Origin of the sequence: Janthinobacterium sp. J1-1 (genome assembly GCF_030944405.1) — a bacterium.
In the GTDB taxonomy this organism is placed as follows: domain Bacteria; phylum Pseudomonadota; class Gammaproteobacteria; order Burkholderiales; family Burkholderiaceae_D; genus Janthinobacterium.
Map to the genome: position 1 here is coordinate 6,655,901 of NZ_CP132339.1, position 57,671 is coordinate 6,713,571.

General features: G+C 61.2%; 42 protein-coding genes, 2 tRNA genes, 3 rRNA genes and 2 pseudogenes (2 of these 49 running past the window's edge). 21 read left to right on the top strand and 28 right to left on the bottom strand.

The window, feature by feature from the left end:
- The 4 genes from Q8L25_RS30350 to Q8L25_RS30365 all read left to right on the top strand — a co-directional run.
- Positions 1-503, top strand: the 3' portion of a protein-coding gene (locus tag Q8L25_RS30350) for a BMP family ABC transporter substrate-binding protein (protein ID WP_308922934.1). Its footprint begins 493 nt before the window's first position; the window shows 503 of its 996 coding nt (coding positions 494-996); its start codon lies beyond the left edge, outside the window; it ends in the stop codon at positions 501-503.
- An 80-nt stretch (positions 504-583) separates the two neighbouring features.
- Positions 584-2,113 carry an ABC transporter ATP-binding protein gene (locus Q8L25_RS30355; protein WP_308922935.1) on the top strand — a complete coding sequence of 510 codons (1,530 nt, stop codon included), beginning with the start codon at positions 584-586 and terminating at the stop codon, positions 2,111-2,113.
- A complete protein-coding gene (locus tag Q8L25_RS30360; protein WP_374694218.1) occupies positions 2,110-3,189 on the top strand; it encodes an ABC transporter permease in 1,080 nt (359 codons plus the stop codon). Before Q8L25_RS30355 ends, Q8L25_RS30360 begins: the two co-directional genes overlap by 4 nt.
- A 4-nt stretch (positions 3,190-3,193) precedes the next feature.
- Positions 3,194-4,165, top strand: coding sequence for an ABC transporter permease (locus Q8L25_RS30365; protein WP_308922937.1), 972 nt, complete (start codon positions 3,194-3,196; stop codon positions 4,163-4,165).
- A gap of 412 nt (positions 4,166-4,577) precedes the next feature.
- Here Q8L25_RS30365 and Q8L25_RS30370 read toward each other — a convergent pair.
- Positions 4,578-5,156: pseudogene (locus Q8L25_RS30370) on the bottom strand (NUDIX domain-containing protein); the annotation flags it as partial.
- 75 nt (positions 5,157-5,231) lie between these two features.
- Between Q8L25_RS30370 and Q8L25_RS30375 the strand changes: the two are divergent.
- Entirely contained in the window at positions 5,232-5,996 is a 765-nt protein-coding gene (locus tag Q8L25_RS30375) for a DeoR/GlpR family DNA-binding transcription regulator (RefSeq protein ID WP_308922938.1), read from the top strand.
- 4 nt (positions 5,997-6,000) lie between these two features.
- Here Q8L25_RS30375 and Q8L25_RS30380 read toward each other — a convergent pair whose 3' ends face one another.
- From Q8L25_RS30380 to puuE, 10 genes are all read right to left on the bottom strand, one after another.
- A complete protein-coding gene (locus tag Q8L25_RS30380; protein WP_308925827.1) occupies positions 6,001-7,065 on the bottom strand; it encodes a S1/P1 nuclease in 1,065 nt (354 codons plus the stop codon).
- A gap of 2 nt (positions 7,066-7,067) precedes the next feature.
- A complete protein-coding gene (locus Q8L25_RS30385) occupies positions 7,068-8,288 on the bottom strand; it encodes a phospholipase D-like domain-containing protein (protein ID WP_308922939.1) in 1,221 nt (406 codons plus the stop codon).
- A 16-nt stretch (positions 8,289-8,304) separates the two neighbouring features.
- The gene (locus Q8L25_RS30390; protein ID WP_308922940.1) at positions 8,305-9,990 is read right to left on the bottom strand and encodes a bifunctional metallophosphatase/5'-nucleotidase; all 1,686 of its coding nucleotides are present in this window, start codon (positions 9,988-9,990) and stop codon (positions 8,305-8,307) included.
- Positions 9,991-10,149: 159 nt separating this feature from the next.
- Positions 10,150-12,369 carry a TonB-dependent receptor domain-containing protein gene (locus tag Q8L25_RS30395; RefSeq protein WP_308922941.1) on the bottom strand — a complete coding sequence of 740 codons (2,220 nt, stop codon included), beginning with the start codon at positions 12,367-12,369 and terminating at the stop codon, positions 10,150-10,152.
- A 672-nt stretch (positions 12,370-13,041) separates the two neighbouring features.
- A complete protein-coding gene (locus tag Q8L25_RS30400; RefSeq protein WP_308922942.1) occupies positions 13,042-14,529 on the bottom strand; it encodes an adenosine deaminase in 1,488 nt (495 codons plus the stop codon).
- 43 nt (positions 14,530-14,572) lie between these two features.
- Positions 14,573-15,889 (bottom strand): guanine deaminase, encoded by a 1,317-nt coding sequence (gene guaD / locus Q8L25_RS30405; RefSeq protein ID WP_308922943.1) that lies wholly within the window; start codon positions 15,887-15,889, stop codon positions 14,573-14,575.
- Positions 15,890-15,898: 9 nt separating this feature from the next.
- On the bottom strand, positions 15,899-16,966 hold the full coding sequence (gene xdhC / locus Q8L25_RS30410; RefSeq protein ID WP_308922944.1) for a xanthine dehydrogenase accessory protein XdhC: 1,068 nt from the start codon (positions 16,964-16,966) through the stop codon (positions 15,899-15,901).
- Positions 16,967-16,969: 3 nt separating this feature from the next.
- Positions 16,970-19,324, bottom strand: a complete 2,355-nt coding sequence (xdhB, locus tag Q8L25_RS30415; protein ID WP_308922945.1) for a xanthine dehydrogenase molybdopterin binding subunit — start codon at positions 19,322-19,324, stop codon at positions 16,970-16,972.
- Between the two features lie 10 nt (positions 19,325-19,334).
- The gene (gene xdhA / locus Q8L25_RS30420; RefSeq protein ID WP_308922946.1) at positions 19,335-20,801 is read right to left on the bottom strand and encodes a xanthine dehydrogenase small subunit; all 1,467 of its coding nucleotides are present in this window, start codon (positions 20,799-20,801) and stop codon (positions 19,335-19,337) included.
- A gap of 99 nt (positions 20,802-20,900) precedes the next feature.
- Positions 20,901-21,854: an allantoinase PuuE gene (gene puuE / locus Q8L25_RS30425; RefSeq protein WP_308922947.1), complete on the bottom strand. Its 954-nt coding sequence runs from the start codon at positions 21,852-21,854 to the stop codon at positions 20,901-20,903.
- Between the two features lie 114 nt (positions 21,855-21,968).
- On the opposite strand from puuE, the gene uraH reads away from it, so the two are divergent.
- The gene (gene uraH, locus Q8L25_RS30430; protein WP_308922948.1) at positions 21,969-22,322 is read left to right on the top strand and encodes a hydroxyisourate hydrolase; all 354 of its coding nucleotides are present in this window, start codon (positions 21,969-21,971) and stop codon (positions 22,320-22,322) included.
- Between the two features lie 153 nt (positions 22,323-22,475).
- On the opposite strand, the gene rrf is transcribed toward uraH, so the two are convergent.
- From rrf to Q8L25_RS30485, 11 genes are all read right to left on the bottom strand, one after another.
- Positions 22,476-22,588 (bottom strand): 5S ribosomal RNA (gene rrf, locus Q8L25_RS30435).
- Between the two features lie 139 nt (positions 22,589-22,727).
- Positions 22,728-25,617: ribosomal RNA gene (locus Q8L25_RS30440) — 23S ribosomal RNA — on the bottom strand.
- Between the two features lie 247 nt (positions 25,618-25,864).
- Positions 25,865-25,940, bottom strand: a tRNA-Ala gene (locus Q8L25_RS30445).
- An 18-nt stretch (positions 25,941-25,958) separates the two neighbouring features.
- Positions 25,959-26,035, bottom strand: a tRNA-Ile gene (locus tag Q8L25_RS30450).
- 98 nt (positions 26,036-26,133) lie between these two features.
- Positions 26,134-27,664, bottom strand: a 16S ribosomal RNA gene (locus Q8L25_RS30455).
- The 16S, 23S and 5S rRNA genes sit together here with 2 tRNA genes alongside, the layout of an rRNA operon.
- A gap of 399 nt (positions 27,665-28,063) precedes the next feature.
- Positions 28,064-28,819, bottom strand: coding sequence for a DUF2135 domain-containing protein (locus Q8L25_RS30460; RefSeq protein WP_308922949.1), 756 nt, complete (start codon positions 28,817-28,819; stop codon positions 28,064-28,066).
- 1 nt (position 28,820) lies between these two features.
- Positions 28,821-29,618 (bottom strand): DUF2135 domain-containing protein, encoded by a 798-nt coding sequence (locus tag Q8L25_RS30465; RefSeq protein ID WP_308922950.1) that lies wholly within the window; start codon positions 29,616-29,618, stop codon positions 28,821-28,823.
- Complete coding sequence (locus tag Q8L25_RS30470; RefSeq protein WP_308922951.1) at positions 29,615-31,288, bottom strand: DUF2300 domain-containing protein; 1,674 nt, start codon at positions 31,286-31,288, stop codon at positions 29,615-29,617. The genes Q8L25_RS30465 and Q8L25_RS30470 overlap by 4 nt, the downstream gene beginning before the upstream one ends.
- The gene (locus Q8L25_RS30475; RefSeq protein WP_308922952.1) at positions 31,288-35,832 is read right to left on the bottom strand and encodes an alpha-2-macroglobulin; all 4,545 of its coding nucleotides are present in this window, start codon (positions 35,830-35,832) and stop codon (positions 31,288-31,290) included. The genes Q8L25_RS30470 and Q8L25_RS30475 overlap by 1 nt, the downstream gene beginning before the upstream one ends.
- Positions 35,829-36,536, bottom strand: a complete 708-nt coding sequence (locus tag Q8L25_RS30480) for a DUF1175 family protein (RefSeq protein WP_308922953.1) — start codon at positions 36,534-36,536, stop codon at positions 35,829-35,831. The genes Q8L25_RS30475 and Q8L25_RS30480 overlap by 4 nt, the downstream gene beginning before the upstream one ends.
- Positions 36,500-38,110: a DUF2138 family protein gene (locus Q8L25_RS30485; protein ID WP_308922954.1), complete on the bottom strand. Its 1,611-nt coding sequence runs from the start codon at positions 38,108-38,110 to the stop codon at positions 36,500-36,502. The genes Q8L25_RS30480 and Q8L25_RS30485 overlap by 37 nt, the downstream gene beginning before the upstream one ends.
- A 476-nt stretch (positions 38,111-38,586) precedes the next feature.
- On the opposite strand from Q8L25_RS30485, the gene Q8L25_RS30490 reads away from it, so the two are divergent.
- From Q8L25_RS30490 to Q8L25_RS30550, 13 genes and pseudogenes are all read left to right on the top strand, one after another.
- Entirely contained in the window at positions 38,587-38,772 is a 186-nt protein-coding gene (locus Q8L25_RS30490) for a hypothetical protein (protein ID WP_308922955.1), read from the top strand.
- 17 nt (positions 38,773-38,789) lie between these two features.
- The gene (locus Q8L25_RS30495) at positions 38,790-39,974 is read left to right on the top strand and encodes a hypothetical protein (RefSeq protein ID WP_308922956.1); all 1,185 of its coding nucleotides are present in this window, start codon (positions 38,790-38,792) and stop codon (positions 39,972-39,974) included.
- Between the two features lie 86 nt (positions 39,975-40,060).
- A pseudogene (locus Q8L25_RS30500) lies at positions 40,061-40,204 on the top strand (IS1595 family transposase); the annotation flags it as partial.
- A 36-nt stretch (positions 40,205-40,240) separates the two neighbouring features.
- Positions 40,241-41,752, top strand: coding sequence for a DUF4080 domain-containing protein (locus Q8L25_RS30505; protein WP_308922957.1), 1,512 nt, complete (start codon positions 40,241-40,243; stop codon positions 41,750-41,752).
- 79 nt (positions 41,753-41,831) lie between these two features.
- Positions 41,832-42,965 (top strand): ABC transporter permease, encoded by a 1,134-nt coding sequence (locus Q8L25_RS30510; protein WP_308922958.1) that lies wholly within the window; start codon positions 41,832-41,834, stop codon positions 42,963-42,965.
- Positions 42,965-43,864: an ATP-binding cassette domain-containing protein gene (locus Q8L25_RS30515; RefSeq protein WP_308922959.1), complete on the top strand. Its 900-nt coding sequence runs from the start codon at positions 42,965-42,967 to the stop codon at positions 43,862-43,864. The genes Q8L25_RS30510 and Q8L25_RS30515 overlap by 1 nt, the downstream gene beginning before the upstream one ends.
- Positions 43,864-44,823, top strand: a complete 960-nt coding sequence (locus tag Q8L25_RS30520; RefSeq protein WP_308922960.1) for an MlaD family protein — start codon at positions 43,864-43,866, stop codon at positions 44,821-44,823. Before Q8L25_RS30515 ends, Q8L25_RS30520 begins: the two co-directional genes overlap by 1 nt.
- 11 nt (positions 44,824-44,834) lie before the next feature.
- A complete protein-coding gene (locus tag Q8L25_RS30525; RefSeq protein WP_308922961.1) occupies positions 44,835-45,458 on the top strand; it encodes an ABC-type transport auxiliary lipoprotein family protein in 624 nt (207 codons plus the stop codon).
- Positions 45,458-46,654, top strand: coding sequence for a VanZ family protein (locus tag Q8L25_RS30530; protein WP_308925828.1), 1,197 nt, complete (start codon positions 45,458-45,460; stop codon positions 46,652-46,654). Before Q8L25_RS30525 ends, Q8L25_RS30530 begins: the two co-directional genes overlap by 1 nt.
- Before the next feature lie 39 nt (positions 46,655-46,693).
- The gene (locus Q8L25_RS30535) at positions 46,694-47,011 is read left to right on the top strand and encodes a (2Fe-2S) ferredoxin domain-containing protein (RefSeq protein WP_308922962.1); all 318 of its coding nucleotides are present in this window, start codon (positions 46,694-46,696) and stop codon (positions 47,009-47,011) included.
- Between the two features lie 35 nt (positions 47,012-47,046).
- Positions 47,047-47,700 (top strand): serine aminopeptidase domain-containing protein, encoded by a 654-nt coding sequence (locus Q8L25_RS30540; RefSeq protein WP_308922963.1) that lies wholly within the window; start codon positions 47,047-47,049, stop codon positions 47,698-47,700.
- Between the two features lie 114 nt (positions 47,701-47,814).
- Entirely contained in the window at positions 47,815-48,960 is a 1,146-nt protein-coding gene (locus Q8L25_RS30545) for a D-alanyl-D-alanine carboxypeptidase family protein (RefSeq protein WP_308922964.1), read from the top strand.
- A gap of 118 nt (positions 48,961-49,078) precedes the next feature.
- A complete protein-coding gene (locus tag Q8L25_RS30550; RefSeq protein ID WP_308922965.1) occupies positions 49,079-50,005 on the top strand; it encodes an aldo/keto reductase in 927 nt (308 codons plus the stop codon).
- Here the strand turns inward: Q8L25_RS30550 and pssA are convergent.
- The gene (gene pssA, locus Q8L25_RS30555) at positions 50,002-50,772 is read right to left on the bottom strand and encodes a CDP-diacylglycerol--serine O-phosphatidyltransferase (protein WP_308925829.1); all 771 of its coding nucleotides are present in this window, start codon (positions 50,770-50,772) and stop codon (positions 50,002-50,004) included. The genes Q8L25_RS30550 and pssA overlap by 4 nt on opposite strands.
- A gap of 235 nt (positions 50,773-51,007) precedes the next feature.
- Between pssA and Q8L25_RS30560 the strand changes: the two genes are divergently transcribed.
- Complete coding sequence (locus Q8L25_RS30560) at positions 51,008-51,976, top strand: CAP domain-containing protein (protein ID WP_308922966.1); 969 nt, start codon at positions 51,008-51,010, stop codon at positions 51,974-51,976.
- 10 nt (positions 51,977-51,986) lie between these two features.
- Positions 51,987-52,616: an Hpt domain-containing protein gene (locus Q8L25_RS30565; protein ID WP_308922967.1), complete on the top strand. Its 630-nt coding sequence runs from the start codon at positions 51,987-51,989 to the stop codon at positions 52,614-52,616.
- Here Q8L25_RS30565 and Q8L25_RS30570 read toward each other — a convergent pair whose 3' ends face one another.
- The 5 genes from Q8L25_RS30570 to yidC all read right to left on the bottom strand — a co-directional run.
- The gene (locus tag Q8L25_RS30570) at positions 52,617-52,820 is read right to left on the bottom strand and encodes a hypothetical protein (RefSeq protein ID WP_308922968.1); all 204 of its coding nucleotides are present in this window, start codon (positions 52,818-52,820) and stop codon (positions 52,617-52,619) included.
- Between the two features lie 78 nt (positions 52,821-52,898).
- Positions 52,899-53,210: a hypothetical protein gene (locus tag Q8L25_RS30575; RefSeq protein WP_308922969.1), complete on the bottom strand. Its 312-nt coding sequence runs from the start codon at positions 53,208-53,210 to the stop codon at positions 52,899-52,901.
- A gap of 10 nt (positions 53,211-53,220) precedes the next feature.
- A complete protein-coding gene (gene mnmE, locus Q8L25_RS30580) occupies positions 53,221-54,600 on the bottom strand; it encodes a tRNA uridine-5-carboxymethylaminomethyl(34) synthesis GTPase MnmE (RefSeq protein WP_308922970.1) in 1,380 nt (459 codons plus the stop codon).
- Between the two features lie 118 nt (positions 54,601-54,718).
- Complete coding sequence (locus tag Q8L25_RS30585) at positions 54,719-56,050, bottom strand: IS4 family transposase (RefSeq protein WP_308922182.1); 1,332 nt, start codon at positions 56,048-56,050, stop codon at positions 54,719-54,721.
- 114 nt (positions 56,051-56,164) lie between these two features.
- Positions 56,165-57,671 carry the 3' portion of a membrane protein insertase YidC gene (gene yidC, locus Q8L25_RS30590; RefSeq protein WP_308922971.1) on the bottom strand. The gene runs 218 nt beyond the window's last position, so 1,507 of the gene's 1,725 nt are visible here — the last part of the coding sequence; its start codon lies beyond the right edge, outside the window; it ends in the stop codon at positions 56,165-56,167.

Here is a 57,671-nt window from a genome sequence, read left to right on the forward strand (position 1 = left end):
ACGCGCAAGGCATCAAGGCCGTCAATCCGAAAGCGGAACTGACGCAAAACATGGTCGGCACCACCTCGGGCGCCTGGAACGATCCGGCCAAGGGCGGTGAACTGGCCCGCTCGCAATTCGAGCGCGGCGTCGACGTGGTGTTCGCGGTCGCCGGCGGCAGCGGCATGGGGACTTTGCAGATGGCCAAGGAAAAAGGCAAGCTGGCGATCGGCGTCGATTCGAACCAGAATCATCTGTATCCGGGCACCATGCTGACCTCGATGGTCAAGCGCGTCGACAACACCGTCTATGACAGCTTCATGCAAGTGAAAAACGGCACCTGGAAAGGCGGCGTCAGCTACAAGGGCCTGAAAGAAGGCGGCGTGGATTGGGCGCTCGACGCGAACAACCGCAAGCTGATCACGCCGGAAATCGAAAAGCGTGTGTTGGGTGTGCGCAAGGACATTATCGATGGCAAGATCAAGGTGATCGATTACCGCGTCGGCAGCAGCTGCCCGGTTTAACTTTCTTCGTATCTCTGAACGCGCCGCCGGGGTTGACCTCCGCGCGGCGCGTTTCCATGAAACTATCCAGTTATGAGCCTATGCAGCCAGCAGTAGAATTTCGCAGCATTTCCAAGCATTTTGGACATGTGAAGGCGAACACCGACGTCAGTTTCTCCATCGCCAAGGGCAGCATCCACGGCCTGGTGGGGGAAAACGGCGCCGGCAAATCGACCTTGATGAGCATCCTGTACGGGTATTACCGTGCCGACGGCGGAGAAATCCTGCTCGACGGAAAAGTACAGCCTATCCGCAACAGCCAGGAAGCCATCGAACTGGGCATCGGCATGGTGCACCAGCATTTCATGCTGGTCGAGAACTTCACCGTGCTCGACAATATCATGCTGGGCACGGAAGGCGGTTTCCGCCTGGCCAACCATCGCGCCGAAGCCGAAGCGAAGCTGCGCGAGATCTGCACGCGCTACCGCCTCGACGTCGACCCGCTGGCCAAGATCGAAGATTTGTCGGTCGGCGCCCAGCAGCGCGTGGAGATCCTCAAGCAGATCTACCGCAGCGCCAATATCCTGATCCTCGACGAGCCGACGGCCGTGCTGACGGCGCAGGAAACGGCGTCGCTGTTCGAGATCCTGCGCCTGTTCAAGGAGCAGGGCAAGACCATCATCCTGATCACGCACAAGCTGCAGGAAATCCTGGAAATCACCGACAACGTCACCGTCATGCGCGGCGGCACGGTGGTGGGCGCCGTGGCAACAGTCGGTACCTCGAAGGAAGAGCTGGCCAACATGATGGTGGGCCGCCCGATCCAGAGCCACTTGCCGCGCGCGCCCTACAACCCGGGCGCGACCGTGCTGGAAGTGGACGGCTTGCAACTGGCCGACGAGCAGCAGGTCAAACTGCTGGCCGACATCGGTTTCAATCTGCGCGCCGGCGAAATCGTCGCCATTGCAGGGGTCTCGGGCAATGGCCAGAGCGAACTGCTGGAGATCTTGTCCGGCATGCGTCTGCCCACCTCGGGCAAGCTGCGCTTCCAGGGCAAGGACCTGCCGTTCGGCAAGCGTCACGACGCCGACGGCCTGCCGCTGGTGTTCCGCGACCTGGGCATCGCCCATATTCCGGAAGACCGCTTGCGCGACGGCGTGGTGAAAAATTTCTCGGTAATGCAGAACACCATCCTCGGTTACCAGGATCACCTGAAAAACCGCTGGGGCCTGTTCAACTTCAAGGCCATCGGCGCGCGTTGCGCGGAACTGCTGAAAACCTTCGACGTGCGCCCGGCCAATCCGGACCTGCGCATCGGCCTGCTGTCGGGCGGTAACCAGCAGAAGGTGGTGATCGCGCGCGAAGTGCTGGCCAAGCCGACACTGATGCTGGTCGGGCAACCGACGCGCGGCGTCGATATCGGCACCATCGAAAGCATCCATACGCAATTGCTGGCCCTGCGCGACGCGGGCGTGGCGATCCTGCTGGTGTCGGTCGAACTGGAAGAAGTGCGGGCGCTGGCCGACCGCATTCTGGTCATGTGCGGCGGACGCATCACCGGCGAACTGAAAATTGAAGAATTCGATACCACCCGCATCGGCCTGCTGATGGGGGGAATGCACAAATCATGAATAACGACTTGCCACGCTGGGCGACAGCCTTTGTCATGCCCATGTTAAACCTGCTGTCGGCCCTGCTGGTCGCGGCACTGGTGATCTATCTGCTGGGCGAAGATCCGGGCGAATCGCTGGGCATCCTTGTCAACAGCGCCATCCTCAATCCGGAAGGCCTGAGCTACACCCTGTTCTACGCCAGCACCTTCATCTTCACGGGGCTATCCGTGTCGGTGGCGATGCAGGCCGGCCTGTTCAATATCGGCAGCGAAGGCCAGATGTATATCGGCGGCCTGGGCCTCACCGTCGCCATGCTGGCGTTCGACCAGACCCTGCCCGCCTGGCTCTTGATCCCGGCCGCCATGATCGGCGCCGCCCTGTTCGGCGCGCTGTGGGGCTTGTTGCCAGGCTATCTGCAGGCCAAGCGCGGCAGCCATATCGTGGTCACCACCATCATGTTCAACTTCATCGCCGCCAGCCTGATGAACTTCGTGATCGTGAAATACCTGATTCCGCCGGGCGAGCAGAACACGGCCAGCCGCGTGTTTGCCGCAGGCGGCGAAATGCCGCGCCTGTCGACCTGGTTCCCGGCCCTGGGCGACACGCCGCTGAACATCAGTTTTATTCTGGCCATCATCGCGCTGGCCGTGTATGGCGTGATGGTCTGGCGCTCGTCGTGGGGCTTCAAGCTGCGCGCCACCGGCCTGAACAAGCATGCGGCGCACTATGCGGGCGTGTCGATCAGCAAGATGATCATTATCGTCATGCTGATTTCGGGTGCGCTGGCGGGCCTGGGTTCGGTCAACTCGATCATGGGTTCGACCCACTACCTGTCGCTCAACTTCGTCGGCGGCGCGGGTTTCATCGGCATCGCGATTGCGCTGATGGGCCGCCAGCATCCGGTCGGCATCTTCCTGTCGGCAGTGCTGTTCGGCGCGCTGATACAGGGCGGGTTTGACTTGTCGCTGGAAAAACCGAATATCCCGACCGAGACCTTCATCTTTATCCAGGGCCTGATCATCCTGTTCTGCGGCGCGATGGAGAACTTCTACGCCCCGGCCATTTCCGCCCTGCTCAAGCGCACCAAAGGCTAACACCATGACACTCGACGACTTTCATTTCGCCAGCATCCTGGTCTCGACCGTGCGCAATGCGCCGGTGCTGATCTTTGCCGCCATGGCCGGCCTGTTCGCCGAACGCAGCGGCATGATCGATATCGGCCTGGAAGGCAAGATCCTGGCCAGCGCCTTCGCTTCCGCCGCCGTGGCCTACACCACGCAAAACCCGTATTACGGCATGGCGGCCGGCATGCTGGTCTGCGTCGCGCTGGCCTTGCTGCAAGCCTATGTCAGCATCACGCAAAAGGGCAACCAGCTGGTGGCCGGCATGGCCATCAATATCGCCATGAGCGGGCTGACTTTTGTCCTGGCGCAGTTCTTCTTCCAGCAAGGCGGCCGCACGCCCGACCTGGGGTCGGCGCGATTGTTCGACGTGGTGCTGCCGGGCACCCAGTATGTGGAACATATCCCGTTCATCGGCTGGGTGTATGCCCACCTGATCGGCGGCCATTCCATCCTGGTCTATCTCGCCTTCCTGTTGATCCCGCTGGTGCACTGGCTGCTGTACCACACACGCTTCGGCCTGCGCCTGCGCGCCTGCGGCGAAAACCCGCACGCGGCCGATTCGGCCGGCGTCAGCGTGGAAGCGACCCGCTATATGGCCATGCTGGTGGCCGGCATCCTGTGCTCATTTTCCGGTGCGTATCTGGCCATCGTGCAAAGCGGTTTTTTCCTGCGTGACATGTCGGCCGGCGCCGGCTACCTGGCCCTGACGGCCATGGTGTTCGGCAACTGGCGTCCGGTCTACACCTTCCTCGGCTGCCTGATGTTCGGCTTCTTCAGCGCGATCCAGATCCAGATCGAAGGCGTCGACCTGCCCATCGTCGGCCGCATCCCCGGCTCGCTGATCCAGATGGTGCCGTACGTGGTGACCGTGATCGTGCTGGCCGGCCTGATGGCCAAGTCGGTGGCACCAAAGGCGATCGGCATTCCATTCGTCAAATCGCGCTAACGTCAAGTTGGCACGCACAAAAAAGCGAAGCCCGCGGGCTTCGCTTTTTTTATGCTGCCGGAATCTCTTCCAGCGAACAATAGATCGGCAGGCCCAGGCCGCGCGCCACCGCCACTATGCGGTCGGCGCCGGACGATTCCCCTTTGAGGCGCAGCACCGCATCGCAATGCGAGAGCAAGCGCTCGCAATGGGTATGGAACAGTTCCTCGTACACGCTATCCCCGACTTGCTTCGAGCCGGCCAGCGCCAGCATCGGCAGCGCCAGCCATTCCCCCAGCACCGGCATATGGCCGGCCGCATACAGCGGCAGGCACTGCGCTTCCATCGCCGCCACATTGGCCGCCATCTTGTCCGGGTCGTCGCCAGTCCCCGAGCGGTACGGCCCGGCAATCAATATCTGCAGGCTTGTTTTCGCCGGCATCAGCTGCAGCTGCGCATGCTGCAGCAGCATGATGGTCTTGCCGTCGCAGATGCGCCCGTCCGCCACCATCCGCATCGCCTGCGCCAAAGGCAGTTCCAGCACGTCGATATCCTCGCCTTCATGGGCCAGGCCGCCACCGTCGTTCAGGCGACTGGACGGATCGTATTCGGCCACAAAGAAATGCAGGCGTTCGGTGACGGAGCCGGGACTCATGAAAGCCTCGAACACCTTGTCCACGGCGCCGACCCGGTAGCCGGTTTCTTCTTCGACTTCGGCACGGATGCGCTGTTCCGGACTGGCCTGCTCCAGCAGGCCGGCGGCGGCCTCGATCAGGAAGCCGTCATGGCCGTCGCGATACGTGGGGAAACGGAACTGGCGGATCAGGATCACCGTGCCTTGCTTTTTGTTATATAGCAGGATGGTGGCGCCGTCGCCGCGGTCATACGTCTCGCGCGTCTGCGACTGCCACTGGCCGTCGCGGCGCAGATAATCGAATGTGGTTTTCTGTAACAGATACCAGTCGTGCGACAGCGTCGTCACATCCCGGATGCGTACTCTTTCTTCGTTCATCTTGTCTCCTTGTGCTTGCGTGCGCCGACTTTATCATGCAAACTCGTGAAAATTCAAGAATATTCAAGAAAATATATGCTCACACATCAACGCAAACAATATCTGCTGGACCTGCTGCAACGAGAAGGCCAGCTCGTTGCCAAGGCCGTCAGCGATACCCTGGGCTTGTCGGAAGACACGATACGGCGCGACCTGCGCGAACTGGCCAAGGAGGGTTTGCTGCAACGCGTGCACGGCGGAGCGATACCGCTCTTGCCCGCCTCGCCCGCACTGGCGCCGTATGCCAGCCGCGTACAGATTTCGCCCGACGCCAAGCCGGCCATCGGCCGCGCGGCCGGCGCCATGATACAAACGGGGCAAGTGGTCTTTATCGATGGCGGCACGACGACGTTGCAACTGGTGCGCCAGCTGCCGCGCGAGTTGCGCGCCACGGTGGTGACGCACAGCCCGTCGATTGCGGTGGAACTGGCGAGCCACCCCTTGATCGAGGTGGTGATGCTGGGAGGAAAGTTGTTCAAGCACTCCATCGTCAACCTGGGCGCCGCCACAGTGGAAGCGATAGGCGGTATCCGCGCCGACCTGTATTTCATGGGCGTGTCGAGCCTGCATCCGCAGGCGGGCATCACCACCGGCGACCACGAGGAAGCCTGCGTCAAGCGCGCCCTATCCGACGCGGCGGCCCGCACGGTGGTACTGGCCTCGCCGGAAAAGCTGCATACCGTCTCGCCGTTCCGGATCGCGCCCTTGAACCAGGTCAGCGATATCGTCGTGCTGCGCGATACGGACGAGGCGCTGCTGGCACCCTACCGCGAGATGGGTATCGCCATCACGCTGGCGTAGGCATTTACGGCCAGATCGCCTGCAACACCGCCGCCAGGTGATAGCCGCCATTGATCAGCTGCGTCTTGGCCAATGCCGAGCTGGGCACGGGATAGTCGCTGGGCACGCTCAGGGACCAGACATAATAGACGTCGCCCTTGCGGCTGGTCTGCTGCGTGGCCGGCCCGGCCACCACGCCCGCATACGCTGTTTTCGATGCCGCCAGCGCGGCATCGGCCCATTGATACGGCCAGGTGGCCGGGTCGCCGCTATTGCCGGGCACCTCGGGCTGGCTGGCGATCACCGTCTGCGCGAACTGGCGCGGCGTACGCGTCGACAGGCGCCGCATGGCATAGTCGACCACGGTGCTGTCCCAGTACGAGTGCAGCGGTTTCGTCGGCGGCTTCGGATAGGCAACGGGCTTGGCGGCGCCAGCTTCCGCCGGCAACGGCGCCGGAATCACGGCATCGGACAAGGCCGTGATCTGCGCGTCGTCCAGCAACAGATTATTGCCGCCGCGCGCATCGAAAATCGCCAGGCCGTCGATCTGCGCCTGCGTTTCCGGCACCACAAAACGGCCATCCTTGGCCACATACGCGGCGCCCACGTGCAGCGGCTGGTGGATATCGCCGACCAGGTGCGTGATCAATATCAGCGCCTGGCGCGGCGTGAACTGGTGCGGATTGCTGGCCAGGTCACTCTTGCCCTGCAACACCGAAATCGCCTGCTTCAGGGTCTGCACGATATCGTCGTCGGCGCTGCCGGTGGCGCCATCGTGATAGTGCGCGTTCTGGAATGGAATATCGGTGTAATGGTATTCGCTGTGCTTGGGGTTGGCGGCAACGTAGGCCACCATCTCGGGCGACTGCGGGCCGCAATACGTACCTTTCACGCAGTCGGGCCAGTTGGCGATCGACTCCAGGGTTTCGCCGGGCAGCAGCAGGGCGGCGATTTTCGCCTGCGCCGCGCTGCCCTTGAGCAGCTGGTCGGCAATCGCCCCCACGGCGCGGTGGCCGTCATTGCCCCAGGCCAGTGCGTTGCCGCTCATAAAGGCGCTGGCCAGCGCCAGCACGCATGCCAGTTTTTTCATGGTCATTGTGGCGTCCCCTTGGCAGGCTTCGGATACTGTTTGTTGATATCGATCGGCTGCGCGTAGCCGGAGCTCCAGGTCTGCTCGTGCAGGGCCACCAGGCGCTGCGCCATGGCCTCATTACGCAGCACCACTTCCAGGTTGCGCGACAAGTCGAAATAGCCGCCGGCCCAGTTGCTGGTGCCGACCCAGGCCAGCTTGCCGTCGATGGTCATGGTCTTGCTGTGGATCACGCGCGCGAACGGAATAAAGCCGGTCGATGCGGTGGGTATCGTGACGATGCGAATCTCCACGTTCGGCACCAGCGCCAGGCTTTTCAGGTAGGCAATCGCCGGCGCTTCCGTGTTCCAGGCGGACACCATCAATTTGATTTTCACGCCGCGCTGGGCCGCCGCGCGCACGGCATTGTCGATCACGGCGTAATACGGCCGCGTGCGATTCGGGCCGTACGACAGCGGTGCGTAGTCCAGCAGCTGGATGCGCACTTCGCTTTTGGCATCGGCCAACAAGGCCGGCAAGCCGCTTTCCGAGTCGCCCACGCCAGCCGGATTATAGGCGTTCGGGCTGGCCAGCAAAAACGCGTTCTGCGCGTAGTTGGCGGGAACCGTTTTGCTGTTGAGCAAGGTAGCGCGGCTGCCCTTGGCGGTTAGCGCCTGTGCCTGCCAGTCCTGTTCGAAGATCGCCTGCACCTGGCCCACCATCGCCGGCTCGGTGATCTTCAGGCCCGTTTCATGGATATGCTCGAACGAGCGCCAGTCGAAATTCTGGCTGCCGATATACGCCACCTTGCCATCGACGGCCAGGTATTTGGCGTGCACGATGCCGTTGCCGGTGATCTTGTTGAAATCGATAATGCGCAAGTCCAGATTCGGGATCGCTTTCAGTTGCTCGATGGTCGCCGGTTCCGACAGGCCCACGCCCTTCAGGTCCAGCAGGAAGCGGATCTTGACGCCGCGCTGGCCCGCTTGCGTCAAACTGGCCAGCACCTTGTCGAATGCCGTGCCCGGTTTGCTGACGGCGTAGAACTGGGCGATGACGATCTCTTTTTTTGCCGAATCGAACAGCTCGCGCCACACGGCGACGGGCTCGCGCAGGTCGGGATTGGTCAAGCTCGTTTCCACGGGCGAGGTGTGCACCAGCTCAAAGCCGGGAATGGTGAAATCGGCGTGGGCCGTGCCCGCGAACAGGGTAGTGACGAGCAGGGAAACAGATAAACGACGCATGGTTATTCCTTGTAAATTATTTGACGCGCACGATGCGGCCGGCCGCCGTGGCGCTGCCAGCGGGCTTGCCGGCGCGCGCGCGGGCGATCAGGTAATTGCTGAAGGCGTCGATGTCGCGCACGCCCGTGTCGAGCCGGCGCGTGCCGGCCGCCAGCACGGTAAAGCGGTCGCCGCCGCCAGCGAGGAAACTGTTGGCGGCGACACGGTATTGTTGATTGTCTTCAAGAGCAATGCCATTGAGCATGATGCTGCCCGGCAGCACGCGCTGGCCCTGGGGCCGCGTGCTGTCCCAGCGGTAGCTGAAGCCGTCCGATATCTGCAGCAGATTATTCTCCTCAGCTTCGGCACCCGGCCACTGCTGTTCGAGCAAGGTACGAATTTGCGCGCCGGAAAGACTCACGACGATCAGGGTATTGCCGAAAGGCACCACGGCCTGGTTCTGGCCCACGTTCGTCATCAGGCCGGCGCCCGCTTCCAGGTCCTTGCGGATACCGCCATTATTCATCAGGCCGATTTGCGCGCCAGCAGCGCGCGCGCCGAACAGGGTGCTGTCAGCCACCAGGTCGCCCAGCGCGGAAGCGCCGCCGCCCTTGGTACTGCGGCCCACGTTCGGCACGGCGATGGCGGCCACGGGACGCGACAATTCGGCCGCACTGCGCTGCTTGACCGATTCCAGGTAGGCAGCCACGGCCGGGTCCGGCTCATACATGCCTGGCAGCATGACGACGTTGTGCGCGCTGGCATCGATCAGCGCATTCTTGACGGGATCGACCTTGAGCTTGATACGCGTCAGCATATGCCCGCCCATTTGTGCCTGCGTCACGAGGCGGCCATCGACACGGCACAGATAACCCTGGTGCGAATGGCCGCTGATGACCAGTTGAATGGCCGGGTCGAGGCGCTTGACCACATCGACCACTTCGCCCTTCAGCTGGCTGCAATCGGCCTGGTCGACGGCTTCGGTCGTCTCGCCGCCCTGGTGCAGCAGCACGACGAACACGCCCACGCCTTGCGCGCGCAACTGCGGCAAGGTGGCGTTGATGGCGTCCGCCTCATCGCCAAACTGCAGGCCGGCAATGCCGGCGGCCGTCACCACGGATGGCGTATCTTTCAGCACGGCGCCGATCAGGCCCACCTTGACGCCATGCGCCTCTTCGATGCGGTAGGCGGGCAGCAGGGACTTGCCCGTTTGCGTATCGATGACATTGGCGGCCATATAGGTGTAGCTGGCGCCCTTGAAGTCCGGCGTGAACTTGCAAGCCTTGTCCGCGCGCGCGGAGTCGCAACCGCCGCGCTGCTGGCGCAGCAATTCCGCCTTGCCCTGGTCAAATTCATGGTTGCCGACGGAACTGGCCTTCATGCCCAGCATGTTCATGGCGACGATGCTCGGTTCATCGGCCCACAGCGCCGACATGGCGGGGCTGGCGCCGACCAGGTCGCCATTGCCGACAAAAATCAGCTGCGCATCTTCGCGCCGCCACGCCGTCAATGCACCGGACAAGGTATCGATGCCGCCGGCCTGCACCGTCTTGCGCCCGGCATCGGCGACACTCATGTAGGTAAATTTGCTGCGCTCGAGATTGCCGTGGAAATCGTTCAGGGCGACCAGGTTGATGGCGACGGGCGCCGCGGGATGGGTGGCGCAGCCGGTCATGGCGGCGGCGATGGCCACCGCGATCAGGGATAAGGGCAGTGTTTTCATAGGCTTCGCAGCATAGCGCAACGGCCGGGAAAGCGGCATTGCGCAAACGGGTTAAACAAGGTCCGGCTGCACAACGCCGGCAGAAAAGAAAAACGGGCCCTAAGGCCCGTTGCAACACGTCGCGCACAGCCTGGCCTGCAGGCTGCGCGTCAGCGTCGATTAGATATCGATCGACAGGGTGACCGATACGAAGCGTGGCGCACCCAGGTAGTAGCGTTGGGTATCAACCGACGTCGTTACACCAGGGATAGCCTGGGTATTCTTGACGGTGGTCGAGGACGGATTGCGGTACTGCTTGTCCGTGATGTTGCTCAGGTTAAACGTCAGCTTGGGACGCTTGATGTAGCCGAAGTTGGCAAAGGTGTAGCCGCCATCGATACCGAAGGTGGTGTAGCCTGGCGCCGTTTCATCATTGACCATCGATGCTTGCTGCTGGCCGGTGGCGCGCGCTTTCACGCGGGTCCAGAACGAGCCATTCTGGTATTCGATCGACAAGCCGGCTTTCTTCTTCGGCGTGTTGATCATTTCCTTGCCAGCAGTCGGCAGGTACACATTCGTCGCGGACAGCATGTCATCCTTGATTTTGCTGTTATTGAAACCCAGCGAACCGTACATCGCCCAACCATTGATCGGCGTATTGCCGATTTCGAATTCCAGGCCCTTGTTGCTGACGCGGCCCACGTTGGTATAGCTGCTCGCTTGCGTGATTGGATCGAAGGTGGTTGCCTGGCGATCCTTGAAGTCGATGAAGAATGCCGTCACCGAAGCGATGAACTTGTCATCCTGGTGACGATAGCCGATATCGGTGTTCCACGACGATTCTTGTTTCACATCACCAACAAAGTTGGCGACGCCATTGACCACTTTCACGCTGGTGCCGATGTTGCCAAACACGAAGTTAGGGGGTGCTTTGACGTTCTTGGCAACCGAAATGAACACTTGATCATCGTTGGTGATGCGGTAGCGTGCACCCAGTTGCGGCAGCAGGGTGCTGTACTTCTTGACCAGGTTGTACGGTTTAACGTTGTTGGCTTCGTCGCCGTAGTTGGTGAAGTCGCGCTTCACGTTCGGGCTGCGCACGCCGATATTGATCTTCAGCTTGTCATCACTCAGGCTGATCGTGTCTTGCAGGAAGAACTGATAAGCGGTCGAGATCGACATCCAGTTACGGCTTTGCGCTGGCGTGCCATCCGGACGCAGGATCTGGCCGTTTTGCAGCCAAGGATCTTGCGAGATGCCATCATTGCTCAATGCCAGCATCGGGCCGGTTTGCTGATGGCGAGCGCGCTCGTACCAGAAGCCACCGAGCACATCGTGGTTACCCGACACCCAGTTCAGCGATGCGGTCACACCAGGACGGAAGGTCTTGGTGACGCTGGCGTTAGCGACCAGGACGGTGTCGAGGGTATCGCCGTCGCCGTTCAAGTCCACGGTGCCATTGCGCAAGCCAGTGGCTGCGTTATAGAAACCTTTTTCCGACTGGTCGCGCTGTTGCACGCCACCGTTACCGTAGCCGTACCAGATGTATGGCAATACTTTCAGGTCCAGGTTTTCGTTCAGGCGGAACTTTGCCGTGGCCGAGGCGATGGCATTCTTGAACGGGTTGATGCCCAGTTTGTAGAAGGCTGGCGACTGCTTGGTTTCTTTTTGTTCAACGCCTTTTACCGGCTTCAGATGACCCTGGAAGGTATCGGCGTAATCAAAGTAATAGCCGTTCTTATTAATTTCAGACAAGGTCAGGTTATTGATGTTGTTGTTCATCGCCTCGTTGTACAGCAAGGTGGCGTGAATATAGTTGAAGCGATCCCAGTCGTAGTTGATACCGGCGTCGATATGGTCGCGCTTGGCGCCGCCCTTGCCTTTCCATTTGTCGGCTTCAGCATGCGAAGCGGACACGAACATCTTGGTGCGCTTGTCCGAGAACAGGCCGGTGTCGACGCGCACGAAGGTTTTCTTCATGTTCAGTTGACCGAAGGTCTGCATCATGCGCAGGCGGTGCTTGTCTTCAGGATTGCAGGTGTTGATACCAAAGTTGCCGCCGGTGGCGCCCACTTGTGGCGAATCGGCATCGGTCGAACCCTGGGTGACGGTTTGCGAGCAGGTATTTTCCTGGTCGACATATTCTTGTGGGTAGATGGCAAAACTACCGGAGTCATTCACCGGCACGCCATTGATCGTGGCGCCGATCTGGTCGGAGTTAAAGCCGCGCAGTGTCAGGCCGCCGCCGAACAGGCCAGTTGCATCGTAGTTGTAGCTATTAACAGCTGGCAACATCTCCAGGGCTTCGTACGCATTGCCTGTTGGACGCTGCTTTTCCAGTTCTTCTGCCGTAATCGTGCTGCGTGCTTTTGGCGCATCTTCCGTCACCATCAGGCCCATACCGGTTTTTTTAGCGGTAATGACCACTTTTGTGGCTTCGTCAGCGGTTTGCGCATGCGCAGTGGAGATGCCGAAGCAAGCCAATTGGCATGCCACTGCGATCATACTTAGTCGCAATTTTGGTTGTTGAATGAACTGCATTTGAACCCCCTAGAGTGTGTTGTAACTTACAAGATTTTGACTTGCTTATATTGTGGTGAAACACGGAAACTATCCAACTAGACACGGCAGTATAAAGATCGAATATTTCAAATCCGTTACACGGATATGACCGCAATGTGACAGGAGCCGCTAGACATCCTGAATTGTCACAAAAGCGATATCAAAAATGACTTATTCAATTCTTCGCCGTCCAACTATGCATTAAGGTCTGTAGGCTGACAAATACGTTTTATTTTAATGATTCATATATTAAAAGTATAAATCACCGCTGAAAGCCGCATTTTTTATATCAACCGAGCAAGCTCACCTCATCGGGGCGAAATTATAGATGAGCGGCAACACTTGGAAATTGTTTCAGAAAATAATTGCAAGAAAGCACTACTAGCGCATCATTTTTTGTCGTAAAGGCACAACAAAAAGGATAAAAGGAGGGTTTTGTAACTATGAAGATCAGGAGGTTACGCGACCGCTAGTTGCGGTCGCGTGGCAGGCAGGAGAGATGAAATACTTTTACGGTTTTACAACAGTTGCCTTACGATTACTATTTGCGATCAAGGCTTCAAAACGGGTGAACCGGGCATCGAGCGCCTTCAGCAGACGTTGCTTGTCCGCATCAGCCAGGAAGGAATACCGCAGGCTGTTATATGACAGCTTTTTGATTTCCGCATAATCGGTCTTGTACTGGCTGGCAAACAGCACATATTCATTCGACAAGGTATTGCGCGACACGCCCGCGTCATCGGTGGAGATGACGAAGGGCACGCCATACTTGCGGTACAGGGTGACCGGATGGGCCTGGCCTTTGATACCAAGAATGTAATCATTGCTGGTCAGGTTCACTTCCACGGGTATATTGCGTTCACGCATCTTCTGCATGGTCGCCAGCGCATTGTGCTCATAGGCGATATCCATGCCGTGACCGATACGGTCCGCACCGGCCACGTCGATGGCTTCGGCGATATGGAATGCCATGCCTTCCGGCGGCACCATGCCCAGCGCCAGCTCACCGGCGTGCAGGGCGATCTTGACGTTCGGATATTTTGCTTTGAGGAACTTGAACATTTCCATGTGCAGGCTGTAATCGCGCATGGACACATTCACGCTTTCCTGGCCCACGATGTTCACGCCCACCAGCAGCGGATTCAGGCTGGCTGCCTTGAACGCGGCCACCATCGAGGAAAACACTTGCGATGGCGACAGGAAACGCAGCACATACGCCTGGTAACGCATGGTGAAATTGGCGTCGTCGATGCCGGCGCTGCTGGCATTGACGTTGTCGTTATAGGCGGTGATGCTTTTCTGGAAGCTGGCATCCTGCTCAAGGCTCTGCGTCCAGTTGGCCAGCACGGCTTGCAACGCTGCCGGCGGCAAGCCCGGCGCCAGCACCTGCTGGTCGAACTGCGCATTCTGCACGAACGGCGACAGTTCGAAAATCGTCTCGATGTAGCTGAGGTTTTCCGCGATGGCGCGCTGCTTCAGGGTTTTCAAGCCATCGGCCGTATTGCTCGACGCGACGGGGCCGAAGTAGCCGAAGGTGTCAAAGAAGGTACGGTCCGGCGGCGTCTGGATGGCGCCGTGGTTATAGAAATCCTTGGTCGACCAGCGCTGCAGCAGCTCCGCATACAGGCCCGCATCGGCAAACACTTCCGTGGACGACAGGCAGCCACGCTGCGCGGGCGGCTTGGCGCGCTCGGCCGCCACGACGTCCTTGTTGCTTTCGATGCGGTAGGTCGTGTTGTTGACGCAATAGTTTTCCTTGTCGACCCAATCGAGAAATTGCTCGGCGTAAATGGCGCCTGAGTAATGATGATGCAAATCGCCGCCCTTGGGCATCATGGAAAAGAACAGGCTCAACTCGGCCGTCTTCGGCTGCGCGCCCGACACCAGGGTGGCAAAATGGCGCGCGGTGGCCGCTTCGTTGGAAGACGGGGCGGCATGCGCCGTTCCGGTCAGTGCCAGCGCGGCGCCAAGCGCCAGGCCAGTGAGTTTCTTGTGCATTCGCGTTCTCGCTCAGGATAATTCGTATGGAACAACGGGTAGGTCAGCCCTGCCCCCGCACATGCACGCATTGCCCGCCTGAATAGGTGGCAGCCACGGCACGGTCGTCGCCCAGCAGCGCGAAGGCAAACAGCAATTCCTCCAGGCTTTGACAGCCAGCCGTGCGGCGCGCCAGCAGCGGCGTCGATTGCTTGTCGAGCACGATGAAGTCCGCTTCCGTGCCTGCAGCGAAATTGCCCAGCGTGCCTTCCAGCTGCATGGCCCGTGCAGCACCCAGGGTCGCCAGGTAAAACATGCGCAAGGCGGGCAGATAGCTGCCTTTCAAGCGTGCTACTTTATAGGCTTCGTTCATGGTTTGCAACATCGAGAACGAGGTGCCGCCGCCCACATCGGTGGCCAGCGACAGCAGCACTTTCGCCGCATCGGCCCGCTCGAAATCGAACAGGCCGCTGCCGAGGAACAAGTTGGAGGTGGGACAAATGGCGGCCGCCGAGGACGTTTCCGCCATGCGCGCGCGGTCGCGCTCGTCGAGCCAGATGCAATGGCCGAACATGGCGCGCGGGCGCAGCATGCCGTAGTGGTCATACACGTCGAGGTAGCTGCGCGCCTGCGGATGCAGTTCGCGCACCCAGCGGCATTCATCCTCGTTTTCCGACACGTGCGTCTGCAGATAGGTGTCCGGATAGGCGCGCGCCAGTTCGCCCGCCAGGTGCATCTGTTCGTTGGTGGAAGTGGGCACGAAACGGGGCGTGATCGCGTACAGCGAACGGCCCTGCTTGTGCCAGCGCCGTATCAGTTCTTCGCTTTCACGCGCCCCCGACTCGGCCGTGTCGCGCAGGAAATCGGGGCAGTTACGGTCCATCATCACCTTGCCGGCCACCATGCGCAGGCCGCGCTCTTCGCTGGCGCCAAAGAAGGCGTCGACCGATTGCGGGTGCACGCTGCCATACACCATCGCGGTGGTGGTACCGCAACGCAGCAGTTCGTCGAGGAAAAACTCGGCCACATTGCGCGCATGTACCGGATCTTCGAACGCGCGCTCGGTCGGGAAGGTATATGTTTCCAGCCATGGCAGCAGGCCCGGCGCGGGCGAGGCGATCATTTCCGTCTGTGGAAAATGCAAGTGGGTGTCGATAAAGCCAGGAACAATCAGCTTGCCACGATAGTCGATGACCTCGGTACCTGCCGGCAAGCCAGGCAACAATTGATCGTATTCGCCGGCGGCAAGCACCTTGCCGTCGGCCACGACCAGCAAGCCGTCCGTGTGAAACGCGTGCGCATCCTCGCTGAAGGCGGGATCGGCGTGGAAGTGCAGCAAGCTGGCACGGTAAGCTTGCACTGAAACAGGAACGATCGGCATGACTTCTTTCTATGACTGGTGAACCGCGGCGCGTGACTTGCGGCGCGGTGGCGTGCTGGCAGAAACCAGCCGCAGCGGCGTGGCCAGCGCCGCTTCAGCGGCTTGCTCCCACACCATTAATAATTGACAGGCCACCGAGGCGGCGATCACGGCCGGCGCCTTGTTGCGGATGCCGGGCATGCCGATAGGGCAGACCATGGCGGCAATCTTTTCATCCGGCACGCCCTTCGCCTGCAAGCGGTGTTCGAACTGCTTGCGTTTCGTGTGCGAGCCGATCAGGCCGAACCAGCCTGCATCCTCGCGCGCCATGATCGCTTCCGTCAGGCGCTGGTCCAGCGCGTGGCTGTGCGTCATGACCAGGAAACTGCCACTGGCCGGCGCCATGGCGACAAATTCTTCCGGCGCATCGGTGGCGGCAATGCGTACATTATCGGGCAATTGCGCGGGGAACATGTCCTCGCGCTCATCGACCCAGGTGATATTGCACGGCAAATGGGCCAGCGCACGCACAATGGCCGCGCCCACATGGCCGGCGCCAAACAAGGTCAGGTGCGCTCGTGGCGCCAGGCAAGGGTCGACCAGCCAGCGCCGGCCGTCGCTACCCTGCGCCACATGCGTGCCGCGCTCGCGCGAAAAGGTATCGGGCGCCTGGCCGGCGGTGCCGCCGAGCCATGCGCCATCGGCATCGAACAGGCTTGATGCCGGCTCGCCATCGAGCGCGATCACGCGCCAGCTGTCTTGCTGGCGACGTTCGCGCAATGCCTGCAGCATGGCGTTGAGAGTCCCATCAACCGGCTCGAACGCCAGGTGGACCACGCCGCCGCAACACTGGCCCAGACTGGGGCCCAGCGCAAAGCGTTCCAGTTTTGCCCGAGTGGCGCCGGTCGCCAGCATGGTCTTGGCGATTTCCACCGCGCGCAATTCCAGGTGGCCGCCGCCGATGGTGTCCAGTTGCCCCTCATTGGTGACGCGCATCCTGGCGCCCGCCTCGCGCGGACCCGAGCCTTCCACCAGCGCCACCGTCACCAGTACCGAAGGAACATCATCATGCGGCAGTGCCGTCAGCCAGTCGCTCATCTGTTACTCCTGTACGGCCACGGTGGACGCGGCTTGCACCGCCATCACGGCCTTGAGGATTTCCTCGCTGGTGGCCGGCGCATTCAACGGTGGCTGCACGGCATGGCCGCCGACGCTGGAAATGGCGTCGCGGATCGCAAAGAACACGGAAAACGGCAGCAGCAGCGGCGGCTCGCCGACGGCTTTCGAGCGGTGGATGCTGTCTTCCACATTGCGGTTCTGGAACAGATTGACACGAAAATCTTCCGGGCAATCGGAAATGCCGGGGATTTTATAGGTCGACGGCGCATGCGTCATCAGCTTGCCCGCGCCATTCCACCACAGCTCTTCCGTTGTCAGCCAGCCCATGCCCTGGATAAACGCGCCTTCCACCTGGCCGATATCGATGGCCGGATTGAGCGACTGGCCGGCATCGTATAAAGCGTCGGCGCGCAGCAGCTTCCATTCGCCGGTCAGCGTATCGACCACCACTTCGGCCACCGCCGCGCCATAGGCGTAGTAGGAAAACGGGTGGCCGGTCATGGTCTTGGCGTCCCAGTGCAGGCCGGGCGTGGCATAGAAACCATCGGACCACAGCTGCACGCGGGCCAGGTAGGCTTTTTGCACCAGTTCAGGAAACGGCAGCACATGGCCGTTGACGTGGATATTGTTGTCGAAAAAGCGCACGTCCGCCGCCGCGCCGCCATACAGTTTGACGGCGTAGTCGCTCATCCGTTCGCGGATCTGGCGCGCCGCATCCTGCGCCGCCTTGCCGTTCAGGTCGGCGCCGGTGGAGGCCGCCGTGGCCGAGGTATTGGCGACCTTGCTGGTATCGGTGGCGGTGGCCCGCACCCGTTCCAGGTCCAGGCCCAGCTCATGCGCCACCACCTGCATCACCTTGGTATTGATGCCCTGCCCCATTTCCGTGCCGCCGTGGTTGACGAGCACCGAGCCGTCGACATACACGTGCACCAGGGCGCCGGCCTGGTTCAGATGGCTGACATTGAAGGCGATGCCGAATTTCAATGGCGTGAATGCCAGGCCTTTTTTCAGCACCGGGCTGGACTCGTTGTACGCGTCGATGGCAAAACGGCGCGCGCGGTAGTCGCTGGTCTGCTCGAGCTCGGCCACCAGTTCATGGATCACATTGTCGACGATCACCTGGCCATACGGCGTGACATTGCGCCCTTCGCTGCCGTCGCGGCCATAGAAATTGAGCAGGCGAATATCCAATGCATCGCGCCGCAGATGGCGCGCGATTTCATCGATCACATACTCGATGGCGATCGCGCCCTGCGGCCCGCCAAAACCCCGGAACGCCGTGTTCGACTGGGTATTGGTCTTGCCGCAGGCGGCACGGATATCGACGTCGGACAAATAATAGGTATTGTCGAAATGGCAGACGGCGCGCGTGGCGACCGGGCCGGAGAGATCCGCCGAATAGCCGGCGCGCGAGGTCATGTCGACTTTGGCGGCAAGGATCTTGCCGGTCTCGTCATAGCCCACTTCGTATTCATAATAAAAGCAATGGCGCTTGCCCGTGACCAGCATGTCGTCGTCGCGGTCGGCGCGCAGTTTGACGGGGCGTTTCAGTTTCGCCGCCGCAATCGACGCGGCCGCCGCCCACAGCGCCGACTGGGATTCCTTGCCGCCAAAGCCGCCGCCCATGCGCCGGCATTCGACCGTGATGTTATGCGAATGCACGCCCAGCGCATGCGCCACCACGTGCTGCATTTCGCTCGGGTGCTGGGTCGAGCACAGCACCAGCATGCCCTGCGCTTCCTTCGGGATCGCGTAGGAAATCTGGCCTTCCAGATAAAACTGCTCCTGCCCGCCCACATAGAGCTGGCCCCTGACCACATGCGGTGCGTTTTCAAATGCGGCCTGGCAGTCGCCGCGCGCCAGCCGCATCGGCGGCAGCACATATGACTGCGCCGCCTTCGCCGCCTGCGGCGTCATAATCGCCGGCAATTCTTCATACGTCACCTGCGCCAGACGGGCGGCGCGGCGCGCATGGTCATGCGTATCGGCCACCACGATAAAGATCGGCTGGCCCACGTATTGCACCAGCTCGGCCGCCAGGATGGGGTCGTCATGGATGATGGGGCCGCAATCGTTGGTGCCGGGAATATCTTGCGCCGTGAACACGGCGGTCACGCCGGCGCTGGCGCGCACTTTCGATAAATCCATGGCGCTGATGCGCGCATGCGGTTTTTGCGACAGGCCCAAGGCCGCGTGCAAGGTGCCCTGCAGTTCGGCAATATCGTCGGTATAGGTCGCCTGCCCCAGCACATGCAGTTGTGCCGATTCATGCGGACTCGATTTGCCGACGGCGGCCCAGGCGGCCGCTTGCAGTTCAGGCGTGACAGGATGGTTCATGCTGGTCCTTTCAGGCGCGGCAAGCGTAGGCGTTCAATGAGGCGCGCAGCAGCGGCGCGCTGTGGCGTGTTTCCAGCCAGAAGCGGCGCAGCAGGTTTTGCGCCGTCGTCATGCGATAGCTGTTGGAGGCGCGCATGTCGGACAGCGGCGCATAGTCGTCGGCCAGCAAGCCCATGGCGATCACCAGGTTGTCCTCCGTCCACGCCTGATTGCGCAGGAAAGTTTCCGTTTGCGTGGCGCGCTGCGGCGTGGCGGCCATGCCACCGAAGGCGATACGTGCGTTGACGATGCGCTCGCCGTCGAGCTCGAAAGCAAACGCGGCGCACACGGCCGAGATATCCTGGTCAAACCGTTTTGCCAGCTTATACGTGCGGAATTTTACTTGCGCGCGCGGCAGCGGCACCCTCAGCGCTGCGACAAATTCGTCGGGCCGCAGGTCTTTCTTTTGATAGCCCAGGTAAAAATCTTCCAGCGCCATGGTCCGCTGGCCGGCGCTACCGCGCAGCACGATCTGCGTGCCCAGCGCGATCAGCCACGGCATCGAGTCGCCGATCGGCGAGCCGTTGGCCACATTGCCGCCCAGGGTGCCGGCGTTGCGGATCGGCAAGGAGGCAAAGCGCTGCCATAGTTCCGATAATTCCTCAGGGTAATGCTCGCACAGCGCCGCATACGCGTCGTTGAGGCTGGCGCCGGCGCCGATTTCCAGCATGTCATCTTGCGGGGCGATGGTTTTCAGGGCCGCGACATTGCCCAGGTAAATGATCTCGCCCAGCTCGCGCAATTGCTTGGTGACCCACAGGCCCACATCGGTGGACCCGGCCAGCAAGGTGGCTTGTGGCTTGTCGGCACGTAATTGCGCCAGTTCGTCGACGGTGCGTGGCGCATGGAATTGCTGGCCACGGGCCGCATAGGTATGCAGATGGTCGCGCTGCAAGCCTTGTAGTTGCAGGGCCAGCGCATCGCGGTCAAAAGTCACTTTCGGCAATTCACTCATGCGTTTGGCCGCATCGATAATCGGGCGGTACCCTGTGCATCGGCACAGATTGCCGGACAGTCCATCGTCGATCTCGCAGCGCGTGGGCGCGGCGCCGTCTTTTTTCAGATACATGCCCCACAACGACATCACAAAGCCGGGCGTACAGAAGCCGCATTGCGAGCCGTGGCATTCCACCATCGCCTGCTGCACCGGATGCAGGGCGCCGTCCGGCTGTTGCAGATCTTCCACGGAAAACAGGGCCTTGCCGTCCAGCGTGGGCGTCAGCTGGATGCAGGCGTTCACGGTTTTCATTTCCACCTGGCCGTCGACCAGGCTGGCGACGACGACGGTACAGGCGCCGCAATCGCCTTCGGCGCAGCCTTCCTTGGTGCCGGTGCAATGCAGGTCCTCGCGCAGATGCTGCAATACAGTCTGCGTGGGGGCGGCATCGCGTACTTCCTGCACGGCGCCACGGTAATAAAAACGAATCGGTTCTGACATGCTGGCCTCGGTATAGTCCTAGTGGTACAGATTAACACCGGCACACGGGACAACCATATGCAAAGATTGATTTCACTTATCTATCTACATCAATAAGCCTCAGCCGATATAGGGATGCTTGGCATGCCAATGCTCGGCGATATCGATGCGGCGCGTGATCCACACCTGTTCATGCCCTTGTACATAGTCGAGAAAGCGCGCCAGCGCCGCCGCGCGGCCAGGCCGCCCCACCAGCCGGCAATGCAAGCCGACCGACAGCATCTTCGGCTGGTTCAGGCCGTTCGGGTCGCCCTCCGCATACAGCACGTCGAAAGCGTCCTTCAGATAATCAAAAAATTGCGTGCCCGAATTAAAACCCTGCATGGCGGCAAAGCGCATGTCGTTGGTATCGAGCGTGTACGGCACGATCAGCTGCGGCTGCACGGCCGGCGCGCCGCTCGCATCCGTATAAGCGACCTTTTCCCAGAACGGCAGGTCGTCGCCATAATAGTCGGCGTCGTAGCGAAAGCCGCCATGTTCCACCACCAGTTTGCGCGTATTCGGCGAATCGCGCCCGGTGTACCAGCCTTGCGGGGCGGAACCGGTCAGCTCGCGGATAATCTGCACGGCTTCGCGCATATGCTCGCGCTCGCTCGCTTCATCCATGTTCTGGTACGAAATCCAGCGCAGGCCATGGCAGGCGATCTCATGGCCCAGCTGCTGGAAGGCCGCCACGGCTTCCGGATTGCGCTTCAAGGCCATCGAGACGCCGAACACCGTCAGCGGCAACTTCCGGTCCTCGAACATGCGCAGTAGCCGCCATAGTCCCGCGCGCGAGCCGTATTCATAAATCGACTCCATGCTCAGGTGGCGCGTGGGAAACGCCGCCGCGCCGATCATTTCCGATAAAAACGTTTCCGATGCCGCATCGCCGTGCAGCACGCTGTTTTCCGCGCCCTCTTCATAGTTGAGCACGAATTGCAGCGCGATGCGGGCCTGGCCCGGCCACTGCGGATGGGGTGGCGTGCGGCCATAGCCGATCAGGTCGCGCGGATAGTTGTCGTAAGTGCTCATGCGGCTCGCCTTGGGAAGAAATGTGAAATATATGCCCAATCATATAGCCAGGCGCGGTCACAGGTATATCATTTGGTCGATAAGCACATTCACCGTTAACGTATAGGATAGCAAATGGGAAAACTCAGCACGCACGTACTCGATATCGCCCACGGCCGGCCCGGCGCAGGCGTCAAGGTCGCCCTGTTTTCGGTCGCGCCGGAAGGCAAGGTCTTGCTGAAGATGGATGTGACCAACCAGGACGGCCGCTGCAGCACGCCGCTGCTGGAAGGCGACACCATGAAAGCGGGCCAGTATGAACTGGTCTTCAATGCCGGCGACTACTTTGCCGCCCAAGGCGTGCAATTGCCCTCGCCGCGCTTTATCGACCTGGTGACCCTGTCGTTCGGCATCGCCCACACCGATGAAAACTACCATGTGCCGCTGGTGGTGTCGCCGTGGTCGTATTCGACATATCGGGGCAGTTGATTCTGCTTTGCCAGCAATGTTGTCGGATTAGCGGGGCCGCCTAGGCGTAGCGTAATCCGACACCACCCGCGGCCCATGCCATCGCCACAAACCACCAGACGAAAAAAAACCCGACCATTTCTGATCGGGTTTTTCTCTTGCTACGAATAACAAGCCTGACGATAACCTACTTTCACACTGGTTGCAGCACTATCATCGGCGCAAAGTTGTTTCACGGTCCTGTTCGGGATGGGAAGGGGTGGGACCAACTTGCTATGGTCATCAGGCATAACTTGTAATGACGCTTGTTCTCAGTTGAGCAACAAGGCCATGAATCTGGAAGAAGCAAAGATTGGGGTAATGACTGGTCATATCAACATACACGCAACGTTGTACCGTCTTATCCTCTGTACCTGCTAAGGTTATAGGGACAAGCCGTACGGGCAATTAGTACTGGTTAGCTTAATGCATTACTGCACTTCCACACCCAGCCTATCAACGTCCTGGTCTCGAACGACCCTTCAAAGAGCTCAAGGCTCTGGGAAATCTCATCTCAAGGCAAGTTTCCCGCTTAGATGCTTTCAGCGGTTATCTCTTCCGAACTTAGCTACCCGGCAATGCCACTGGCGTGACAACCGGTACACCAGAGGTTCGTCCACTCCGGTCCTCTCGTACTAGGAGCAGCCCCCTTCAAATTTCCAACGCCCACGGCAGATAGGGACCAAACTGTCTCACGACGTTTTAAACCCAGCTCACGTACCACTTTAAATGGCGAACAGCCATACCCTTGGGACCGGCTACAGCCCCAGGATGTGATGAGCCGACATCGAGGTGCCAAACTCCCCCGTCGATATGAACTCTTGGGAGGAATCAGCCTGTTATCCCCAGAGTACCTTTTATCCGTTGAGCGATGGCCCTTCCATACAGAACCACCGGATCACTATGTCCTACTTTCGTACCTGCTCGACTTGTCAGTCTCGCAGTTAAGCACGCTTATGCCATTGCACTATCAACACGATGTCCGACCGTATCTAGCGTACCTTCGAACTCCTCCGTTACACTTTAGGAGGAGACCGCCCCAGTCAAACTGCCTACCATGCACTGTCCCCGATCCGGATAACGGACCAAGGTTAGAACCTCAAACAAACCAGGGTGGTATTTCAAGGTTGGCTCCACGAGAACTAGCGTCCCCGCTTCAAAGCCTCCCACCTATCCTACACAGATTGGTTCAAAGTCCAATGCAAAGCTACAGTAAAGGTTCATGGGGTCTTTCCGTCTAGCCGCGGGTAGATTGCATCATCACAAACATTTCAACTTCGCTGAGTCTCGGGAGGAGACAGTGTGGCCATCGTTACGCCATTCGTGCAGGTCGGAACTTACCCGACAAGGAATTTCGCTACCTTAGGACCGTTATAGTTACGGCCGCCGTTTACTGGGACTTCAATCAAGAGCTTGCACCCCATCATTTAATCTTCCAGCACCGGGCAGGCGTCACACCCTATACGTCCACTTTCGTGTTTGCAGAGTGCTGTGTTTTTATTAAACAGTCGCAGCCACCAGTTTATTGCAACCCTTTCACCCTCATGGAGTAAACCAATCAAGCTACCGGGGCGTACCTTTTCCCGAAGTTACGGTACCAATTTGCCGAGTTCCTTCTCCCGAGTTCTCTCAAGCGCCTTAGAATACTCATCTCGCCCACCTGTGTCGGTTTGCGGTACGGTCTCGTATGACTGAAGCTTAGAGGCTTTTCTTGGAACCACTTCCGATTGCTTCGTGAACAAGTTCACTCGTCCCATCCCCTTGAATCCTGCGCCCGGATTTGCCTAAGCGCCTTCTATGAGACAGAAACTGACTATTCCAACAGTCAGACAACCTTCCGCGATCCGTCCCCCCATCGCATCATACGACGGTGCAGGAATATTAACCTGCTTCCCATCAGCTACGCATCTCTGCCTCGCCTTAGGGGCCGACTCACCCTGCTCCGATGAACGTTGAACAGGAAACCTTGGGCTTACGGCGTGGAGGCTTTTCACCCCCATTATCGCTACTCATGTCAGCATTCGCACTTCTGATACCTCCAGCATCCTTTACAAGACACCTTCGCAGGCTTACAGAACGCTCTCCTACCATATATATCTGTGATAAATCACAGAACAATATCCGCAGCTTCGGTGACTGGCTTAGCCCCGTTACATCTTCCGCGCAGGACGACTCGATCAGTGAGCTATTACGCTTTCTTTAAATGATGGCTGCTTCTAAGCCAACATCCTGACTGTTTTAGCCTTCCCACTTCGTTTTCCACTTAGCCAATCTTTGGGACCTTAGCTGGCGGTCTGGGTTGTTTCCCTCTTGACGCCGGACGTTAGCACCCGACGTCTGTCTCCCAAGCTCGCACTCATCGGTATTCGGAGTTTGCAATGGGTTGGTAAGTCGCAATGACCCCCTAGCCATAACAGTGCTCTACCCCCGATGGTGATACTTGAGGCACTACCTAAATAGTTTTCGGAGAGAACCAGCTATTTCCAAGTTTGTTTAGCCTTTCACCCCTACCCACAGCTCATCCCCTAATTTTTCAACATTAGTGGGTTCGGACCTCCAGGGCGTGTTACCGCACCTTCATCCTGGCCATGAGTAGATCACTTGGTTTCGGGTCTACACCCAGCGACTGATCGCCCTATTCGGACTCGATTTCTCTACGGCTTCCCTATACGGTTAACCTTGCCACTGAATGTAAGTCGCTGACCCATTATACAAAAGGTACGCAGTCACGGAACAAGTCCGCTCCTACTGTTTGTATGCACACGGTTTCAGGATCTATTTCACTCCCCTTCCGGGGTTCTTTTCGCCTTTCCCTCACGGTACTGGTTCACTATCGGTCGATTACGAGTATTTAGCCTTGGAGGATGGTCCCCCCATATTCAGACAGGATGTCACGTGTCCCGCCCTACTTGTCGTACGCTTAGTACCACCGGTCCGATTTCACATACGGGGCTATCACCCACTATGGCTCCTATTTCCAGAGGATTCTGTTATCGGTCCGACTATCACGTACAGGCTCTTCCCATTTCGCTCGCCGCTACTTTGGGAATCTCGGTTGATTTCTTTTCCTGCAGCTACTTAGATGTTTCAGTTCGCCGCGTTCGCCTTGCATACCTATGTATTCAGTATGCAATACCCTAAAAGGGTGGGTTGCCCCATTCGGAAATCTGCGGATCAAAGTGTGTTTGCTCACTCCCCGCAGCTTATCGCAAGCTACTACGTCCTTCATCGCCTGTAATCGCCAAGGCATCCACCATGTGCACTTATTCGCTTGTCCCTATAACGTTAGCCTCTGTTCACCGAAGTGAGCAAAGAGCGCTACAGGGATAAGAAAGTACAACGTTGTTGCTTGTTTGTTGATACATACAATCATTACCCATCAAGTCGCCTCATGCATTCCTGCACGCATAGACTTGATCAATAAATAATCTTTACTTCTTCCAGATTGTTAAAGAACGAAACAGCAATGATCGCTAAAAGATCAAACCTAAACCCACTGGCTTACGTTTGCACTTTCAAGTATGTGGTGGAGGATGACGGGATCGAACCGACGACCCCCTGCTTGCAAAGCAGGTGCTCTCCCAGCTGAGCTAATCCCCCTGGGTACAACATATTAGCTGGTAGGGCTGGTTGGACTCGAACCAACGACCCCCGCGTTATCAACACGGTGCTCTAACCAGCTGAGCTACAGCCCCAACGCGGTGCTACTGACGACTACTGTTTCTTCTTCAGCTAACAGTCGATAAGTGTGAACATTTGATGGTGAAGCATTACTGCTTCGTGCAAACTCTAGAAAGGAGGTGATCCAGCCGCACCTTCCGATACGGCTACCTTGTTACGACTTCACCCCAGTCACGAATCCTACCGTGGTAAGCGCCCTCCTTACGGTTAAGCTACCTACTTCTGGTAAAACCCGCTCCCATGGTGTGACGGGCGGTGTGTACAAGACCCGGGAACGTATTCACCGCGACATGCTGATCCGCGATTACTAGCGATTCCAACTTCATGCAGTCGAGTTGCAGACTACAATCCGGACTACGATACACTTTCTGCGATTAGCTCCCCCTCGCGGGTTGGCGGCGCTCTGTATGTACCATTGTATGACGTGTGAAGCCCTACCCATAAGGGCCATGAGGACTTGACGTCATCCCCACCTTCCTCCGGTTTGTCACCGGCAGTCTCATTAGAGTGCCCTTTCGTAGCAACTAATGACAAGGGTTGCGCTCGTTGCGGGACTTAACCCAACATCTCACGACACGAGCTGACGACAGCCATGCAGCACCTGTGTACTGGTTCTCTTTCGAGCACTCCCCAATCTCTCGGGGATTCCAGCCATGTCAAGGGTAGGTAAGGTTTTTCGCGTTGCATCGAATTAATCCACATCATCCACCGCTTGTGCGGGTCCCCGTCAATTCCTTTGAGTTTTAATCTTGCGACCGTACTCCCCAGGCGGTCTACTTCACGCGTTAGCTGCGTTACCAAGTCAATTAAGACCCGACAACTAGTAGACATCGTTTAGGGCGTGGACTACCAGGGTATCTAATCCTGTTTGCTCCCCACGCTTTCGTGCATGAGCGTCAATCTTGACCCAGGGGGCTGCCTTCGCCATCGGTGTTCCTCCACATATCTACGCATTTCACTGCTACACGTGGAATTCTACCCCCCTCTGCCAGATTCTAGCCTTGCAGTCTCCAATGCAATTCCCAGGTTGAGCCCGGGGATTTCACATCAGACTTACAAAACCGCCTGCGCACGCTTTACGCCCAGTAATTCCGATTAACGCTTGCACCCTACGTATTACCGCGGCTGCTGGCACGTAGTTAGCCGGTGCTTATTCTTCAGGTACCGTCATTAGCAGGAGATATTAGCTCCCACCGTTTCTTCCCTGACAAAAGAGCTTTACAACCCGAAGGCCTTCTTCACTCACGCGGCATTGCTGGATCAGGCTTGCGCCCATTGTCCAAAATTCCCCACTGCTGCCTCCCGTAGGAGTCTGGACCGTGTCTCAGTTCCAGTGTGGCTGGTCGTCCTCTCAGACCAGCTACTGATCGATGCCTTGGTAGGCTTTTACCCTACCAACTAGCTAATCAGATATCGGCCGCTCCACGAGCATGAGGTCTTGCGATCCCCCACTTTCATCCGTAGATCGTATGCGGTATTAGCGTAACTTTCGCTACGTTATCCCCCACTCCAGGGTACGTTCCGATATATTACTCACCCGTTCGCCACTCGCCACCAGAGCAAGCTCCGTGCTGCCGTTCGACTTGCATGTGTAAGGCATGCCGCCAGCGTTCAATCTGAGCCAGGATCAAACTCTTCAGTTTAATCTCTGTTACTTTGCCATTTTATTGGCACCGTCTTGCGACGGGTCGCTCACTCAAAAAACTGACAGGCCACTACTTTCGTAGCGTCCTATTTCATTATTTCTTGTGAACATTTGATATTTTAAGTTTTACGTCAATCCGAAGATCAACGCTGCACTTCATCAAATGCCCACACTTATCGACTGTTAATTGTTAAAGAACGGTATTCGGTACTGCCGCATTTCTGCGATTCGCGCTATCGACAAAGCGTTGTGTCTGTCATCTGCGAAGAAGGAAGAGTATGAAGCTTTTTCAGCATTTCGTCAACCTTCTTTTTCCCCCACTTCACTCGGCATTTGCATGCGTCGTTCAGCGAGGGGGCGAATTATAGCCAAGCAAAAGCAGCTGCGCAAGGGTCATTTATGGGAGGACGAAAGATTTCACCAAGGTCAGCTCGCCGGCGGCCCGCATCGGCACCTGGAAGCTCTGCAGCTTTTCGCTCGGCGTGCCCTCATTGGTGATCACCGACAGGCGGGCCACCGTCAGCACCGAGGTGTTCTCGCCGCTGCCGTAGTAATTGACATAGACGTGATAGTTGCCCTTGACGGGGGCCGCACTGGAAAAGATTTCCGGGCCATAGCCGGTGGTCACGTCCACGTCCAGCGCGCCGCCATCTTTCAGCACGCGATTGCCGTACCAGGCATGGCCTCCGTCGGGCGTGACCACGTGCAGATCGAGGTCGGTGCCGGCGCTGTCCCACGACAGCACGATGCGCAGGCGCGCCTGGGTCTTGCCCTGGTAGCTGTCGACAAACTGGGTGCGTGCGCGGCTCCTGCCGTCCGGCGAGCGCACTTCGACGCTGTTCGAGCCGCTGCCGAAGCCATACGGACGGCCATAAGCGCCGTTCTCGCCCACTTCCATCGGCATGGCCACGCCGTTGACCACCAGCGTGGCTGGCTTGCCCTTGCCGGCGCCCGCGATGCGCCCTCGTATCTGCGCCGTCTCGCTCTGGCCCGGCTGCAGGTTGACCGAGGCGGCGGGGTAGTTGACGGCTTGCGTGTATTCTTCTTGCGCGCCGGCCGAATTGCGCCAGCCGCTTTTGGGCGCGTCGATGGTGACCTGGGCCTGCGCCCACAGCGGCAGCAACAGCAAGGAAATCGGCAGTGTTTTCATCATCTCAGTACTTGAAGGTCTTGACCAGCGTAAGCTCGCCGATACCGCGCAAGGGCACGACAAACTCCTCGCGCCGCTCGCGCGCCGTGTTTTCGTTGAACACCAGCGTGATGCGGCTGGTAATGACGGGCCGCTGGCGCGTTTTCTCATCGAAGTGATAACCATCGCCGCTGAAATTGCCCCAGTAATTGATCCACACCTGGTACAGCCCGCGCATGGGCGAGGTCATCATGAAGTTTTCCGGCCCCGGCCCGTCGACGGTGTCGGCATCGAGTCCGCCGCCGTTGCTCAAGGTCGGATGCGACCAGAACGCATGCTGGCCATCGGGCGTGACCACATGCAGGTCGACCTCGGCCTGGCTGTCGTCCCATGCGGCGATAATGCGGATCATGGGCTGCGGCCGGCTGCGGTCCGCTTCGTAAAACTGCACGCGCTTGACCGGCTTGCCATCGGGCGAGCGGATCTCGATGCTGTTCGAGCCGGAACCGAAGGAATAGGCGCGCGCATAGCGGCCATCGTCATCTGTATATAGCGGCGTCGGATTGCCATTGACCACCAGCTTGTGGACAGCCCGGTTTTTGCCCGCCTTCTCAAGCTCGCCGCGGATCATTCGCCGCCCGCTCTGCGCGCCGCGATCGACCAGCGAATATGGATAATTGACCGCCAGCTCATCGGACTTGTCGGTCAGTCCCGCGCGATTCCAGCCGCCAAACGGGGTGCTCATGCTCTTGTCGGCGGCCAGCGCACAAGGCGCGGCCTGCGCCAGCACGGCGCCACTCAATATCAGGACGGAGTAATTCACATCGCCTCCAGGTTCAGGTCGACCAGCCGGCGCGCCAGCTGTTCCACATAATCTTCATCCTGGCCGCGCGGATGGTTGCGCAGGCCAAGATGCAGGTATTCATGGGCCAGGGTGATGCGGTCTTCGCGCGTGGCCAGCGGCCGCATGTAGATGCGGTTGCGCGACTGCTCGGAATACGGCGCGCCGCTCGACAAGGCACAGACCAGTGGCGCTTGCGGCGGCGCCTCGTAGCCGGCCTCGCGCAGCAGCACGCGCCGCCAGCGTGGCACGGACCGGGCCAGCCAGTCTTCGTTTTGCGCCAGGCGCTGGCAGCGCGCGCCGGTATTGCCAAAGGTGCTCAGCGCGCCGCCCGGGTAGGCGGCCGCCAGCAACTCGTCATAGTGCTTGCCTTGCCTGGCCTGCCGCACCGCTTCCGTCCACGCCATCGTGCCCTCGGACGGCGTGGTGCTGTGATAGCGCACGGTGACGCCATCGACGATCAATTGGTCGGTCCAGCGCGCGATCGCCAGCGCCGCCGGCGTGGCCGGGCTGGGACTGACGCGCTGGGTGGCGCTGCTGTCGGCGATCTGCTGGCAGCCCGCCACCGTCACCGCGTTCTGCTGCAGATACGTGCGCGCGGCAATCGCCAGCGCTTTGGCCGCTTCCGGCTCGCCGGCATTCGCTTCGCGGTCCAGCACGCGCGCCACATATTCATTGACGCCGAAGCGGCCGCGCAATTGCGGGCGGCCACCCTTGTCCTGTACCAGCATCAGTTCGCCGCTGCTGCGCAAGGCCAGGTTCTGGCCATTTTCAAAGCGCACATGGTAGCGGCCATTGAGCGGCCCGGGTGCGGCAATACCGCGCTCGCCACGCACGGCGCGGATCGGATAGCGCTGGAAGTAATCGACCACCACGCAGCCGCCATCGTCGGCCGCGCCCACCGGCGGCAAGCTGGCGGCCAGTCTGGGCGCCCACTGCTCGAACACATTGCTGCTGCCGCCCGCGCCGCCAAACCAGATCGGCGTGCCATCAGCCAGCCAGCCGGCCGCGCCGCCGATGCGCCCACTCGCCTGATGCCAGGAATAGGTCTTGACGCGCAGTTGGCTGCCGAACCAGCGGGCCGTACCTGCGCCGCGTCCATCGAGCACCACCCGCAGCAGCGCCGCTTCGGCATCCTGGCGACTGGCAGCCGGAATGCTGCCCAGCGCGCGCAGCAAGCTGTCCAGGCGCACCGTGCGCTTTGGTGCCAGTTGGGCGGGATCCGCCAGCCAGGCAAAGTCGCCCGCGGGCGCGCTACCCAGGCGACCGGTCCAGTATTTGCGCCACGGCGCGGCGGTGATCATCAGGCGTTTGGGCGAGAAAAACAGGCCGCAGGACTGCGCCAGCGCCGCGTCGTGGCCTATGCTCTGGCCCGCGTCGCAGCAATACACTTCTTCCGGATCACGGCCACCGCAGCGGTAGTCCGGCATCGCCACCTTGCTGTCGCTGGCGTAGACATACACGAACAGCTTCCACAGGCTGGCCAGCGGCACCTGCCGCGCGCCGTCGAACGGCGGCGGCGCGGCGCCGCCCTGGCGCAGCTGGCGCACTTCCAGCTTGCCGTCGCGCCACCAGGCCATATCCAGCGAAGCCGCCCACGCAGGCGCGGCCAGCAAGGTGGCAAGCATCAAGGCTGGACGGGCAAAGCGCATCACTCGACCTTCAGCGCGCGCGTGGTCTTGCCGCTTCCCTCGAAGGCCTTCTGCTCCGGCTGGTACATGCGGTAAAAGCGCGCCGGCGGCAGCACATAACTGCCCTTCTGCGCAAAGCGGATCAGATGGCGCACCGTCACGTCGCCTTCCAACGGCTCGACCGGCACGGCATAACCGTCGCGCCGTTCGGTGTGGCGCGCGCGTTCCAGCGCGGCCGGCTTGTCGCCCGCCATAACCATGCCCCAGGTGGTCGATTCGACCATCGCGCCGGGCGGCAGCGCCACTTCCAGCAGGCCAAAGCGGTGTTTCGTACCCGGCGCCGCTTTCAGGGTGATTTCATCGAGATACAGCGCGTCCGTGCTCAGTGCTTCGCCCGGCTTGACCAGCTCCGTCGTATAGCCGCCCTTGCCCGCCTTCATGCGCAGGATGCGCCGCTCGACGGTGACCGGCAATGTCTGCGTTTCGGCGGCATGGCTGTCGTACTGCACCACGGCCACCGTGCCGGCCGGCGCCGGCGTCGATGCCGAGAGGCGCAACTTATCAGGCACTGCCTTGGCGTCCGTCCAGCGCCACACCGCTTGCCCACTGCGGCTGTCGCGTTTCTGCCATGCGCCGTCCAGTGCGAGGGTCAGCCCCTTGCCGAATGCTACGCCGCCCAGTTTCTTCTGCACCCACATCAAGGTCATCGCGCGGTCCAGGGTCGGCATCTCGGCGCGCACGCTGGCCAGCACCGCCTCGGCCTGGGTCGCAGGCACTTCGCCGGCCAGCATCAGCAAGGCCTGCGCCACCGGCGCTTTCGACTCGCGCAAGACCTGCCAGGCGCTGGCCACTTGCAGCTGCAGCGAGTGCGGCAAGGCGATGCCGTTCTGCGCGGCGACCAGCGCCACCAGGCCCAGGCTCATCGCCTGCGCTTCGCGGTCAGCGGCGCCGCCCAGCAGCAGGCTGCCGCTGTCGCCAGGCTGGCGCGGCTTGCCGCCCAGGGTGGCAATCGCGCTGTCGTCGACCAGGCCCGAGGCCAGCGTCTGCGTCGGCAAACCCATCTCGTGCGCCATCCACAGCACCAGCGCGCGGTCGCCCAGCGGGTCCTTCAAGCCGCTCTCGCTGTAGACCGCCAGCAGCTTGTTCCAGTGCTCGGCCGGCAGCTCGATGCGCAGCGCGCGCGAGGCGTACCAGTCGGCGTAATAGGCGTAAGCCGTCATCAGCGCATTGCCGGCGGTGGCATTGCCCCACCAGCCGAAGACGGCTTTCGGGCCGGCCATCGACACCAGCCGCAAACGCTGCGCGGTCAGGGTCGCCTGCAGGCGCTCGTATGGCGCGCCGGCGTCCGGGCCCAGGCTTTGGGTGGCCAGCACCAGCGGAATCAGGCGGCTGGCCGTCTGCTCGACGCAGCCATACGGGTAATCGATCAGGTCGTCGGCGATGCGCGCGAACTGGCTGGCGGCACCTTGCGTGAACGCCACGCGGATATTTCGCGCGTCGGCCGGCAGCTTGAGCGCCAGTTCACCTGTGGCGCCATCCAACGGCAGCACCAGCGAGCGCGGACTGCTCCAGGCGGCGGGCAGCGTCTGCATGGCCGTGTCCAGCGCATCGACCACTTTGCCGTTCTGTTTCAGCTCCAGGCGCAGCGGCCCGCTGCCTGCGGCAAGCGGGAATTCGACATAGTTCACGCCCGGTTTGGCCGACAGTTTTTCCGTCTTGGTTTGCGTGCCGCCTGCGCCCGACAAAGTGACGTCCAGCGCCTGCTCCTTGCCGGTCTGGTTGAACACCGCCACCGAGGCGCGCGGCGCGTCGCCGGCGCGCATCCAGTCGGGCGCGGTCCATTTGGCATAGAAGCTTTTATCGGAACGCAGATAGCCGGTGCGCTGGCCCACGCGCCCCTGATCATCCATCGCGCGGCCGGTAATCCGCCAGCGGGTCAGCGCGTCGGGCATGGTGAAACTGACGCGCGCATTGCCACTGGCGTCGGTCTTCAGCGACGGCGCCCAGTAGGCGGTATCGATATTGTCACGGCGCGGGCGTTCCAGCACCTTCACGCCACGCTCGTTGTAATTGTGGCGGGCCGGCGCGCCGGCGGTGCGGCCCTGCGCCATGTCGTAGCTGATAAAGGACAGGCTGGCCGTGGTGCGCACGTTGTTGCGGCGCGGATGGTAGAAGAAGTCGCCGATTTCGGGCGCGATTTCCGGCTGCAGCACATAGATCATCTCATCGACCACACCCAGCGCCACCATGGTGCTCAAAGGCTTGCCGTCCAGGGTCGCCTTGACGTCCAGCGTGACTTTTTCGCCGGGCTGGTAGACCTCCTTGTCCGCCTTGAACTGGAGCGCGATGCGCGGCTCGATCACCTGCAGGCCGGCGTTCTCGAACACGAAGTCGCCATTGCGCGTGTAGGCCACCGAGAACGTCATGTTCGGGCCGTGTTCCTCCTTGACGGGTATGCGCACGCGCCACTGGCGCGGCGCCACGCGCTTTGCCTGGTACCACTCGGCGCTGCCTGCCATCAGGCCATGGTGTTCCACCTTGTCGCGCTCCAGCGTGAACAGCGCCTGGTCGACCTTGTCGGAAAACGTGATCAGCGCTTCGGCGGTATCGCCGGGACGATAGCGGGCGCGGTCCAGCACGATCTCGATGCTGCCCGGCGTGGCCTGCACGCCGTCACCCGAGACCCAGTGGCTGGCTGCCGCCAGCAGGTTGCCGCGCTCGTCGCGCAGCGCCAGCTGATACGAACCCGAGGCGGGGAATGTCACGTCCCAGCCCTTGGCGTTCGGATCGAAAGCGCCGTCGGTCTTCGTCTGTTTTTCCAGCTGTACCATCTCCCAGCGCACCGGCTTGGCCGCGCCCTGGCCGTCCGCCAGCAAATCAAAATGCACGGCCTGGCCCGGGTCGGAAAACTGGCGCGTGGCTTTCAACTGATACGTGGTAATCGAGCGTTCGATCATCAGCTCGCGCGTCGCCTTGACGCGGTAGGCCGCGCCATCGGTTGCCAGCACAGTCAATATATAGCGCGAGGGATCGGTGGCGGCCGGCAAAGTGAAATCCAGATTGCCGCTGCCGTCGCTGACGACTTCCTCGGTCTTCAGCGCCACCGGAAACAAGCCGCTATAACGCAGCTCGCCTTCGACCATGGTGTTTTGCTGGCTGCGCAGCGAGAGGGTCATCTTCGCGTTTTTCACCGGCTTGCCATCCGGGTAGCGCAGCGCGATGCTGCCCTTGACCGCCTCGCCCGTCTTGAATTCGGGTTTCGATGGCTGGACATTGATTTCAAAGTGCGGCTTGACATATTCGGCCACGCGGAAGGCCGCGCCATACACGCCGTCCTTGTAATTGAAGCGCAGCTCATAGCCGCCGGCGGTGGCTTCCCTGGGCAGGCGGAAGCGCGTTTCGGCGCCCGTGTCACCAGACAGCTGCAGCGTTTGCGTCAGCAGCGGCGTGCCGTTCGGATTGAGCACGCTCAGGCTGATGGGCGCCGCGGCGGCGGCCTGCGAGTTGCGCGCCGAGGTGAATTCGCGACCCAAGAACTTCACGTTGACTTCGTCGCCGGGGCGGTACAGGGGCCGGTCGGTCACCGCATAGATCTTGGTGTTGTAGATCTCGCTGTCATAGTAGAAATTCTCGGACACGAACACACCGCCGGCGCGGTCCTGGCCCAGCACATAGGTGTGTTCGGGGCTGCCGCGCTCCATCGAGGCGACCCCGTCGGCGCCGGTGCTGGCCGACTGCAGCACGCCGGTGCCGTCGGTCCATGCCACGCTGGCGCCGGCCACGGCGGCGCTGTTGTCGCGCCGTGCGGTCCACACCAGCATCTGGACGGACGAGACCTTGGTCACCGCCACCGTGTCCGACACGAACACCAGGGTGGTGGCGCGGTGTTCGCCGATGATCGCTTCGATCAGGTACAGGCCCGGCTTGCGCTTGCCGAGCGGGATCATCACATTGCCGGCGCCGGCGACGATGAATTCGCTGCTGGAGCCATCGAGTTTCACGCCTTTCGGCGGTTCAATCGCCTTCGCCTGCCACAACGGATAGCGGAAGCTGTCGACCAGCTCCATGCCCTTGATCGGCTTGTACTGCGGATGGTTGGCAAACACGGTGCGCCGGCGGATCGCGTCATTGGTCGCCAGTTGCGGCTGCTCTTTTGTCACGGCGAGGCGCGCGTCGCCCGAAAACAGCTTGCGCCAGGCCAGGCGCGACTGCTTCCACCAGCTGTCCCACAAAAAGCTCAAGGTGTTGGCCAGGCCTTCGCCCTGGTAATTGCCTTCGACCTGGATGCGGTGCAGATTGCGCTGCTTCTTCAAAAACTCCATCGGTTCGGGCACGCGGTAGACGACGATGTCGGCGCCCGAATACGCTTCCAGGTTCATGCGCCCCATGTCGCGGCCCGGCACTTCCAGGCGCACGCGCGCTTCGTCGGCGCTGCCGTAGCTGGCGTCCGACAGCAGGAAGAACGGCTCGCCCTTGAAGGTCGTGTAATTGCTTGGCTGGCGTTCCTGCGCCGAGGCGCCAGCCATCAGCACGAACGCCAGCAAACTCGCAAAAAGCAGCTTCATGATAAAAACGCCAGCCGGTATACCCCGGCGAAATTCGGATTGTTGGGCACAGGTTGCCACCGGGTGTCCTTCCAAGTCGTGAGTTGTTTGATATCGACGGTCCGCAGACCATTGTCGTCGGGGGTGACGGTGCCGGTGTGGTAGGCGATGCGCGCTCCCATCCAGACCATCAGATGTTGTTCGTCGCCCTGGTCGAAAAACAGCAGGTCGCCGGGCAGCGCCTGGCTGATCTCGCGGGCGATAAAGCGGCTGTTGTGCTGTACCAGCGCCAGCGCCGTGACAAAGTGGCCAACGGTGCCGCCCGTCTGCACCCAGCGGTTGCGCAGCGCGGCCTGGTGTGCGTCCAGCTCCAGTTCGGGCGGCAGGCGCCGGTCGCTGGCGATGCCGTTCGCGTGCAGCCACTTCGCATCATGCACGGTAAGCGCTTCATTGACGGCAAAGCGCACCAGGCCGGCGCAGTCGCGGTGGATCCAGCGCGGCGACGGTCCCCGTTCGATCTGGGCATTCACGATGCGCAGCATCCAGGCCTGGAAGGCGCGGCTTTGCGCTTGCGACAGCCGCACCTGCTCCTCAACCGGTTCGCGCAGAGCCCAGGCCCTGGATGCGGCCACCATGGCGGCGCACCCGGCGAGCAAGCGCAAGGCGGCGCGGCGCGCATGCACCACCGTCATCGCGCCGTCTCCTGCCATTCCAGCGGCGCCCATGCGGTGCCACTGGCCGGCGGCTGTTTGAGCACCATGCGCAGCGGCGGGTATTTTTTCAGCGCGTCCAGGCGCGGCACCAGGTGTTCGTTGGCGGCCGCGCGCAGGACCGGTTCATTATTCGCCGGCAGCGTATCGAAGGCCTCGAACTGGATCAGTTTTGCCAGCGAGGCCGGCGCGATCAGGCCGATCGTGCGGGCGCCATCGGGCAGCAGGTCGCTGGCCGCCGGCGCCTGCTTGCGGCGCACCGCCAGCACCTGGTCGACCAGCTTGGCGTCGGCCGAGAAAACGACAGTATTGCCGGCGACGGCCAGCGCCGCGGTGGCCGGCCCCAGGCCCGTGGCGATGGTGCGCTCCCAACGGATGGCGCCATCCTTGCCCGCAGTCTTGCGCACCGGGTCCTTGCCGCCGATGGCGGCCTCGAACAGGCTGCCATATAGCGCCTCGTCGCCGGCCTGCGGCTTGCGGGTGGCGACAAACACCGGCGTATGCAGCCGCGAATTGCCATACCAGCAGGCGGCGGCGGGGCCTTGCAGGTGCTCGGTCAGCGGCGCCACCGGTTCCGGAGTCTTGCTGCCCAGGCGCTTGAGCACGGGGGCCAAGGCGCTCCAGTCGACCGGCACGCTGAAGCAGGCGCTGGGACTATGCGGCAGCACCGGCCACAGGGCGCTGCTGTCGTAGCCACCATCTTTTTTCAGCTTGTCGGCATTGAGCAGCACCTTCGACTGCCAGGCGCCTTGTTGAAAATCGAAGCGCAGCGCCTCCAGCGCACCAAAAAAGGGCTGGTAGCCGAACGATAAAAAGTCTGCCTTGACGGCGATGCTGTGGCCCTCGGGCGCGGCATTATCGAGATGGAATTGCGGATGAAACACGTTCTGCTTGTCCGCATCTTTCCCCAGCAGGCTGACGACGGTTTTCTCGGCCGTGCCGTCGCCGTCCTTGCCTTCGCTGCCGCCATACAGCATGCCGGGATGCGACAGGATCACCAGGCGCTGGCCGTGGGCGGCGAACAGCAAGGTGCGCTGCCAGGCGTAATTGAGTGCGTAGACGGGCACGGTGTCGCCATCGACGCGCAGGCTGCCGGCCACGCTCATCTGCGTATCCTTCAAGGCCACCTTGCCCGCTTCTTCCAGGATGCGCGTGAGCTGGTTGCGCGAGACGGCGATGGCAAAATGCTTGAGCGAGCCGTCGGCGTCGCGCCACAAGGCCACTTCGGCCGGCTGGTCCAGCACCATGCGCAGCAGCTGGTCGCCCCAGCCCAGTTGATGTTCATAGGCGATGCGGCGCAAGCTGCCCTTGAGGCCCAGCCGGTCTTCGCTTTGCTCGTAATAGAACAGGAATTCCTCGCGCAGCACGTCGCGCGCCAGCGGCACCGTCAGCAGGTCGCGCGGCAAGGTCGACAGGCTTTTGGTGCGCACCAGCGCATCGGGCCGCGACAAGTCGAGCTTGAGGCTGTTGACCGGCCCCATCGTCCCCCAGCCAAACGCGCGGTAGCCGACCAGCGCGGCCGCCACCACCGCCACCCCGGCCAGTGATCCGAACAGGACTTTTTTACTGAAACCTTTTTTCGCCAGCACCGTGTATCCCCTCTACCCTGCCGTAGCATTGCCAAGTTGGTAATTATTGATAAATGGTAACATGGCATTTGCGGCCGTAGCGCACCGCTGACACGACAGCATAAAAAAGGGCTATGCCACTGAAGAATGAGAATGCTCTGAAGTTGCTGAGGTCTGACTGAGTCGGATACAAAATAATAAACTTAGACACAGGACTGCCTTGCGGCGATGCTTGCAGGACCGGTCGCTAATGACCAGAGGCGAACGCTGCCACAACCATTCAAGTAGCTATTGTTCTTAAGCGATAACCGTAAAAAATAATGGGGGCTGCTCGTAATACCGCAGCGGTTTCATGTTGACCTCAACCACATGGCCTTGGTGGCTGCTCCGTCTACCAGGCGCCGGGTCGTGTCCGAATATGTCCCAATTGAGGACGTGACTGGACAGCGGTACTGTCTTATCGTTCCTCCGGTAAAAAACAATTTATGGAGAGAACCATGACGAAGCAGACGAAGGCAGTCGCAGGCAAAGCTGCGGCCGGCAAGACCCCGATGACGCAGGATCGCGCCTCGGCCATCCAGAGCCGCACGATGAAAGACAAGGGTACAGTGTCAAAGGACGATTTCGCGGCACGCGCGGCACGCGCGGCGGCCCGCAAGGGCAAGGCCGGCGGCGAACAATAACAGCCAGGAAAAAGACTATGGCGAAAGACACTATCCGACTCGATCCCGACAAGGTCTGCCTGCGCATCGCCGTGGCCGGCGGGCCGATCAAGGCTCACGCCGTGGGCATGAGCGAAAAGACCATCCACCGCATCAAGAAGGGGGCACGCACAAGCCTGGCCAAGGCGCACCTGCTGGCGGCGAACCTGGGCACAACCGTCGAGGATCTGCTGCTTCCGCCCGGACGCGACGAGGTGGAACGGCAGTTGCCAGGTAACTGGCTGTACGAAGGCGTTGCTCCGTCCGGGGAGGTACGCCGGCATTTCCCGGCGTACCTCGCCATCGGCGGCGGCCACGACGGCTACATCGTCGACGGGCCTCCGTCGGGCTGGCTAGGACCGCTTGACGCGCTGCTGAAGTGGCATACGCAAGGCGGCAGGAAGATCGTCCTGCGCCGCGCGGCACATGCTTACCTCGTGGAGCTGCACTATTTCGAATACACGCCGGACCGCACGCAGGAACTCAATTACCACAGCGCGAGCGCCTGCCGGTTCTTCGCGCTGGCGCGCACCGGTGACGATGTCAGGAAAGCGGCGTTGAACGAGTTCAATGCCGACTGGATCTGGAGCGATCTGCGGCGCCTGGCGATGGAAAGAGCTGATATTGTCAACGTGGAGGGGGTCGTCGCCCCCGCGCACCCTCGCGATTACGTGCCGGTCGCACGCTTCTACCGTGGCATGATCGTACGGCGCAAAATGGAAGGCATTCGCGTGTTCGACCAGTTGCATCGTGACTTCCGGCGGGCGCTGATCGAGTATCTGGATGGACTGGATCCGCGCCGGATACACGTGTCAACGCAAGGCCTGGGCATCCAGATCCGGATCGCCGCCGTTCGGCCGGCTGCGTACGACTTGTATTGGCAGGAAGACGAACTGTGCATTGAGGTCGACCTGGCGTGGTGGACTCCCGACGGCCACCTGGCGCCCGCGCCGTGGCGCCTGGAGCACCGCGAACGCATAGCCGCCGCGCTAGGCGAGCGCAACTGGGCGGCCGTCTATTCCCCTGGCTTGCCGCTAGCCTACCCGACGGACAGCGTGGACGAGGAGGAGGATCCGCCGCTGGCGCCCGACCTGCACGTCCCGGCACGCGTGGCCGAGGCCGTCAGGGCCCTGTACTGCCTGGCGCCCGAACAGTGTGAAGTATCGGTCGATGCCGTCGCTTGATTCAATCCTGCCGCGCCAGCGCCACCACGATCTGGTCCGCGACAATGCGCAACTATGCGATGTCGACCGGCTGCGCGGCGCGCGGCTTGAGCGGCTCTCATGGCATGGCGACCCGCTATCTGCCTAACTATCTGGGATGGCACTGGATACTCGACGTCAGGAGAATCATCTCGCCCGAAAGCTCGCCCAAGGCCACCATGGGAAGCGTTCCACACCTGATGATGACATAGCCTAAAATAGCGGTTTCGCCGATCCCAGCTGCCGCCATGACCATCCTGCTCTCCACCCTGAACGCCCGCTATACCCACGCCTCGCTGGGCTTGCGCTACCTGCTGGCCAACATGGGCCCGCTGCAGGCGCAGACGCGGCTGCAGGAATTCGTGATCGGCGCGAAAACCACGGAACTGGTCGAACGCATCCTCTTCAACAAGCCGCGCATCATCGGTTTTGGCGTATATATCTGGAATGTCGAGGAAACCACCAAGCTGGTCGCCATGCTCAAGCGCGTGGCGCCCGAAGTGATCATCGTGCTCGGTGGCCCCGAGGTATCGCACGAGGCGGGCGAGCAGGAAATCGTCAGGCTGGCCGACTATCTGATCACGGGCTGGGGCGATGTCACCTTCCCCAAGCTGTGCGGCGAGATCCTCAACGGCCCGAAGCCGCTGATGAAGATCCATGCCGGCGTACAGGCGCCGCTGGCCGAACTGCAAACCCCCTACTCGTTATATACCGACGACGACATCAAGCACCGCACCTTGTACGTGGAAGCGTCGCGCGGCTGCCCGTTCAAGTGCGAGTTCTGCCTGTCCGCGCTGGACAAGACGGCCTGGCCGTTCGCGCTCGAGAATTTCCTGGCCGAGATGGAATCCCTGCATGCGCGCGGCGCGCGGCTGTTCAAGTTCGTCGACCGCACCTTCAATTTGAATATCAAGACCAGCCTGAAGATCATGCAGTTCTTCCTCGATAAAATCGAGGCGAACCCGGACGATGCTATCTACGCCCACTTCGAGCTGGTACCCGATCACCTGCCCGATGCACTGAAAGAGGGCATCAGCAAGTTCCCACCGGGCGCGCTGCAGTTCGAGATCGGCATCCAGAGCTTCAATCCCGAGGTGCAGGCGCTGGTCAGCCGCCGGCAGGACAATCAAAAGGCGGCCGACAATATCCGCTGGCTGTGCGAGGAATCGAACGCCCACCTGCACGTCGACCTGATCGCCGGCCTGCCGGGCGAGGATGAAGCCAGCTTTGCGGCCGGCTTCAATAAACTGGTGGCCCTGAAGCCGCACGAAATCCAGTTCGGCATCTTGAAGCGCCTGCGCGGCACGCCCATCATCCGCCATACGGAACAATTCGGCATGGTGTTCGACCCGCATCCGCCGTACACCATCCTGGCCAACAAGCACCTGGACTTCATGAGCATGCAGCGCCTGGTGCGCTTTGCCCGCTACTGGGACCTGGTGGCCAATTCGGGCCGCTTCGCCAATACGGTGCAATGGATGCTGGGCGACGCGCCCTTCGAGAACTTCATGGATTTTTCCAACTGGCTGTATGCGAACACGGACGCGACCCACCGCATCGCCATGGAAAAACTGGCCAAGCTGGTGGCGCAGTGGCTGCAGACGCGCGGCATGAGCGCGCTGGAAGCCAACGCGCTGGTGGCCAGCGACTATGCGGGCGGCGCCAAGGCCGCACATCATGCCGCCCCCGCCGAACAGCCCAAAGCGCCTCCTTTGGCCGCCGCCCTGCCGCAGCGCCAGGCGCGCCATTTGGCGTCCTAGAGCGCGCCAGCCCACACAGCGGGGCCGCGAGAATGGAACATCTGTGGCGGTCAGGGCCATTCTCCCTTAAACTGGCGTGATGCCCACTCTACAATCGCCCCAACTGAAGCTAGCCCAAGCCGACTCCCAGCAGGGGAGCGTGGTCACCGCCAGCGGCACCTGGCAGGTGCACGCGCTGGCGCAGGACAACGCGATCAAGGCCATCAACGCCCAGCTCAAGCCGCTCAAGGATGACGCCAATGTCAGCTGGGATTTATCAGCCATCGACAGCATGGACCATATCGGCGCCCAGCTGTTCTGGAATGCCTGGGGCAAGAGCCGTCCGGCGAAACTGACCCTGGCGCCTAGCCAGGAAGAATTTTTCAAGCGTATCGAAGAAACCGGCCCGTTGAAAACGGCGCAGTCGCGCGCCCATCGCCTGACCCTGGTCATGAAGCTGGGCATGGCGATCCTGGTGTTCTTCGAGCATCTGAAGGGTTTTATCGCCCTGATCGGCCAGGTCACGCAGGACGTGGGCCGCTTTGCGCGCCATCCGCTGCGCGGGCCGTGGCGCGAAATTTCCGCCAATATCTTCCATGCCGGCTTCCAGGCGCTGGGCATCACGGCGCTGGTGGGTTTCCTGATCGGCGTGGTGCTGTCCTATCTGTCGGCGCAGCAGCTGCGCAATTTCGGCGGCGATATCTACCTGGTCAACCTGCTGGGCATGAGCGTGATCCGCGAACTGGGGCCGCTCTTGGCGGCGATTCTGGTGGCGGGCCGCTCGGGCTCGTCGATCACGGCCCAGCTGGGCGTGATGCGCGTCACCGAAGAACTGGACGCCATGCTGGTGATGGGCATCTCGCACGGTTTCAGGTTGATCATGCCGAAAGTGCTGGCCCTGGCCATTTCCATGCCACTGCTGGTGATCTGGACCGATACGGCCGCGCTGATCGGCGGCATGGTGGCGGCCAAGGTGGAACTGAATCTGTCGGCCCGCTACTTTATCCAGAAGCTGCCGGACGCCGTGCCGCTGGCCAACTACATGATAGGCCTGGGCAAGGGCGTGATCTTCGGCATGCTGATCGCGCTGGTGTCGTGCCACTTCGGCCTGCGCATCAAGGCCAATACGGAAAGCCTGGGGCGCGGCACCACCACCGCCGTGGTCACCGCCATTACGGTGGTGATCCTGGCCGATGCCGTGTTTGCCATCGTTTTCAATGGAGTAGGCTACTGATGAGCGAAGAAAACGCCAGCTGCGGCTTGACACACAGCGACGACGCCGAGAGCAAGCTGGACTTCCACGGCGATACGCCGGTGGTCGAGATCAGCAATCTGTGGACCAAGTTCGGCCGCACCGTGGTGCACCAGGACCTGAACCTGGAAATCGAACGCGGCGAGATTCTCTCCATTGTCGGCGGCTCGGGCACCGGCAAGACCGTGCTGCTGCGCCAGATGCTGGGGCTGGAACACCCGTCGCGCGGCTGCGTCAAGGTGTTTGGCGAAGACATCAACAAGGCCGACCGCGACCATCTGCAGCAATTGCGCAACCACTGGGGCATGCTGTTCCAGCAGGGCGCCCTGTATTCGGCGCTGACCGTGTTCGACAATGTGGCCCAGCCGATGCGCGAACTGCGCGTGCTGCCCGAAGACCTGATCCACGACGCGGTGCTGCTGAAAATGAATATGGTCGGGCTGGGGCCGGAACATGCGCTCAAGATGCCGTCGGACCTGTCGGGCGGCATGATCAAGCGCGTGGCCCTGGCGCGCGCCCTGGCGCTGGAACCGAAGTTATTATTTCTCGACGAGCCCACGGCCGGCCTGGACCCGGACTTGTCGGAAAGTTTTGTCACCCTGATCCAGTCGCTGCACCGCGAACTGGGCCTGACGGTGGTGATGGTCACGCACGACCTCGACACCCTGTTCGCCCTGTCCACGCGCATCGCCGTGCTGGCCGAAAAACATGTGATCGCACTCGGCACCACGCGCGAAGTCATCGCGGTCGATCACCCGTTCATCAAACAATTCTTCCTGGGCGACCGCGGCAAGCGCGCGCTGGCCGTCCTCGATGAAAAACAGGCCGCCGAGGCGCCGCCGGAACTCGCCCCCGGCACTGACAAGAAAGCGGAGAATTAATGGAAAACAGATCACACGCCCTGCTGACGGGCTTTTTCACGCTCACCCTGCTGGTTGCCGCCATTTTGTTCGGCGTCTGGTTCAACCGCGACCGGGTCGAACGCGTGCCCTACCTGCTGGCCACCACCCTGTCGGTGCCGGGCCTGAACCCGCAGGCGGCCGTGCGCTACCGTGGCCTGGAAGTGGGCAAGGTCGACGCGATCGACTTCGATACGCAAAAAGCCGGGCAGATCCTGGTACATATCAGCGTCGCGCCCGACACCCCGGTCACCAATACCACCTTTGCCACCCTGGGCTACCAGGGCGTGACGGGCATCGCCTATATCCAGCTCGACGATGAAACCGTGGGCTCGAAACTGCTGGGCACGACCAAGGAAAAACCGTCCCTGATCCCGCTGCGCGCGGGCTTGCTCGATCAACTGGAAAAGCGCGGCAAGCGCATCCTCGACCAGGCCGAACAGATCACCAACAAGGTCAACAACCTGCTCAGCACCGACAACCAGGCCGCCATGCTGGCCGCCTTCACGGAAGTGGGCAAGACGGCCAAGGCCTTCGGCGAGATTCCGAAGCAGCTGCAGCCGACCTTGCAGCAATTGCCGCAGCTGACCGATGAAACGCGCAAGAGCATCGCCGCCATCAAGGATGCGGGCGACAATGTGACGGAACTGTCGCAGACCTGGAAAAAACTGGGCACCGACCTGCAGGCGCCTGGCGGCATGCTCGACAACGTCAATGGCACGGTGGCGCGCGTCGGCCGCTCGGTGGAATCGGTGGCCAGCGGCGTCTCGCTGGAAGTGCTGCCGCAAGTCATCGAGCTGAGCGGCGAAGCGCGTTCCTCAATGCGCGCCCTGAAAACCACCATGAGCACCCTGAACGAACAGCCGCAAAGCATCTTGTTCGGCAACCCCGACATTCCGCCCGGTCCGGGCGAGCCCGGCTTCTCGGCGCCGGCAAAATAAGGAGATCACCGATGCAGTTTCCCCATCCTTCGCGCACCAGCGCCGGCGTATTGACCCTGGCGGCGGCCCTGCTGCTGGGTGGCTGCGCCAGCCGTGGCCCGCTGCCGACCTTTTATGATTTCGGCCCGCCGGCCGCGCCCGTGGCGCAAACGACTTCCGCGCCGCTGCCGGTGCTGGTGATCGCCGACGCCAACGGTCCGTCGTGGCTCGATACCCAGCGCATGTATTACCGCCTGCTGTACGCCGACGCCCAGCAGTCGCGCCCGTATGCCTACAACCGCTGGAACACGCCGCCGCTGCAACTGCTGAGCCAGCGCCTGAAAACCCGCGTCGCCCAGGGCGGCGTGAAGGTGCTGTCGACCACCGATGCGGCGGCCGGCATTCCGCTGCTGCGCATCGATGTCGACGATTTTTCGCAAAACTTCGATAGCGAAAAGCAAAGCAGCGGTCAAGTGACCTTGCGCGCCTCGCTGTTCCGCGGCCACCTGCTGGTCGACCAGAAAACCTTCAGCCGCAACAGCCGCGCGGCCAGCGCCGATGCGCAAGGCGGCGCGCAGGCGCTGGCCCTGGCGTCGGACGCCGTCGCCGCCGACCTGCTGGCCTGGCTGGGCACGCTGAACATACCGAAAGAATGATGCCGGCCTCAGCCCATGACCATCCGCTGGCGGCGCCGCCGCATCCGCCTGCGCCTCGCCGCTCTTCGCCCGTCTCGCGCGCGACGCTGCTGGCCTATGTGTTCCTGATCGTCTACGCCAGCTGGTTTCCATTTACGGGCTGGCACAGCAACGGCCTGTCGCCGTTGCTGTTTCTTGAAAACACCAGGATGCCCCGGTACTGGACGGGCTTTGACGTCGGCGTCAACATCGTCGGCTACATGCCGCTGGGCACCTTGATCGTGTATTCGCTGTTTCCGCGCATCACCGGCTTTTTTGCCGTGCTGATCGCCACCTTGTGCGGCATGTTTATCTCCGGCAGCATGGAGGCGGTGCAAACCTACCTGCCCAGCCGCGTCTCGTCGAACCTCGATTTCTATACCAACTCGGCCGGCTGCTGCGTCGGCGCCATCGTCGGCGCCCTGTCGGCGCGCAAGCTGCTCGACCACAGCCATTTGCTGCGCGTGCGCCAGCGCTGGTTCGTCCAGCATGCCAGCCAGGGCCTGGTGCTGGTCGCGCTGTGGCCGCTGGCGCAGATCTATCCGCAGGGCTATCTGTTCGGCCTGGGCCAGCTGCTGCCCATCCTGTGGGACTGGCTGTCGACCCTGATAGGCATGGAGATCGACCTGGCGTCCTACCTGCGGCCCGACGCCGTGCTGACGGTGGAACAATACTGGCTGTCGGAAACCATCATCACGGCCTGCGGCATGACGGGCGCCGTGCTGGCCCTGCTGTGCCTGATGCGCCGTTCCGCGCCGCGCGCCGCACTGGTGGTGATCCTGATCGGCGCCGCGCTGGTGGTGCGTTCGCTGGCCAGCGCGCTGCTGTTCTCGCCGCAAAACGCCTTTGTGTGGATCACGCCGGGTGCCCAGGGCGGCTTTCTGATCGGCCTGATCATGCTGGGCGGGCTGGCCTTCGCGCCCCATGTGGCGCAGCGCCGCATCGCGGTCGCCACCTTGCTGCTGAGCCTGGTCATCGTGAATACCACGCCGATCAATCCCTATTTCATGTCCACCCTGCAAGGCTGGGTACAAGGCAAGTTCCTCAACTTCAATGGCGCGGCCCAGTTCCTGGCCCTGCTGTGGCCGTTCATGGCGCTGTGGTTCCTGTGGCTGCCTTCGCACAAGCTGAACCGGCAGGAAGAACTGCAGCGACATCGGCGCGAAGACCATCCATAAGCGTTATCATGGCGCATAGCCAACCGCAGGAGTACGACAATGAGCGACGCCCCCTATTTTGAACGCCACGTTTTTTTCTGCATGAACAAACGTGAAGACGGCCGCAACAGCTGCGGCGACCATGGCGCCGAAAAAGCGCAAAAACACTGCAAGCGCCGCATCAAGGACCTGAACATGAGTGGCGCCAGCAAGATCCGCATCAACCAGGCCGGCTGCCTGGACCGCTGCGAAGAAGGACCGGTGCTGGTGATCTACCCGGAAGGTACCTGGTACACCTATGTCGACAACAGCGATATCGATGACATTATCGATAGCCATCTGGTGGGCGGCAAGGTTGTCGATCGCCTCAAGATTTAATACCAATTTAAGAGACAAGCGCCAACATGAGCCTCATGAACCGAAATTCCGAAAAATTCACCTTGGCCGGCCATGCGGGCAGCATGGAAGGCCTGCTGGACTTCCCGGCCGATACCCCGCGCGGCATCGCGCTGGTGGCCCATCCGCACCCGCTGTACGGCGGCACCATGGACAACAAGGTCACGCAGACACTGGCGCGCGCCTTTGTCGCGCTCGGCTACGTGGTGGCGCGCATCAACTTTCGCGGCGTGGGCGCCTCGGAAGGCGTGCATGACCACGGCGCCGGCGAAACCGACGACATGCAACTGCTGTACGAACACATGCGCAGCCTGTATCCGGGCCTGCCGGTGGCCTTGTCCGGCTTTTCCTTCGGCACCTTCGTGCAATCGAAATTGAACGAGCGCCTGAGCGCCGCCGGCACGCCGGCCGAGCGCCTGGCGCTGATCGGCAGCGCGGCTGGCAAATGGGCGATGGCCGACATTCCGGCCGACACCATCCTGATCCACGGCGAACTGGACGACACGATCCCCCTGTCGGCCGTGTTCGACTGGGCCCGGCCACAGGATATTCCCGTAATCGTGATTCCCGGCGCCGACCACTTTTTCCACCGCAAGCTCAATCACATCAAGCAACTGGTGATCGCGCTATGGCATGGCGACAAACCCGCCAGCACGCTCGACGATGCTTGAAGTGTGGGCTTACTGCCGTTTCCGCGGCTATAATTGATCCGTTTTTTCCACGCGGCCATGTCAGCATCAGCAGCATGGCCCTCAGCCTTCACTTTTTTTCGCAGACCAGCCTCCATGAAAAAACTCCTAGCGGCACTGGCCTCCAGTGTACTTTTCCTATCCGCCGCCGTGGCCCAGACCGTTCCGGCGCCGACCATCGCCGCCAAGTCCTGGCTCCTGCTCGACGCCACCAGTGGCCAGATCATTGCCTCGCAAGATCCGGACGCGCGCATCGAACCGGCTTCGCTCACCAAGATCATGACGGCTTACCTGACGTTTGCCGCCGTGCGCGAAAAGAAACTGGCGCTGGACCAGAAAGTGAATGTCTCCGTGCGCGCCTGGAAAGTGGACGCCAGCAGCTCGAAAATGTTCATCGACCCGGCCACCCCGGTGTCGATCGACGACCTGTTGCATGGCTTGATGATTCAATCGGGTAACGACGCCGCCGTCGCGCTGGCCGAAGCCGTTGCCGGCGACGAAGGCACCTTCGTCGTGCTGATGAACCGCGAAGCGCAGCGCATGGGCCTGAAAAACACCCGTTTTGCCAATCCGCATGGCCTGCCTAGTCCCGATAACTATTCCACCGCGCAAGACTTGTCCGTGCTGGCCAAACGCGTGATCGCCGACTATCCGGAATTCTACAAAATCGATTCCGTGAAAAGTTTTACGTACAACAAGATCACCCAGCCGAACCGCAACCGCCTGCTGTGGCTGGACCCGACCGTCGACGGCATGAAAACCGGCCACACGGAAGCGGCCGGCTACTGCATGATCGCCTCGGCACGCCGCCCGGGCGGTTCCGGCGAGCGCCGTTTGATTTCCGTGGTGCTCGGCACCACCTCCGACCAGGCCCGCACGCAGGAAAGCCAGAAGCTGCTGAACTGGGGCTTCCAGAACTTCGATACCGTCAAGCTGTACTCGAAGGGCCAGGCCGTGGCCACGCCGGAAGTGTGGAAAGGCTCGAAAAGCACCGTGAAAATCGGCTTTGCCAACGACGTGCTGGTCACCGTACCGAAAGGCACGGCCGCCAAGATGAAACCGGTGCTGGAACGCAAGGACCCGCTGGTCGCGCCGCTGCCGCAGAACGCCCCGGTAGGCAAGCTGAAAATGGTGGTGGACGGCAAGACCCTGCTGGAACTGCCGGTGGTGGCGCTGGAGCCGATCACCGAAGCCTCGATCTTTGGCCGCGCCTGGGATTCGATGCGCTTGTGGCTGAAATAAGCAATAAGAGCCTATTAAGGTAGTCGCAAACAGCCCGCAGCGATGCGGGCTTTTTTTTGCCTGTTGCAAGGATATAATCCGTCAGATCAGCCCGTCGCCACTCCCAGAAAGTATGCCCATGACCCATGTTTTTCCCGCCAGCCTGCAAGCCCCGCGCAGCCGCCTCTCGCCGCATGGCCCCGAACTGTCGCGCATCGTCGCCGGCATGTGGCGCATCGGCGAATGGAACATGACGGCGCAGCAGCGCCTGGCGTTTATCGAGCAATGCCTGACGCTGGGCGTCACCAGTTTCGATCACGCCGATATCTATGGCGACTACAGCGCCGAAGGCCTGTTCGGCGAAGCGCTGGCCCTGCGGCCGGGCTTGCGCGACCAGATGGAACTGGTCAGCAAATGCGGCATCAAGCTGCTCTCGCCGCATCGCCCCGGCCATGCGATCCAGCATTACGACACCAGCGCGGCCCATATCACCGGCTCGGTCGAACAGTCCTTGCGCCAGCTGCGCACCGACCGGCTCGACCTGCTGCTGATCCACCGCCCCGATCCGCTGATGGATTTCGACGAGATCGCCGGCGCGTTCACCGCATTGAAAAACGCTGGCAAGGTGCTGCACTTCGGCGTATCGAATTTCAGCCGCCACCAGTTCGAAGCCTTGCACCGCCGCTTTCCGCTGGCGACCAACCAGGTCGAATTTTCGCCGCTGCATACGGCACCGATGTTCGATGAAACCTTTGATGGCCTGCAGGACCTGGGCGTAGCGCCGATGGCCTGGTCGCCGCTGGCCGGCGGACGATTGTTCCAGGGCGGCGACGCGAACGTGGAAAACTTGCGCAATGTGATCAAGGATATCGCCGATGAACTGCAGCGCCCGTTTGCCAGCGTGGTGTTCGCCTGGATCATGCAAGTGCCGTGCAAGCCGCTGCCGCTGACGGGCACCGGTCGCATCGAGGCGGTGGGCGTGGCCGTGGAAGGCACGCAGTTTGCTCTCAGCCGCAGCGACTGGTTTGCCATCCTGCGCGCGGCAAGAGGGCACGAGGTCGCTTAATCTATTTCGTCGACATCCGTAAATACCTGAGGCAGGGCAATCCCGCGCCAGCCCAGGTGCCAAGCCAGGTTCAGCGCCAGGGTGGCGGCGATATATACGGCAAAGAAGAAGGCAAAGAAACTGGTTTTCAGCCACACCAGCATGCCGACCGCGACGGCCACCACCAGCAGCAGGGCCAGGCTTTTCTTCTGCTTGGAGCTGGGGAAACGCAGGGTCGACACCATCAGGCTGCCCACGCCGACCAGCAGCAGCATCAGCAGATAGCTGTGCAACTGGCTGTCGATCGGGGCCGGCCAGGCCACCACCACGGCCGCCACGCAAGCGGCGCCGGCGGTGATCGGCATGCCGACAAAATACATGGGGTCGGTCTTGCCGACGTTCACATTGAAGCGCGCCAGGCGCATGGCGCCGCAAGCAACAAAAAAGAAGCTGGCCATGCCGCCAAAGCGCAGCAGCAGCGGATCATGCACGCCCATCTGCACGAAACCATAGCAATACAGCAGCACCGCCGGCGCGCAGCCGAAATTCATCACGTCGGCGATCGAATCGAGCTGCATGCCGAAGTCCGAGCCGGTGTTGGTCAGCCGCGCGACATAGCCGTCAAGCGCATCGAACACGCCCGCCAGGACCAGCAGCGCCGCCGCCAGCCGGTAGTCGGCGGGGTCGCCGGTGCCCGCGTTATCGACCGAAATGACGATGCTGGCAAAGCCGCATGCTATCGAAAGCAAAGTCACCATACTGGGCAAGGCGTACTTGGCGCGCTGCAGGCGCGACTTGGGCAAGGTGTTCAAATTATGGGCAATCCAAAAAATCGGTGAAAAAACAGTGGCATAGCGAACAAGCATTGCACCCATTCTACCCTGCGCGCGGGTTCGCACCCTAGCGTCGGCCAGCCGCACACGGCAGTAACTTCTGTGCACTCCGGGCGGCAAAAATACCTTAGAATCGATTCAAGGCGCCACCATCAACAGAGCAGCAGTTCCCTTTCATACAGGAGTCAGCTTGATCGCCTTGTCCCAGCATAGCAAATCATTCATTCCCGCCCTGTTGATCGCGGCGCTGCTGACCGCTTGCGGCGGTGGCGGCAGCGACAGCGGCAATACGACCACGGCATCGACGGCCACTCCCGGGCCGCAGCTGGTGCAGGAGGCGGGCGCGCCCGCCATGACCGGCAGCATCGCCACCGATGGCTACAACTGGATCAATTACCGGCGCGGCCAGGTCGGCCTGGCCAGCCTGGCGCGCAACAGCCTGATCGATACCGCGGCGCAAGGCCATTCCGACTATTTAAAAACCAATAATACGGTCTCGCATGACCAGGTTGCCGGCAAGCCCGGCTTTACGGGCGCCACCCTGGCCGACCGCTTCGTCAAGGCGGGCTATAGCCTGAACCGCTCGAATTCCTATGCCTATGGCGAAGTGATCGCGGGCGCCACCAACAACTCCGGCTTTTACCTGGCGGAAGAACTGATCACCGCCATCTATCACCGCTTCGCCATCTTTGAACCGATCTTCAAGGAAGCGGGCACCGGCGCCGCCATGGGCAACAATGGCTACGCGTATTTCACCGCCGACTTCGCCGCCAACAATGGCTATGGCCCTGGGCTGGCCGCAGGGCAAGTCGTCACCTACCCCGTCAGCAACCAGGCCAAGGTGGCCACCAGTTTTTCCAGCAATAACGAGGAACCCGATCCGGTGCCGAACCAGGATATTGTCGGCTATCCGATCAGCGTGCACGCCAATATCAACGACGTGCTCGGCGTGACGGCCTTTACCGTGCGCCAGCGCGGCGCCGCCAGCGACCTGACGGTACTGCTGCTGCAACGCGCGACGGACCCGCAAACGCCCTTGTCCGCCGCCGCCATCATTCCGCTGGCGCCGCTGACGGCCGGCACCACGTACGACGTCAGCTTCAACGGCCGTGTGAACGGTACCGCCGTCACGCGCAGCTGGTCGTTTACCACGCGCTAGCGGTGACGGCATGAGCACACCCCACGCCGATAGCGACCATCGCGCCACCACAGCGCAGGGTTCGCGCGTGCTCGACGTGGAAGGCGGGCTGGGCCGCATCATGGGCGACCGCCCGCTATACCTGAAAATCCTGCGCCGCTTCCTGCATGATCACGGCACCACGCCGCGCCAGATCCGCATGGTGTTTGCCGCCGGCGACTATGCCGGCGCGCGCCTGCGCGTGCACACCTTGAAGGGCGCGGCCGGCATGATCGGCGCGGTCCAGGTGCATGCCTTGTCGAGCGCGCTGGAAATGGCGCTGCGGGCCCAGGCGCCCGGCCTGGCGCAGCAGATCGCGCACCTGGAACTGGCGCAAGATCAACTGCTGGGCGCCGTCAGCGCGATGCTGGGCACGCCCGAAGAAAGTCATCTGGCAGCGCAGGACATGGCGCCCGACCCGTCCGCCCCCGCCATCCAGCTGCTGCTGGCGCGCCTGGCCAGCCATTTGCGCGAGGGCGACGGCGCCGCCATCGATATCCTGGAAAATTCGGCCAGCCTGCTGGCCGCCAGCCTGGGCGTGCATGTGTACCAGGAAGTGGCGGCCGCCGCCCATGAATTCGATTTTGACAACGCACTGGAAGCCCTGCTGCGCCGGCGATAATCAGCGATCATATTGCGTCTCTTCCGCATACGCCTCGCCACAACTCTTGCAGCAAAAGCGCCGCACCGCATCGAGCGGCTTGTCGCAATACCAGCAGGCGCCCTTGGGCGGCAAGCTTGCGGTCAGGCGCAAGGCGTCGGACAAGGGCGTGGCCGCGACCGTCAAGCCTTGCCCCTGCTGCCCTTCCGGCTGTTTGCTGTCCATGCATGCCCCCTTTGCACGCGGCGCCGAATGGCCGCTAAGCAAGATTACTTCAGCGTAATCTCGAGTACATGACAATTCTCAATCAGCCTTTCCCTGTGTCCGGAAACTCCTGACCGCATCATTGGCATGCTGGTCGATGACTTTCCTGATCGCCGGCTGTTTCGCATATTTCACGCTCAAGCGCTTCAGCTGCTGCTGCGCCGCCCCGCACGACTGCTCGATGGCCTGCGTGATGTCGCGCTGGCGCGCCTTGTCGTTCTCGTCCCACTCGCCAGCGAAGTGCTCGCACATCTCGGCATTGTCGATAAACTTTGCCACATCAGCCGGCAATTTTTGCTTTGCGCCAGCCAGCAGAGGCAGGCTCAGCAAAAGTGCGAACACAAGCTTCATCCATCTCTTCTTATTTGCCGATACAAAACCGGCTGAAAATCACGCCCAGCAAATCGTCGGGCGAGAATTCCCCCGTGATGCTCGACAGCTGCACCTGCGCCAGGCGCAGTTCTTCGGCGAACAGGTCCAGCGACTGGTCGTCCTGGGCCGCGTGTTCGGCGGCGATATTCAGATGTTTGCCGGCCGATTTCAGGGCGATCAGATGGCGTTCGCGCGCCAGGTACAGCGACTCGCCCGTCTGTTGCCAGCCGGCGATACGCAACAGCTCGCCGCGCAGCAGGTCGATGCCGATATGTTCGTGCGCCGACAGGTAGACGTGGGTCGCGTCCGGCAACATGTCGACGCTGGCCTTGTGGCCCGACAGATCGATCTTGTTCCACACGCGCACCACCGGCACGCCTTCGGGGAAGGCGGCGACGATGGTTTCGTCGGCCAGGGTCGGGCCGTGGTCGGCGTCAAGCAAGTGCAGGATCACGTCGGCCTTGCCGATCTCGCCCCAGGTGCGCTCGATGCCGATGCGCTCGACGGCGTCGACGGTGTCGCCGGCGCTGCGAATGCCGGCCGTGTCGATGATGTTGAGCGGAATGCCTTCGATCTGGATCGTTTCGCTGACCTTGTCGCGCGTGGTGCCGGCGATCGGCGTGACGATGGCCACGTCGGCGCCGGCCAGCGCGTTCAACAGCGACGACTTGCCCACGTTCGGCTGGCCGGCCAGCACTACATTCAACCCTTCGCGCAGCAGCGCGCCCTGCGCGGCCTGGGCAAACACTTTATTCAAAGCCTCGATCACGGCTTTCAACTGGCCGCGCGCGTTCGATTTTTCCAGGAAGTCGATCTCCTCTTCCGGAAAATCCAGGGTCGCTTCGACCAGCATGCGCAAGCCCGTCACCTGCTCCACCAGCGCGTGGATGGTGTTCGAGAACGCGCCCGACAGCGATTGCGAGGCGGACTTGGCGGCCGCCTCGGTCGAGGCGTCGATCAGGTCGGCCACGGCCTCGGCCTGCGCCAGGTCGAGCTTGTCGTTCAAGAAGGCGCGGCGCGTGAATTCGCCGGGCTCGGCCAGGCGCAAGCCGCTGTCCTTGCCCGCTTCCAATACGCGCGCGAGCAGCAATTGCAACACGACCGGGCCGCCATGGCCCTGCAGTTCCAGCACGTCTTCGCCCGTGTACGAATGCGGGCCCTTGAATTGGATGGCGATGCCCTGGTCGATAATGGCGCCGTCCGCTTCAGTGAATGGCACATAAGTGGCGTGGCGCGGTTTCAATGCCTGGTCGCCGAACAGCGCGGCCATCAGGGGCGCCAGGTTCTTGCCGGAGGCGCGGACCACGCCGATGCCGCCGCGTCCGGGGGCGGTGGCGATGGCGGCGATAGGAGAGGAGTCGAGTTTCATGGGGGTAGTTTATTCGGAGAAGGCTGGAAGAGGTCGGCAAAACCCACTTTTTTTTGAAATCGGACCCACCGGGTCCGATTTCAAAAAAAAGCCCGCACTAGGCGGTAATGCCGTTCAGTTAAGCAGGTTTTCGTAGAACGCGCGTGGCATAACGCTTTGGTTTAGCCTTGACGGCCCGGTCGAATTTTCGATCGGGCCGTTCGTCATTCAAGAGGCTAACCAGCCTTTCGCGCAGATGTTTCATTGACGCAGGCAGCTTGCCGTACGACCTAGTGACGGCGGCCCAGTGAAGTTCGAACTGGATCAGGTGGAAGGCCCGGATGAAGCTCACTTCGGTCGGTGCGCATTTGACTACCAAGGCGGCTTTGGCGATCTCCAGTCGGATCAAGTTATAGGCGATCAGGGTGCCCCAGATCTCCTGGTACACGCCATCTACCGTTTTTGAGCGCAGGGTAAGCGTGGCGCCAAGCATCGTCTGCTTGAGTTCGCGATAGCTTGTTTCGATGCCCCAGCGACGCTTGTAGCAGTTCTCGATATCGGCATGTTTGTAGCGGCGTCGGTCGCATAGCGAAGTGAGCAGGACACGCCTTCGCGCTTGTTCATCAACGACGGTAATGGCACGCGCCTCCCAAAACTCCGGCAATTGTGCACACTTGGCACGCGCCTGCGGTGACACGCGCATGCGCACTGTGAAGTCGTCGCCATCCTCAGTGCCCTCGATCACTTCCCAGCGTGTATTCGATTTGGCAGGGATGACGAAGTGGCGCTCACTTCCGCCTCGGGTTAGCGCGCACAGAATTTCAGCTGAGAGAAATCCGCGATCGAAGACGGTCAGCGAATCGTTGGGTATGCCATCGATCAGCCTTTTGGCGTACAGCATTTCGTTCGTGCCGTAAGGCCCAAACGCAGCGCTGTGAACAAGATGGGTTGACAACGCAGTGACGGTCACCCCGCGTACCTGAGGGTAGCTCGCGATGGCGCCACTGGAATAATTTTGTGCGCCGAAGTGTTCACGGGTCTCGTCATTGTCATGGGTCCGCAAAGTGGTCCCATCCATTGCAAAAAGTACCAATCCTTTGAACAGATACGAGCGACGATCCTGGCCGCACCAATGCTGTGCTGAGTGGTCGAACAGCCACTTCAACGGATCTGAGCCGAGGCGCTGGCGCGCCTGGGCAGCCGCGCTCTTGCTGACAAAAGGAGTCTGTGCATCTGGAACGGCCAAGCCGAGATCATCGAGGACCTCACTAATGGACTTGTGGCGATATAGTGCCAATGCCACCATCAGCCAGACTACCTGTTCGGCCGGTAGGCGACGATGGCGGATGCTCATTGCATCAGTATGCTGCACGGCTTGATCAATCCACTCGACCGGCAAGTGTTCGCCCAGCCGGCGCCAGTCAGGTGCTTCAAGGTGGTTAGCAAGGAAGTGGAGAGTATCGTTGAGCATAGCCAGGCAGGTTAACAGCAGACCCTGACGTTTACAAGCCCAAAATAAAAATGCCGTTCAGTCTTAACTGAACGGCATTACGCACTAGGCGGGCTTTTGCTTTGCTAACCCTGCTTACACAGTGGATGGCGCGTATTTCTTGGTGATCACCCATTGCTGGCCGATCGACAGGACGTTGTTGACGACCCAGTACAGTACCAGGCCCGACGGGAAGAAGAAGAACATCACCGAAAACGCCAAAGGCATGAACAGCATCATCTTCGCTTGCATCGGATCGGCAGGGGCCGGGTTCAGCTTGGTCGTGATGTACATCGAAATCGCGTACAGCACTGGCAGGATGCACCATGGGTCATGCTGGGCCAGGTCGGTGATCCAGCCTATCCATGGCGCGCCGCGGATTTCCACAGACGCGTTCAGCACCCAGTACAGGGCGATAAATACCGGCATCTGGATCAGGATCGGCAGGCAGCCGCCCAGCGGATTGATTTTTTCCGTCTTGTACAGCTCCATCGTGGCCTGGTTCATCTTCTGCGGATCGCCCTTGTAGCGCTCGCGGATGGCCTGCATCTTCGGCGTGACCAGTTTCATCTTGGCCATGCTGCGGTAGCCGGCGGCCGACAGCGGGAAGAAGGCCAGCTTGATCAGGATGGTGAAGGCGATGATGGTCCAGCCCCAGTTGCCCAGTACGCTGTGGATCTGTTCCATGACCCAGAAGATCGGCTTGGCGATAATCGTCAGCCAGCCATAATCCTTGACCAGTTCCAGACCAGGCGACACGGGTTCGAGCAGGTGCGCGATTTGCGGACCCGAGTACAGCTTGGCATCGATCGCGGCCGACGCGCCTGGCGCCAGCGCCGGCAAGGTCACCAGGTTACCGATGGCGTAGGTGTTGGTCGCCAGCTTCTTGGTAAAGATATCACGTGCGATGTTCGCTGGCGGCACGAAAGCCGACACGAAGAAGTGTTGCGAGATGGCAAACCAGCCGCCGTCGGCGCGGACCGGATGCAGGCCTTTCATGGCCGTATCCTTGCCGGTGCGTTCATCTTCGACAGCCGCTTTTTCGATCTTCTCGAACGTCATCTTCTGGTACTTGTCTTGCGGCGTGTACAGGGTCGGGCCCGTGTAGCTGCTGTTGAAGAACGAGTCGCCGACCGGCTTGTTGCCGTCATGAACCAGTTGCATGTACAGCTGAGGCGTCACCGGCGCGGTGCCGACGTTCGATACGTCATGGCGCACGTCGATCACATAGTCGCCGCGCTTGAAGGTAAACGTCTTGGTCAGCTTGACGCCGCCTTGCACCGCTTCCATCACCAGCTGGATCTGCTTGCCGTCGGCCAAAGTACGCACGCCAGGCTGCACCGTGAAGCCGGTGTTGTGGGTCGGGAAAGGACCGCCGACCAGGCCGGTTTGCGCCAGGTAGGTATGGTTTGCGCCTTCGTCGAACAGCACTTCGTTTTGCTTGCCTGCATCAGGCTGGCACCACTGGAACAGGCCGAAGCAACCGCCAAACCAGCCCGGATTGCCCGCGCCCTTGAATTTGAGCAATTCCAGACGCTTGACCTGGCCACCCAATGTGTCGATATCGACCTTGATGACATCGGTGGTAATGGTGATGCGCTCG

Bases quoted from the DNA above. Each gene is read 5' to 3' on its own strand.
- Q8L25_RS30355 (WP_308922935.1), top strand. From the start codon at position 584: ATGCAGCCAGCAGTAGAATTTCGCAGCATTTCCAAGCATTTTGGACAT.
- Q8L25_RS30575 (WP_308922969.1), bottom strand. From the start codon at position 53,210: ATGAAGCTTGTGTTCGCACTTTTGCTGAGCCTGCCTCTGCTGGCTGGC.
- Q8L25_RS30470 (WP_308922951.1), bottom strand. From the start codon at position 31,288: ATGCGCTTTGCCCGTCCAGCCTTGATGCTTGCCACCTTGCTGGCCGCG.
- Q8L25_RS30540 (WP_308922963.1), top strand. From the start codon at position 47,047: ATGAACCGAAATTCCGAAAAATTCACCTTGGCCGGCCATGCGGGCAGC.
- Q8L25_RS30400 (WP_308922942.1), bottom strand. From the start codon at position 14,529: ATGCACAAGAAACTCACTGGCCTGGCGCTTGGCGCCGCGCTGGCACTG.
- Q8L25_RS30475 (WP_308922952.1), bottom strand. From the start codon at position 35,832: ATGAAGCTGCTTTTTGCGAGTTTGCTGGCGTTCGTGCTGATGGCTGGC.
- xdhC (WP_308922944.1), bottom strand. From the start codon at position 16,966: ATGAGCGACTGGCTGACGGCACTGCCGCATGATGATGTTCCTTCGGTA.
- puuE (WP_308922947.1), bottom strand. From the start codon at position 21,854: ATGAGCACTTACGACAACTATCCGCGCGACCTGATCGGCTATGGCCGC.
- Q8L25_RS30550 (WP_308922965.1), top strand. From the start codon at position 49,079: ATGACCCATGTTTTTCCCGCCAGCCTGCAAGCCCCGCGCAGCCGCCTC.
- Q8L25_RS30460 (WP_308922949.1), bottom strand. From the start codon at position 28,819: ATGATGAAAACACTGCCGATTTCCTTGCTGTTGCTGCCGCTGTGGGCG.
- Q8L25_RS30570 (WP_308922968.1), bottom strand. From the start codon at position 52,820: ATGGACAGCAAACAGCCGGAAGGGCAGCAGGGGCAAGGCTTGACGGTC.
- guaD (WP_308922943.1), bottom strand. From the start codon at position 15,889: ATGCCGATCGTTCCTGTTTCAGTGCAAGCTTACCGTGCCAGCTTGCTG.
- Q8L25_RS30480 (WP_308922953.1), bottom strand. From the start codon at position 36,536: ATGGGCGCCGCTGGAATGGCAGGAGACGGCGCGATGACGGTGGTGCAT.
- xdhB (WP_308922945.1), bottom strand. From the start codon at position 19,324: ATGAACCATCCTGTCACGCCTGAACTGCAAGCGGCCGCCTGGGCCGCC.
- Q8L25_RS30545 (WP_308922964.1), top strand. From the start codon at position 47,815: ATGAAAAAACTCCTAGCGGCACTGGCCTCCAGTGTACTTTTCCTATCC.
- uraH (WP_308922948.1), top strand. From the start codon at position 21,969: ATGGGAAAACTCAGCACGCACGTACTCGATATCGCCCACGGCCGGCCC.
- Q8L25_RS30365 (WP_308922937.1), top strand. From the start codon at position 3,194: ATGACACTCGACGACTTTCATTTCGCCAGCATCCTGGTCTCGACCGTG.
- Q8L25_RS30535 (WP_308922962.1), top strand. From the start codon at position 46,694: ATGAGCGACGCCCCCTATTTTGAACGCCACGTTTTTTTCTGCATGAAC.
- Q8L25_RS30360 (WP_374694218.1), top strand. From the start codon at position 2,110: ATGAATAACGACTTGCCACGCTGGGCGACAGCCTTTGTCATGCCCATG.
- Q8L25_RS30375 (WP_308922938.1), top strand. From the start codon at position 5,232: ATGCTCACACATCAACGCAAACAATATCTGCTGGACCTGCTGCAACGA.
- Q8L25_RS30520 (WP_308922960.1), top strand. From the start codon at position 43,864: ATGGAAAACAGATCACACGCCCTGCTGACGGGCTTTTTCACGCTCACC.
- Q8L25_RS30395 (WP_308922941.1), bottom strand. From the start codon at position 12,369: ATGGGCCTGATGGTGACGGAAGATGCGCCAAAAGCACGCAGCACGATT.
- Q8L25_RS30490 (WP_308922955.1), top strand. From the start codon at position 38,587: ATGACGAAGCAGACGAAGGCAGTCGCAGGCAAAGCTGCGGCCGGCAAG.
- Q8L25_RS30565 (WP_308922967.1), top strand. From the start codon at position 51,987: ATGAGCACACCCCACGCCGATAGCGACCATCGCGCCACCACAGCGCAG.
- xdhA (WP_308922946.1), bottom strand. From the start codon at position 20,801: ATGTCAGAACCGATTCGTTTTTATTACCGTGGCGCCGTGCAGGAAGTA.
- Q8L25_RS30525 (WP_308922961.1), top strand. From the start codon at position 44,835: ATGCAGTTTCCCCATCCTTCGCGCACCAGCGCCGGCGTATTGACCCTG.
- Q8L25_RS30495 (WP_308922956.1), top strand. From the start codon at position 38,790: ATGGCGAAAGACACTATCCGACTCGATCCCGACAAGGTCTGCCTGCGC.
- Q8L25_RS30585 (WP_308922182.1), bottom strand. From the start codon at position 56,050: ATGCTCAACGATACTCTCCACTTCCTTGCTAACCACCTTGAAGCACCT.
- mnmE (WP_308922970.1), bottom strand. From the start codon at position 54,600: ATGAAACTCGACTCCTCTCCTATCGCCGCCATCGCCACCGCCCCCGGA.
- Q8L25_RS30505 (WP_308922957.1), top strand. From the start codon at position 40,241: ATGACCATCCTGCTCTCCACCCTGAACGCCCGCTATACCCACGCCTCG.
- Q8L25_RS30530 (WP_308925828.1), top strand. From the start codon at position 45,458: ATGCCGGCCTCAGCCCATGACCATCCGCTGGCGGCGCCGCCGCATCCG.
- Q8L25_RS30385 (WP_308922939.1), bottom strand. From the start codon at position 8,288: ATGCGTCGTTTATCTGTTTCCCTGCTCGTCACTACCCTGTTCGCGGGC.
- Q8L25_RS30390 (WP_308922940.1), bottom strand. From the start codon at position 9,990: ATGAAAACACTGCCCTTATCCCTGATCGCGGTGGCCATCGCCGCCGCC.
- Q8L25_RS30510 (WP_308922958.1), top strand. From the start codon at position 41,832: ATGCCCACTCTACAATCGCCCCAACTGAAGCTAGCCCAAGCCGACTCC.
- Q8L25_RS30380 (WP_308925827.1), bottom strand. From the start codon at position 7,065: ATGAAAAAACTGGCATGCGTGCTGGCGCTGGCCAGCGCCTTTATGAGC.
- Q8L25_RS30515 (WP_308922959.1), top strand. From the start codon at position 42,965: ATGAGCGAAGAAAACGCCAGCTGCGGCTTGACACACAGCGACGACGCC.